Annotated in this window: 56 protein-coding genes, 2 tRNA genes and 2 pseudogenes (1 of these 60 only partly in view); 30 read left to right on the top strand and 30 right to left on the bottom strand. The window is 71.6% G+C overall.

What is annotated here, in order from left to right:
- Nucleotides 1–2,242 carry the 5' portion of an ExeM/NucH family extracellular endonuclease gene (locus tag ABD811_RS25745; protein WP_344952612.1) on the bottom strand. It extends 74 nt beyond the left edge of the window, so only the first 2,242 of its 2,316 coding nucleotides appear in the window; its start codon is at nt 2,240–2,242; its stop codon lies beyond the left edge, outside the window.
- Between the two features lie 248 nt (nt 2,243–2,490).
- Here ABD811_RS25745 and ABD811_RS25740 point away from each other — a divergent pair, with 248 nt between their 5' ends.
- Entirely contained in the window at nt 2,491–3,288 is a 798-nt protein-coding gene (locus tag ABD811_RS25740) for an IPT/TIG domain-containing protein (RefSeq protein ID WP_344952610.1), read from the top strand.
- Nucleotides 3,289–3,319: 31 nt separating this feature from the next.
- Here the strand turns inward: ABD811_RS25740 and ABD811_RS25735 are convergent, their stop codons facing one another.
- Nucleotides 3,320–4,807 (bottom strand): hypothetical protein, encoded by a 1,488-nt coding sequence (locus ABD811_RS25735; protein ID WP_344952608.1) that lies wholly within the window; start codon nt 4,805–4,807, stop codon nt 3,320–3,322.
- Between the two features lie 264 nt (nt 4,808–5,071).
- Between ABD811_RS25735 and ABD811_RS25730 the strand changes: the two genes are divergently transcribed.
- Nucleotides 5,072–5,803 (top strand): hypothetical protein, encoded by a 732-nt coding sequence (locus ABD811_RS25730; protein WP_344952606.1) that lies wholly within the window; start codon nt 5,072–5,074, stop codon nt 5,801–5,803.
- Between the two features lie 104 nt (nt 5,804–5,907).
- Here the strand turns inward: ABD811_RS25730 and ABD811_RS25725 are convergent, their stop codons facing one another.
- Entirely contained in the window at nt 5,908–6,624 is a 717-nt protein-coding gene (locus ABD811_RS25725) for a ferritin-like domain-containing protein (RefSeq protein ID WP_344952604.1), read from the bottom strand.
- A gap of 166 nt (nt 6,625–6,790) precedes the next feature.
- On the opposite strand from ABD811_RS25725, the gene ABD811_RS25720 reads away from it, so the two are divergent.
- Nucleotides 6,791–7,273: a VOC family protein gene (locus ABD811_RS25720; RefSeq protein WP_344952602.1), complete on the top strand. Its 483-nt coding sequence runs from the start codon at nt 6,791–6,793 to the stop codon at nt 7,271–7,273.
- Between the two features lie 2 nt (nt 7,274–7,275).
- Here ABD811_RS25720 and ABD811_RS25715 read toward each other — a convergent pair whose 3' ends face one another.
- From ABD811_RS25715 to ABD811_RS25705, 3 genes are all read right to left on the bottom strand, one after another.
- Nucleotides 7,276–8,292, bottom strand: coding sequence for a S66 peptidase family protein (locus ABD811_RS25715; protein ID WP_344952601.1), 1,017 nt, complete (start codon nt 8,290–8,292; stop codon nt 7,276–7,278).
- Between the two features lie 184 nt (nt 8,293–8,476).
- Nucleotides 8,477–9,181 carry an endo alpha-1,4 polygalactosaminidase gene (locus tag ABD811_RS25710; protein ID WP_344952770.1) on the bottom strand — a complete coding sequence of 235 codons (705 nt, stop codon included), beginning with the start codon at nt 9,179–9,181 and terminating at the stop codon, nt 8,477–8,479.
- Between the two features lie 463 nt (nt 9,182–9,644).
- Nucleotides 9,645–9,718 (bottom strand) — tRNA-Pro (locus ABD811_RS25705).
- A gap of 185 nt (nt 9,719–9,903) precedes the next feature.
- Here ABD811_RS25705 and ABD811_RS25700 point away from each other — a divergent pair.
- Nucleotides 9,904–9,977 (top strand) — tRNA-Gly (locus tag ABD811_RS25700).
- Between the two features lie 222 nt (nt 9,978–10,199).
- Here the strand turns inward: ABD811_RS25700 and ABD811_RS25695 are convergent.
- Nucleotides 10,200–10,412 carry a DNA-binding protein gene (locus tag ABD811_RS25695; protein WP_344952599.1) on the bottom strand — a complete coding sequence of 71 codons (213 nt, stop codon included), beginning with the start codon at nt 10,410–10,412 and terminating at the stop codon, nt 10,200–10,202.
- A gap of 281 nt (nt 10,413–10,693) precedes the next feature.
- Between ABD811_RS25695 and ABD811_RS25690 the strand changes: the two genes are divergently transcribed.
- The gene (locus tag ABD811_RS25690) at nt 10,694–10,966 is read left to right on the top strand and encodes a hypothetical protein (RefSeq protein WP_344952598.1); all 273 of its coding nucleotides are present in this window, start codon (nt 10,694–10,696) and stop codon (nt 10,964–10,966) included.
- A gap of 581 nt (nt 10,967–11,547) precedes the next feature.
- On the top strand, nt 11,548–12,036 hold the full coding sequence (locus tag ABD811_RS25685; protein ID WP_344952597.1) for a hypothetical protein: 489 nt from the start codon (nt 11,548–11,550) through the stop codon (nt 12,034–12,036).
- Nucleotides 12,037–12,070: 34 nt separating this feature from the next.
- Here ABD811_RS25685 and ABD811_RS25680 read toward each other — a convergent pair whose 3' ends face one another.
- Together ABD811_RS25680 and ABD811_RS25675 are read right to left on the bottom strand one after the other, a co-directional pair.
- The gene (locus tag ABD811_RS25680; RefSeq protein WP_344952595.1) at nt 12,071–12,487 is read right to left on the bottom strand and encodes a DUF6463 family protein; all 417 of its coding nucleotides are present in this window, start codon (nt 12,485–12,487) and stop codon (nt 12,071–12,073) included.
- Nucleotides 12,484–13,056, bottom strand: a complete 573-nt coding sequence (locus ABD811_RS25675) for a TetR/AcrR family transcriptional regulator (protein WP_344952593.1) — start codon at nt 13,054–13,056, stop codon at nt 12,484–12,486. The genes ABD811_RS25680 and ABD811_RS25675 overlap by 4 nt, the downstream gene beginning before the upstream one ends.
- Before the next feature lie 212 nt (nt 13,057–13,268).
- Here ABD811_RS25675 and ABD811_RS25670 point away from each other — a divergent pair, with 212 nt between their 5' ends.
- Entirely contained in the window at nt 13,269–13,823 is a 555-nt protein-coding gene (locus ABD811_RS25670) for a hypothetical protein (RefSeq protein WP_344952591.1), read from the top strand.
- A 194-nt stretch (nt 13,824–14,017) separates the two neighbouring features.
- On the opposite strand, the gene ABD811_RS25665 is transcribed toward ABD811_RS25670, so the two are convergent.
- The 6 genes from ABD811_RS25665 to rpmG all read right to left on the bottom strand — a co-directional run bounded on the left by ABD811_RS25665 (nt 14,018) and on the right by rpmG (nt 15,612).
- Complete coding sequence (locus tag ABD811_RS25665) at nt 14,018–14,311, bottom strand: replication initiator (RefSeq protein WP_344952589.1); 294 nt, start codon at nt 14,309–14,311, stop codon at nt 14,018–14,020.
- 31 nt (nt 14,312–14,342) lie between these two features.
- Nucleotides 14,343–14,606: a 30S ribosomal protein S18 gene (rpsR, locus tag ABD811_RS25660; RefSeq protein WP_344952587.1), complete on the bottom strand. Its 264-nt coding sequence runs from the start codon at nt 14,604–14,606 to the stop codon at nt 14,343–14,345.
- Between the two features lie 127 nt (nt 14,607–14,733).
- The gene (rpmF, locus tag ABD811_RS25655; RefSeq protein WP_344952585.1) at nt 14,734–14,898 is read right to left on the bottom strand and encodes a 50S ribosomal protein L32; all 165 of its coding nucleotides are present in this window, start codon (nt 14,896–14,898) and stop codon (nt 14,734–14,736) included.
- Nucleotides 14,899–14,906: 8 nt separating this feature from the next.
- Nucleotides 14,907–15,212, bottom strand: a complete 306-nt coding sequence (gene rpsN / locus ABD811_RS25650; protein ID WP_344952583.1) for a 30S ribosomal protein S14 — start codon at nt 15,210–15,212, stop codon at nt 14,907–14,909.
- Nucleotides 15,212–15,448 (bottom strand): 50S ribosomal protein L28, encoded by a 237-nt coding sequence (gene rpmB, locus ABD811_RS25645; protein ID WP_344952581.1) that lies wholly within the window; start codon nt 15,446–15,448, stop codon nt 15,212–15,214. The genes rpsN and rpmB overlap by 1 nt, the downstream gene beginning before the upstream one ends.
- Nucleotides 15,448–15,612: a 50S ribosomal protein L33 gene (gene rpmG / locus ABD811_RS25640; RefSeq protein WP_344952579.1), complete on the bottom strand. Its 165-nt coding sequence runs from the start codon at nt 15,610–15,612 to the stop codon at nt 15,448–15,450. Before rpmG ends, rpmB begins: the two co-directional genes overlap by 1 nt.
- Before the next feature lie 64 nt (nt 15,613–15,676).
- Between rpmG and ABD811_RS25635 the strand changes: the two genes are divergently transcribed.
- Together ABD811_RS25635 and ABD811_RS25630 are read left to right on the top strand one after the other, a co-directional pair.
- Entirely contained in the window at nt 15,677–16,828 is a 1,152-nt protein-coding gene (locus tag ABD811_RS25635) for a CobW family GTP-binding protein (protein ID WP_344952577.1), read from the top strand.
- An 83-nt stretch (nt 16,829–16,911) separates the two neighbouring features.
- A complete protein-coding gene (locus ABD811_RS25630) occupies nt 16,912–17,724 on the top strand; it encodes a class I SAM-dependent methyltransferase (RefSeq protein WP_344952575.1) in 813 nt (270 codons plus the stop codon).
- 608 nt (nt 17,725–18,332) lie between these two features.
- Here the strand turns inward: ABD811_RS25630 and ligA are convergent.
- Entirely contained in the window at nt 18,333–20,324 is a 1,992-nt protein-coding gene (gene ligA, locus ABD811_RS25625; protein ID WP_344952573.1) for an NAD-dependent DNA ligase LigA, read from the bottom strand.
- Nucleotides 20,325–20,341: 17 nt separating this feature from the next.
- On the opposite strand from ligA, the gene ABD811_RS25620 reads away from it, so the two are divergent.
- Nucleotides 20,342–20,560: a hypothetical protein gene (locus ABD811_RS25620; RefSeq protein ID WP_344952571.1), complete on the top strand. Its 219-nt coding sequence runs from the start codon at nt 20,342–20,344 to the stop codon at nt 20,558–20,560.
- A gap of 297 nt (nt 20,561–20,857) precedes the next feature.
- Nucleotides 20,858–21,076 carry a hypothetical protein gene (locus ABD811_RS25615; RefSeq protein ID WP_344952569.1) on the top strand — a complete coding sequence of 73 codons (219 nt, stop codon included), beginning with the start codon at nt 20,858–20,860 and terminating at the stop codon, nt 21,074–21,076.
- A gap of 565 nt (nt 21,077–21,641) precedes the next feature.
- On the opposite strand, the gene ABD811_RS25610 is transcribed toward ABD811_RS25615, so the two are convergent.
- Nucleotides 21,642–22,631: a YeiH family protein gene (locus ABD811_RS25610; protein ID WP_344952567.1), complete on the bottom strand. Its 990-nt coding sequence runs from the start codon at nt 22,629–22,631 to the stop codon at nt 21,642–21,644.
- Nucleotides 22,632–22,702: 71 nt separating this feature from the next.
- Here ABD811_RS25610 and ABD811_RS25605 point away from each other — a divergent pair, with 71 nt between their 5' ends.
- Together ABD811_RS25605 and ABD811_RS25600 are read left to right on the top strand one after the other, a co-directional pair.
- Nucleotides 22,703–23,677 (top strand): LysR substrate-binding domain-containing protein, encoded by a 975-nt coding sequence (locus tag ABD811_RS25605; protein ID WP_344952565.1) that lies wholly within the window; start codon nt 22,703–22,705, stop codon nt 23,675–23,677.
- A gap of 89 nt (nt 23,678–23,766) precedes the next feature.
- Nucleotides 23,767–24,024 carry a hypothetical protein gene (locus tag ABD811_RS25600; protein ID WP_344952563.1) on the top strand — a complete coding sequence of 86 codons (258 nt, stop codon included), beginning with the start codon at nt 23,767–23,769 and terminating at the stop codon, nt 24,022–24,024.
- A 32-nt stretch (nt 24,025–24,056) separates the two neighbouring features.
- Here the strand turns inward: ABD811_RS25600 and ABD811_RS25595 are convergent, their stop codons facing one another.
- Nucleotides 24,057–24,689: a TetR/AcrR family transcriptional regulator gene (locus tag ABD811_RS25595; RefSeq protein ID WP_344952561.1), complete on the bottom strand. Its 633-nt coding sequence runs from the start codon at nt 24,687–24,689 to the stop codon at nt 24,057–24,059.
- Between the two features lie 87 nt (nt 24,690–24,776).
- Between ABD811_RS25595 and ABD811_RS25590 the strand changes: the two genes are divergently transcribed.
- On the top strand, nt 24,777–25,421 hold the full coding sequence (locus ABD811_RS25590) for an isochorismatase family protein (protein ID WP_344952559.1): 645 nt from the start codon (nt 24,777–24,779) through the stop codon (nt 25,419–25,421).
- A gap of 184 nt (nt 25,422–25,605) precedes the next feature.
- Here ABD811_RS25590 and ABD811_RS25585 read toward each other — a convergent pair whose 3' ends face one another.
- Together ABD811_RS25585 and ABD811_RS25580 are read right to left on the bottom strand one after the other, a co-directional pair.
- Nucleotides 25,606–26,505 carry an MBL fold metallo-hydrolase gene (locus ABD811_RS25585; RefSeq protein WP_344952557.1) on the bottom strand — a complete coding sequence of 300 codons (900 nt, stop codon included), beginning with the start codon at nt 26,503–26,505 and terminating at the stop codon, nt 25,606–25,608.
- 35 nt (nt 26,506–26,540) lie between these two features.
- Nucleotides 26,541–27,752 carry an MFS transporter gene (locus ABD811_RS25580; protein WP_344952555.1) on the bottom strand — a complete coding sequence of 404 codons (1,212 nt, stop codon included), beginning with the start codon at nt 27,750–27,752 and terminating at the stop codon, nt 26,541–26,543.
- A gap of 135 nt (nt 27,753–27,887) precedes the next feature.
- On the opposite strand from ABD811_RS25580, the gene ABD811_RS25575 reads away from it, so the two are divergent.
- The 5 genes and pseudogenes from ABD811_RS25575 to ABD811_RS25555 all read left to right on the top strand — a co-directional run bounded on the left by ABD811_RS25575 (nt 27,888) and on the right by ABD811_RS25555 (nt 31,567).
- A complete protein-coding gene (locus tag ABD811_RS25575; protein ID WP_344952553.1) occupies nt 27,888–28,097 on the top strand; it encodes a hypothetical protein in 210 nt (69 codons plus the stop codon).
- The gene (locus ABD811_RS25570; protein WP_344952551.1) at nt 28,084–29,472 is read left to right on the top strand and encodes an amidase; all 1,389 of its coding nucleotides are present in this window, start codon (nt 28,084–28,086) and stop codon (nt 29,470–29,472) included. The genes ABD811_RS25575 and ABD811_RS25570 overlap by 14 nt, the downstream gene beginning before the upstream one ends.
- A gap of 82 nt (nt 29,473–29,554) precedes the next feature.
- Nucleotides 29,555–30,118 carry a TetR/AcrR family transcriptional regulator gene (locus tag ABD811_RS25565; RefSeq protein ID WP_344952549.1) on the top strand — a complete coding sequence of 188 codons (564 nt, stop codon included), beginning with the start codon at nt 29,555–29,557 and terminating at the stop codon, nt 30,116–30,118.
- A gap of 521 nt (nt 30,119–30,639) precedes the next feature.
- A pseudogene (locus ABD811_RS44040) lies at nt 30,640–31,004 on the top strand (DUF2867 domain-containing protein); the annotation flags it as partial.
- A gap of 74 nt (nt 31,005–31,078) precedes the next feature.
- Nucleotides 31,079–31,567: a hypothetical protein gene (locus ABD811_RS25555; RefSeq protein WP_344952545.1), complete on the top strand. Its 489-nt coding sequence runs from the start codon at nt 31,079–31,081 to the stop codon at nt 31,565–31,567.
- A 151-nt stretch (nt 31,568–31,718) separates the two neighbouring features.
- On the opposite strand, the gene ABD811_RS25550 is transcribed toward ABD811_RS25555, so the two are convergent.
- Both ABD811_RS25550 and ABD811_RS25545 read right to left on the bottom strand, forming a co-directional pair.
- Nucleotides 31,719–31,952 (bottom strand): hypothetical protein, encoded by a 234-nt coding sequence (locus tag ABD811_RS25550; RefSeq protein WP_344952774.1) that lies wholly within the window; start codon nt 31,950–31,952, stop codon nt 31,719–31,721.
- Between the two features lie 51 nt (nt 31,953–32,003).
- Nucleotides 32,004–32,715: pseudogene (locus ABD811_RS25545) on the bottom strand (IS5 family transposase); the annotation flags it as partial.
- Between the two features lie 358 nt (nt 32,716–33,073).
- Between ABD811_RS25545 and ABD811_RS25540 the strand changes: the two are divergent.
- Nucleotides 33,074–34,624, top strand: coding sequence for a protein kinase domain-containing protein (locus ABD811_RS25540; RefSeq protein WP_344952543.1), 1,551 nt, complete (start codon nt 33,074–33,076; stop codon nt 34,622–34,624).
- A gap of 594 nt (nt 34,625–35,218) precedes the next feature.
- Here ABD811_RS25540 and ABD811_RS25535 read toward each other — a convergent pair.
- On the bottom strand, nt 35,219–36,436 hold the full coding sequence (locus ABD811_RS25535) for a hypothetical protein (RefSeq protein ID WP_344952541.1): 1,218 nt from the start codon (nt 36,434–36,436) through the stop codon (nt 35,219–35,221).
- 670 nt (nt 36,437–37,106) lie between these two features.
- On the opposite strand from ABD811_RS25535, the gene ABD811_RS25530 reads away from it, so the two are divergent.
- From ABD811_RS25530 to ABD811_RS25515, 4 genes are all read left to right on the top strand, one after another.
- On the top strand, nt 37,107–37,505 hold the full coding sequence (locus tag ABD811_RS25530) for an ester cyclase (protein WP_344952539.1): 399 nt from the start codon (nt 37,107–37,109) through the stop codon (nt 37,503–37,505).
- A gap of 24 nt (nt 37,506–37,529) precedes the next feature.
- Nucleotides 37,530–37,805, top strand: coding sequence for a hypothetical protein (locus ABD811_RS25525; RefSeq protein WP_344952537.1), 276 nt, complete (start codon nt 37,530–37,532; stop codon nt 37,803–37,805).
- A 231-nt stretch (nt 37,806–38,036) separates the two neighbouring features.
- A complete protein-coding gene (locus ABD811_RS25520) occupies nt 38,037–38,807 on the top strand; it encodes an ABC transporter ATP-binding protein (protein WP_344952535.1) in 771 nt (256 codons plus the stop codon).
- Between the two features lie 3 nt (nt 38,808–38,810).
- Nucleotides 38,811–41,339: an FtsX-like permease family protein gene (locus ABD811_RS25515; protein WP_344952533.1), complete on the top strand. Its 2,529-nt coding sequence runs from the start codon at nt 38,811–38,813 to the stop codon at nt 41,337–41,339.
- A 971-nt stretch (nt 41,340–42,310) separates the two neighbouring features.
- On the opposite strand, the gene ABD811_RS25510 is transcribed toward ABD811_RS25515, so the two are convergent.
- A complete protein-coding gene (locus tag ABD811_RS25510; RefSeq protein ID WP_344952531.1) occupies nt 42,311–42,511 on the bottom strand; it encodes a hypothetical protein in 201 nt (66 codons plus the stop codon).
- A 188-nt stretch (nt 42,512–42,699) separates the two neighbouring features.
- On the opposite strand from ABD811_RS25510, the gene ABD811_RS25505 reads away from it, so the two are divergent.
- Nucleotides 42,700–43,176 carry a hypothetical protein gene (locus ABD811_RS25505; protein WP_344952529.1) on the top strand — a complete coding sequence of 159 codons (477 nt, stop codon included), beginning with the start codon at nt 42,700–42,702 and terminating at the stop codon, nt 43,174–43,176.
- A gap of 25 nt (nt 43,177–43,201) precedes the next feature.
- On the opposite strand, the gene ABD811_RS25500 is transcribed toward ABD811_RS25505, so the two are convergent.
- Complete coding sequence (locus ABD811_RS25500) at nt 43,202–43,603, bottom strand: winged helix-turn-helix transcriptional regulator (RefSeq protein WP_344952527.1); 402 nt, start codon at nt 43,601–43,603, stop codon at nt 43,202–43,204.
- A 140-nt stretch (nt 43,604–43,743) separates the two neighbouring features.
- Here ABD811_RS25500 and ABD811_RS25495 point away from each other — a divergent pair, with 140 nt between their 5' ends.
- Entirely contained in the window at nt 43,744–44,319 is a 576-nt protein-coding gene (locus tag ABD811_RS25495; protein ID WP_344952526.1) for a YceI family protein, read from the top strand.
- Here the strand turns inward: ABD811_RS25495 and ABD811_RS25490 are convergent.
- Nucleotides 44,306–45,031 (bottom strand): HAD family hydrolase, encoded by a 726-nt coding sequence (locus ABD811_RS25490; RefSeq protein ID WP_344952524.1) that lies wholly within the window; start codon nt 45,029–45,031, stop codon nt 44,306–44,308. The genes ABD811_RS25495 and ABD811_RS25490 overlap by 14 nt on opposite strands.
- A gap of 68 nt (nt 45,032–45,099) precedes the next feature.
- Between ABD811_RS25490 and ABD811_RS25485 the strand changes: the two genes are divergently transcribed.
- Both ABD811_RS25485 and ABD811_RS25480 read left to right on the top strand, forming a co-directional pair.
- Nucleotides 45,100–45,726: a hypothetical protein gene (locus tag ABD811_RS25485; protein WP_344952522.1), complete on the top strand. Its 627-nt coding sequence runs from the start codon at nt 45,100–45,102 to the stop codon at nt 45,724–45,726.
- Nucleotides 45,723–46,700, top strand: a complete 978-nt coding sequence (locus ABD811_RS25480; RefSeq protein WP_344952520.1) for a nucleotidyl transferase AbiEii/AbiGii toxin family protein — start codon at nt 45,723–45,725, stop codon at nt 46,698–46,700. The genes ABD811_RS25485 and ABD811_RS25480 overlap by 4 nt, the downstream gene beginning before the upstream one ends.
- A 139-nt stretch (nt 46,701–46,839) precedes the next feature.
- Here ABD811_RS25480 and ABD811_RS25475 read toward each other — a convergent pair whose 3' ends face one another.
- Nucleotides 46,840–48,678, bottom strand: coding sequence for a glycosyl hydrolase family 18 protein (locus ABD811_RS25475; RefSeq protein WP_344952518.1), 1,839 nt, complete (start codon nt 48,676–48,678; stop codon nt 46,840–46,842).
- A 388-nt stretch (nt 48,679–49,066) separates the two neighbouring features.
- Complete coding sequence (locus ABD811_RS25470; RefSeq protein ID WP_344952516.1) at nt 49,067–49,531, bottom strand: MarR family winged helix-turn-helix transcriptional regulator; 465 nt, start codon at nt 49,529–49,531, stop codon at nt 49,067–49,069.
- 60 nt (nt 49,532–49,591) lie between these two features.
- Between ABD811_RS25470 and ABD811_RS25465 the strand changes: the two genes are divergently transcribed.
- Nucleotides 49,592–49,999, top strand: coding sequence for a cupin domain-containing protein (locus tag ABD811_RS25465; RefSeq protein ID WP_344952514.1), 408 nt, complete (start codon nt 49,592–49,594; stop codon nt 49,997–49,999).
- A 16-nt stretch (nt 50,000–50,015) separates the two neighbouring features.
- Here the strand turns inward: ABD811_RS25465 and ABD811_RS25460 are convergent, their stop codons facing one another.
- Both ABD811_RS25460 and ABD811_RS25455 read right to left on the bottom strand, forming a co-directional pair.
- Nucleotides 50,016–50,660 carry a LuxR C-terminal-related transcriptional regulator gene (locus ABD811_RS25460; RefSeq protein ID WP_344952512.1) on the bottom strand — a complete coding sequence of 215 codons (645 nt, stop codon included), beginning with the start codon at nt 50,658–50,660 and terminating at the stop codon, nt 50,016–50,018.
- Complete coding sequence (locus ABD811_RS25455) at nt 50,624–51,907, bottom strand: sensor histidine kinase (RefSeq protein WP_344952510.1); 1,284 nt, start codon at nt 51,905–51,907, stop codon at nt 50,624–50,626. The genes ABD811_RS25460 and ABD811_RS25455 overlap by 37 nt, the downstream gene beginning before the upstream one ends.
- Before the next feature lie 305 nt (nt 51,908–52,212).
- On the opposite strand from ABD811_RS25455, the gene ABD811_RS25450 reads away from it, so the two are divergent.
- Nucleotides 52,213–54,516 (top strand): Tex family protein (locus ABD811_RS25450; RefSeq protein ID WP_344952768.1); only part of this gene is annotated, 2,304 nt, incomplete at its 3' end.

Raw genomic sequence — 54,516 nt, 5'->3', positions numbered from 1 at the left:
GCGGGTTGTACTCGGTGTTGTAGTCGAGAATGGTCGGCTCGTCGGAGTTGATGTGCCAGATCGTGGCGCCGGTGACCCGCTTGGCCAGGGACCTGGCCGCCAGCACGTGGTCGAGTTCGCCGGCCTGGCCGTCGAAGACGTAGCTGTAGCGGCCCGCCGCCGGGACGAAGCGCTCGGTCTGGCTCGCCAGCCCGGCGGCCCGCAGCGTCTTGATCGGGTCCTCTTCGCCGTAGGAGTTCAGGTCGCCGATCACCAGCGGGTGCGGGACGGATCCGGCCAGCGCGGCCACCGCCTGCGCCTGCCGGACGCGCCGGGCGTTCCAGCAGCCCTGCCCGTCGCCCTGGTCGGCGTCGGGCCCGGTGGCGTCACCGCAGCTCTTGGACTTGAAGTGGTTGACGATCACGGTGAACGGCTCGCCGCCCCCCACGCGCCGGAAGGTCTGCGCCAGCGGGGGCCGCTCGAACACCGCGTCCTCGGACGAGACGGCCTGGCCCACCGGGCGGACCTTGGCGGGACGGTAGATCAGCGCCACGTGGATGGCGTCGGTGCCCGGGTCGGGGTTGCGGACCCAGGCGTAGGTGCCCGCCCCGACGGCCGCGTTCAGCCGGTCCACCAAGGCCTTGACGGCGGTGTCGCCGTTGTTCTCGACCTCCATCAGCCCGACCACGTCGGCGTCCAGGCCCTTGAGCGCGGCGACCAGCTTGGTGAGCTGGCGCTCCTGTTCCTGCGCGGTGTCGGCGCCGCGCTGGTCGAGCGTGGTGAACCAGTTGAGGGTGTTGAACGAGGCCACCTTGACGTTGGCGGCGCCGACCGGGGCCGGGGCGGCCGGGCGCGGGTTGTCGCGGCGGAAGGCCACGGGCCGCGTCGGCTGGAGCCGGTACTTGCTGAAACCGTAGGTCAGCACGCCGGTCAGCCCGGTGACGGTGTCGCCGAGCCGCAGCGCCTCCGGCGAGGTGAACGGAACCGCCGGGGGGTTCTGGACGTTCGAGCCGTCGTCGATCAGCAGGCGCCGCCGGTCGTTGCCGGCCTGTGTCACGCCCGGCCGGTCGGTCGGCTGGTACAGGCGCCCGCCCGCCGAGACCGTCACCTCGCCGTAGCGGCCGAGCTGGTAGTGCTCGGTGGCGGTGAGCTTCTCGGGGAACGTGACGAGCATGTTCTCCAGGTGCTCCAGCTTCGTCCCGTCGCCCCGCGCCAGGTCGTAGGCGGTGGGCTCGACGGTCCCGGTGCCGCACACGTCCACGGAGGTGACGGGCGACAGCTCGGTCAGCCCGTTGAACTCGACGGCCCTGCCGGTGACGAACACGCGGTCGCCGACCTTCACGTCCGTCACGGACGTGCCCGCGTAGGCGAACAGGCCCTCGGAGGTCGCGGGGTCGCCGTCGGGCGCCGTGTCCTGGAGGTAGAAGCCGCCGAGCTGGTCGCCGCGCTGGAAGTCGCCGGTGACGACGCCCTCCACCCGCACGGTCCGACCGGCCAGCGGGGTGGTGTCGCCGGAGCCCTGCACCTGGGAGATCTTGTGGCTGGCGGGGGTCGTGCAGTCGGGCCGGGGCTCCGGGTCCGGGTCGGGCGTGGAGCCGCAGGGCGCCTTGGGGGTCGCGCTGTTGCGCGGGGTCGGAGCGGCGGCCGAGAAGTCGGCGGCGTTGTCGTCGGTGTCCGCGCAGCCGCCGGACCCGCGGACGGCCGCGGTGGTGTTCGAGGTCGCGGGGGCCGCGCCGCCGCCCTCGTAGAAGCCGGCGTTGCCGTACCCGACCAGGTCGGCGATCTGCGCCCGCTGGGTCGCGTCGCACGGCGCCGAACCGCCGTTGCAGGCCAGGCCCTGGGTGGAGCGCACCAGCGCCACCTTGCCGGCGGTGGCCGACAGCGCCAGCGAGCCGGTGACGTCGGGCGCGGGCAGCGGCGAGCCGGTGGTGCCGCCGGACATCCGGATCAGCAGGTACTGGCCCGGCGCCAGGGTCCCGGTGACGTCGACCTTGTTGGAGGCGAAGGTGCCGGTGCCGGTGGCGCTGGCGTACTGGACGGACCATCCGCCCAGCTCGACCGGCGCGGAACCGCGGTTGAACAGTTCCACATAGTCATGGGTGAAGGGCGCGCCGGAGTTGCCGCCGCCTCCGTAGACGGTGCTGATCACGACGTCGCCCGGGGCCGCCTGGGCGCTCGTCGCACCGAGTGCGACGAGGCCTCCGGCGAGGAGCGCGGCGGACACCGCCGCCGCGGCCACGCGGGCTGTGGGGGTTCGGAGCATGCGCGCGAGCGTAGGCACGCAGGTCACGACCCGGAAGAACCCTGTGTGAACCCTCTACCAATTTGTAATGGATCGCCAGGTTCGGTCCCCTTCATCGTGGTTTGGCGGAGCGTTCGGACGAAGCGCATGTTTCGGGCCGCGCCGCCATTCCGCGGGCCGGAGGGTTGATCGTCCCGTCGAAATGCCGTGCGCACACGGAAACGCCCGGCCACACTGTGTCGATATGTCCGCGGAAGGGGGCGCCGGGGGTGAGTGGCCAGTCGCCGGTCGGAACCGGGCACGCGCGTCTGCGGGACATCGCGGTCATGGCGGTGTTCCTCCTGCTGCTGATGGCGGCGCTGGGCGTGGTGCTCGTCCAGGCGTGGCCGCCCGCGCCCGAGGCGGCGCCCGACGGCGGCACCCGGGCGCCCGCCGAGACCGTGCGCGTCCACCTGCTCGGCTGGGACCCGCGGATCTCCCGCGAGACCAGCCTGTTCGTCATCGTGGCGGCCGCCGGGGCGATCGGCGCCACCGTGCACGCGCTGCGCTCGCTGTACTGGTACGTCGGCAACCGGTCGCTGCGCCGCAGCTGGCTGCTGATGTACCTGTTTCTGCCGTTCATCGGCGCCGCGTTCGGGCTGATGGTGTACCTGGTGCTGCGCGGCGGCCTGACCGCCCCGGCGGGCACCGCCGCCGACCTCAACCCCTACGGCATCACCGCCGTGGCCGCGCTGGTCGGCCTGTTCTCCCGCGAGACGGCCGAGAAGCTGCGCGCGGTGTTCGCCACGCTGCTGTCGCCCCCGCAACCGGGCCGCGACCAGGCGCTGCGCCCGCAGATCGACGCGGTCGAGCCGGCCTCGGGCGCGGTCGGCCGCCTGGTGACCGTCCGCGGCGTCGGGCTGGGAGCGGCCTCGTCGGTGCGGTTCGGCGCGGCGGACGCCCCCGCGACGGACGTGACCGACACCGGGCTGCGCGTCGTCGTCCCGCCCGGCGCGACGAGCGGGCGGCTCGTCGTCACCACGCCGGGCGGGTCGGCGGTCAGCCCCGCCGAGTTCACCGTCGAATGAGTCACCGTGGCGTGGGCGCGGTGCCCCCGGCTCAGCGTTTGCGGCGCGGCCAGTGGTCGTGCCACATGTTGTGGACGGCGCCCGGGAAGACCCTCGGCAGCACGCCCTCGCCCGGCTCGTCGCCGTCGTCGGGCGCCACCAGGCCCAGCTCGTCGCCCGTCTCGGCGCTGCCGAACTGGATCTCCATGCCGTAGGTGGCACGTGCCAGACCGCGCGGCCCCGCCACCAGGCAGGTGTAACGCGGCCGGAGGATCTCGGTCTCGGGGATCGCGGCGCCGACCGCCAGGCTGTTGGCCACCGTCACCCAGCTGCCGAGCAGGGTGATCTGGCGTTCGGCGCCCTGCTGCTCCCACCGGTACGGCAGGATCGGCTTGGAGAAGATCGGCACGAACAGGTGGGACACGCCGCAGGCGCGCAGCTCGCGGTCCCAGGTGATGGAGCGGCTGAGGTCCTCGCAGATCAGCACGGCGAGCCTGCCCAGCGAGCAGTCCAGCATCCGGACCGTGGAGCCGGGGGTGATGTACTCGTCGGCGACGCCCTCGGTGGGCGCGTGCGGCAGCCGCCACTCGCGCATCTGCCCCGCGTCCAGGGTGAAGCCCGACAGCTTGTCCTGGACGAGCAGTTCGCGCCCCGTCCAGCGGTCCAGCAGGACGGCGCGGTTGGGCGGCGGCTCGGTCGAGCCCAGGGGGCCGCTGCCGAGCAGCAGGTAACGCAGCGGATGCGCGTCGCGGTCGCGTCCGGCGGTGTCGAACGCGGCCTCCTTCCAGTGCTCCAGCAGCGCGTCGTTGAGGGACGCCTCCGGCAGCACCGCGATCTGCGCGCCCGCCTCGTCCAGCCGCCGCAGGATCGTCTTGATGCGGGTGCGCAGCCCCGGGGAGTCGGCCGGGCGCAGCCGGTAGACGGTCATGCCGAACCGCTTCTCGAACGACAGCTCGATGTCGTCGAACGTCTCCAGCAGCGGCGCGCACCCGACCGTCACCGGACGGTCCTTGGGGAAGTGGGCGTCGTGGACGGCCGGGAGCACCTCGTGCTCGACGCCGTCCCAGTACTCGGCCGGGACGCGGTGCACGCCGAAGAACTCGTCCTTGGCGCGGCGCCCCCGCGGCCTGCCCGGGTAGGCGCAGCGCGGCAGCAGCGCCCCGTCGGTCGCCTCGCTGTTGAACCGCCCCTCGGTCAGGTAGCGGACGAGCGTGCCGGTCATCGCGGGGCTGGCGTGGTAGGGGCCGTAGGGGTTGGCGTGCGCCAGGGCGATGTCGAGCCCGAGCAGCAGGGTGAACCGGCCGCGGTGGCCGTGCCGGGAGATGAACCGCTCGGTGGTCTCGGGCGGCAGCTCGCCCAGTTCCAGGACGGTCTCGGAGAGCTCGGTGGCCTGGCGGAGGACGTCGGGATCGCTGGACCATCCGGTCACCGTCCACCCCTCGAACAGCCCGTCGGGAAGCGCGTCGTACAGCGTGACGAAGAGGTCGGCAGGATCGGCGGGGTGGGCCGGCTGGGCAGGTGCCGCCGGCTGATCCGTCATACGCGCCCCCGGGGGTTGACAAGAAGGGTTACGGGTGTCCGCCCGATGCTAACTCCAGTGTGCACGGCCCTTCAGTGGCATCTGATACAGAAAGTGGTCGCCATGTTCGCCGCCGTGGTCGGCCCTTCCGGTTGAAACATGTCCGACCTGCGCGTTCGCCGTGACGCGGGGGCAGGAGGAGGCGTCAAAAGTGTCACTTGACATTCACTTGGCATGGGCGCACCCTGGAATGAGTCCGGTCCTGTCGACGACCTTGGGGGAGCAATGGCGGACTTTCCGGACGGCGGCCCCGCAGCGGGGCGTGACCGCCGCAGTCAGGCCAGGCACCTGCTCGACGCGATGGGGCAGGCCAAGATCATCAGCGAGGGCCAGTTCAGCGCGCTCGGCATGATCATCACCGACGCGTCGCTCAGCGCCGACGAGGCGACCCTCGTCGAGGTGCAGGACGGCCTGCAGTGGCTGCACCGCGGCTATCTGGACGTCCCCAACCTGGACGGCGACCAGCGGGAACGCCGCGGCCGCATCCTCGGCCTCATCGACTGTGTGCAGTGGGCGCTGCGCCGCCTGCCGTCCGGGCTGCAGCTGGGCCTGCACCCCGACGGGCACGCGGCGCGCTTCCTGGTCGCCGTCGCCCGCCGCCAGGGCATCTCCAACAAGCAGCTGGCCGCCGAGCTCGGCACCGACGAGACCGAGATCAGCCGGGTGGGCCGCCGCCTGCTGTCGGCGGGCGTGGTGTGGCGGCGCAAGGAGTGGCGCCACAACGCCTGGGACCTCACCCCGCGCGGCCGCCAGTACCTGGAGAGCGCCGGCCTGCTCCCCGACGCCGCCCTGGTCGAGGGGCCGCCGGAACGCGCCGCCGGCGACCGTCCCTCCCGCGCCGCCGCGGACTCGCCCGACCGTCCGCCCGCCCGTGTCCCCCACCGCCGTGGCCACGACGCCGAGCCGCGCGGCCGGCAGGACACCGACCCGTCCCGCCCCAGCCGCGGCCACCGCTGAAACGGCGGCGGACCGGCGCCGGGAACGTCCCCCGCGCCGGTCCGCCCCACTGTCCGCTCACCTCACGGCAGACGCCCGCCCCGCGCCGACGGCCGGGCAGGAGGTCAGCCACGGCGGAGCGTCGCGGCGGCCTCGCGGGCCTCGGCCAGCACGTCGCCGACGAAGCGGTGGCGGGTCAGGCCGAGGACGCGCAGCGCCCGCCCGTGGTCGGCGGCCACCACCGCCGCGGTCACCGCGGTGACCGCCTGCCAGCCGAGGATCAGCGCCGGCCGCCCCGTCACCGGCAGGGCCGAGCGCAGCCGGTCGCAGTGGAACGGGACGTGGCGGCGCTCGTCGTCCAGCAGCCGCCCGGCGACCTCGGTGGTGAGCGGATCCGTGGTCCCGTCCCGCAGCGCCCGGTAGTAGCCGAGCGCGACGACCTCGGCGACCATCAGCACCAGCAGTTCCAGCCGCAGGCCGAACGCGCGCCGCACCCGCACGAACACCGTGTCGCTCCAGTGCCCGGAGATCGTCGTGGCACCGGCCGCCCGCAGCAGCGCGGCCAGCAGCCGCGCGTGCTCGCGCTCCTCCGCCACGAACAGCCGCACCGCCGCGCCGTAGTCGCCGCCGCCCGCCTTGGCGATCAGGTTGGCGCCGTCACCGTCCTCGCCGACCTGGAACCGCTGGACGCTGCGCACCACCGCCGGATGCAGCCGGGCCCCGCGCTCCCAGGGCGGGTCGGGCCGCCGTCGCCGCCGATGCGCCTCCTGTTCGAACCCCTCGCGCCAGCGCGCGAACGGGCCCGCCGCGCCCTCAGCCTTCGTGCCGTCCATGGGGGTCATGCACGCTCCTCGTCTCGGACGATCTGATCCCACCCAAACCGTGTGATCGGGACGTTTCGTCGAGAAGTTGTGTGCGGTTCGCGGGAATCGGCGTGGGGAGCGATGAGTTCGCCGGCGGCGGCCGGTCGGTACCTGTGACACTCGACGACGGCAGGGAGGCACCGCGATGGCCACCGAGGGATTCACCACGTGCCTGTGGTTCGACGGGCAGGCCGAGGAGGCGGCCCACTTCTACACCTCGATCTTCAAGGACGGCCGGATCGGGCGGATCGGCCGCTTCACCGAGGCCGGGCCGGGACCGGCCGGATCCGTGATGACGGTCGAGTTCGAGATCAACGGGCAGCGCTTCGTCGGCCTGAACGGCGGCCCGGAGTTCACCTTCAACGAGTCCGTCTCGTTCCAGATCCACTGCGCCGACCAGGCGGAGGTGGACCACTACTGGAACCGCCTGCTCGAGGACGGCGGCCAGGAGTCGGAGTGCGGCTGGCTGAAGGACCGGTTCGGCGTGTCCTGGCAGGTCGTCCCCGACGGGCTCGTCGAGCTGCTCGCCGACCCGGACCCGGAGAAGGCGCAGCGGGCCGCCGCGGCGATGTACACCATGGCCAAGATCGACATCGACGCGGTTCGCAGGGCGCACGCCGGGGAGTGACGCTACCGGTCATCGATGACGCCGGGCTCCACGGTCAGCGTGCCCGCCGCGGCGTCGACGGCCGCCCGCGCGCCCAGGGGCACGGTCAGCTGCCCGCGGCCGTGCCCCAGCCGCAGCCCGCCCAGCACCGGCACGCCCAGGTCGCCGAGCCGGTCCCGCAGGACGCCCACGGCGTCCCACTCACCCGGGTCGGCGACGCTGTCGGTGATCTGCCCGATCACGACGCCCCGCACCCCCTTCAGCGCACCCGCCCGGCGCAGATGCGTCAGCATCCGGTCGATCCGGTACGGCGCCTCGCCGACCTCCTCGAAGAAGAACACCGCGCCGCGCAGCGCGGGCAGGTCGCCCGCGCCGATCGCCGCGTCGACCAGCGACAGGTTGCCGCCGAGCAGCGGCCCCCGCGCCCGCCCCGGCACCATGACCGCCGCGGCCGTCTCCGCCGGATCGCGGGTGAGCACCACCGGCCGCGTCGTCATCACGGCCGCCCGCAGCGACTCCGCCGACTCCGGCCCTAGGCGACGGTCGTTCCAGGCCACCATGGGCCCCTGGAAGGTGACCAGCCGGGCGGACCGCCACAGCCGCGCCTGCAGGCTGGTGATGTCGCTGAAACCCACCACCACCTTCGGACGACGCCGCACCGCCCGCAGATCGAGCCGGTCAACGATCCGCTGCGTCCCGTATCCGCCGCGCGCGGCGAACACCCCCCGCACCCCCGGATCGTCGAACGCCTCCTGCAGGTCGGCGAGCCGGTGTTCGTCACGCCCCGCCAGATAGCCGTACCGGTCGAACACATGGCCCCCCAGTTCGACCGTCAGCCCCCAGCCCCGCAGAATCTCCACGCCCCGCTCGACCTGCGCCGGATCGGGCGTGCTCCCCGGCGACACCACCCGCACCCGATCCCCGGGCCGCAGCATCGGCGGCCGCACGACCCGCCCGGCCGCCGCCCGCGCCGACGAGCCCGGCACCAGCAGCCCCCCGGACGTGACCGCCCCCGCCCCGAGCACATTCCGGCGAGACATCCCACCGCGGGATCCAGCCATGAACCCTCCTCGCCGAAAGCACTCAGCCGATCAGAGGATTATGCAGCCCGCACCCCCGGCTGAAAACCCATGAAGCCAATACCCGCATGTCGGACGCCGCGCCGCCAATGCGCATCCGTTTCACGCCCGGCTTTCACCTCACCTGATCAAGCGTCGGATGCCGCTAGGAGCAGGGAGCACGCCACCGGTCGAGATCGAGGCGCTTACGCATCGAACTGAGCCCGAGACGGCGGCTCTGCTCGCAGAACGCCGACGGCGGCAGCTCATATTCGACGTGCAGGACGGCCTTGCCCGCGCGGACGAACGGGGCCAGCCGATGGCATTCCTCGAACTGCGCGCACTGCTCGTTCACGGCGAAGTCGAAGTCGCCGAGCAGTTCGGGGATCTGCGGCAGGTCGTTCTTCAGCCCGACCGACAGGTTGCGCTCGTGCGCCAGGTTCGCGATGAACCGGTTGTAACGCAGCTGGTCGGCACCGGTGAGCGGGAACCCCGTGTCGGACGCGTAGCCGTCCACCAGGTCGGGCTCCACGGCGTCGAACCCCTTGGCGCGGCACATGTCGAAGCGCCGGGCCATGATGGGGCCGAGGACGTCGATACGCCGGATGTCCAGCCAGCGTTCCCCTTCCCAGCCGTTCCCCTTGCCCAGCACCTCCCGCGGAAAGCGCCCGTAGTCGGGACGAAACGATTCGGCGGCCCCCACGTTGATGTAGCAGATGACCCGGCGCCCTTTGTCGTGCAGCCCCCGCACAACGTCCGCGCTGTTCTCAAACCCGTCGATGTCGTAAACGGGCACGTCCACGCTCGTATCGACGGGACTCTTCAGCTGCCACTCCCAGGCCGTCCGCGGTGACGGCGCCCACCGCGCCACTCGCTCCCGCTCCGGCCCCTCCGACGCCGAACACCCGGCAAGGACCGCCAGCAGCAGCAGAACGATCCCCCCACCCCTCACCGCCCCACCACAGCAAGGAAGCAGCCGAAACCCGACACGCCCAGCCCAGGAAAACACCCTGCAGTTATAGCGGCACCCACAGGACCCAAGAGCCTCTGGCCCGACTTGGAGCCGCCGATGTGCCCGGAGCGCAGGTCGTGCAGTCGTGCCGCAGTGGTGTGCGGCGCGCTGGAGACCCCGGTCAGATTGATCTCACAAGCCATATCGCAACGCGAAATGACCAGAATCACTCTGCAGGCGTGACCGGATCGCCACGTCACAACTCCCACCGAGCAGTCGACGCCCGGCCCCTCGCATCACTCTGCCCGAATGCCCCTGCACAAGCGCTCAGGCCGCAGGGGCCTGCGGGGCGAGCGAAGGCTCGCCCCTGACGCGCTACTTGTCGGGCTGGCGGGATTTGAACCCACGGCCCCCGGCACCCAAAGCCGGTGCGCTACCAAACTGCGCCACAGCCCGTCCACCACCCAGGAGGACTCTGCTCCAGGCGGCGACGCGTGCAGTCTAGTGCCGATCAGCCTCGCGCGCTCGTCCCAAAGCCATGGGACCCCCGCCGCCGGCCGCCCGCAGCCGGTCACGACCGCCCCGGAAAGCCTGTACGCTACGGGATGGCGGTCACGAGGCCCTGCCTCACCGGTCCGCTCGCGGGCGTAGCTCAATGGTAGAGCCCCAGTCTTCCAAACTGGCTACGCGGGTTCGATTCCCGTCGCCCGCTCCAAAGTTTCCGCAGGTCAGACCCCTGCGAAGCACACCTGAAGATCGTCTCGCTGATCATCTATCACCCACCTATCACCGGGATTCGGCGCGATCAGGCGGCACTGAGGTTCATCGGCCGCATCCAGCGCGATCTCTCCGACAACCTCCGATGAACCCTGATCGGACGCGTGAAGATCGCAGAGAGGTGGGCGCCGGCACGCTTGGCGCCCACCCCCTCCTGTCGTCAGGAGGACGGCCGCTCCGCTCCTGTGACTCCGAGAAGCCTGTGCAGGTCGGCGGTGACCACCCGATAGCTGACGCCGATGCGGATCACCTTGCAGGGGAACCGATCACGACGGGCGAGTTCGTAGGCCCGGGTACGCCCCAACCCCAGTGCGCGGGCAGCATTCTCCACGCTCGTCGTGGCAGGCAGAGCCAGCAGCTCGTCGCGGCTCATGTGTTCCATGCTCAGCTCTCCCTCCTCGCGCGACGGCTGGTTCGCTCTGGGGCGCGTGCAGGCGCAGACGCTTGCACATCGAGCACTCGGGAGACAGGCAGAGGGGAGTCGTCCGCGGCTCCCTCGACGGCCGGTGACTGACTCCCAGAGGAATCCCATGCCCTGGCGTGCACCGATGAGATCTCTGTGACCGACGAGGAGAGGCGGTGCGCGTGGCGCCGCGCAGGGTTGAGGGCCTGGCCGCAGTACTGGAGGGCTGAGGCATCGAACCGCCCTTGTCCGTGACCGAGCCGTCTGTCGTCCTCTCGCTGGAGGAAGGCGTTGAGTGGGTGAAATATCCGATTCACGCCATGATTCGCCGCGCTGCCGAGCAGCAAGTAGATGGTGCCGGGGCGGTTCAGGTCGGACAGGTTCGCAGTTGCGTGGCTGGGCTGCCGCGCCTGATCGAGCAGGTCGCGGGCCGGCTGCTCGGTACGGCTGTCGTCATGAACCGGACCGGGATTTTCGTGCACGTGTCTTCTCCTCACTGGGCGAAGCCAGGCGGGCATGGATGAACGAACTCATGACGGCGTCCTCTCTCTTGGGCGGATGAGCGCGTGTGCGTGGTAGGCACGCGCTTTGCAGCTAGATGAAGATGTCTACGCTCTATGAGTATCTACTGTTGGTGATCAGACACGCACGTACCGCGTCAGCGTTTCTTAGCTTTTGCCGGGAGGAGGAGACGCGGCGCGACGATGGCGAGTTCAAGGTGAAAGATCGAGCAGTGAAGCGCCCGAGGGCACATACTGTGCAAATGATGTGGTCTTCACTGGCCTGGCTTCGGAACCTCTGGTGGCCATGGGAACCCGGGGAGGTTTCGAAGTAGGTATAAGGCGCTTTGGGGTAATCATTCGAAATCTTCTCCGCAGTATGACGGTTGCAGTCGGTAGTCATTGCACGTCAACTGCTGTGGCGCCCGCCTTCACCGGCGGGCGAGGATCGCAACCTGAAGGCGTCGGCCGATGACCGGCTCGGCCTGCTTTAGTGGCGCCCGCCTTCACTGGCGGGCGAGGATCGCAACCGCGTGCGGGAATCCCACGGTGCGCAGATAGCGGCTTCTCTGCACCTTGTCAAGCGTGCGAGGGAACATGCTGAGGTGCTGGACGACACCGGCGAGGTCGAGCTCGGCGAGCCGGAGCCGGTGAAGCTGACGATCACGCCGATTCCGACGGAGCTGCCCGGCCTCGACGACGACGGCGAGGAGGCGGTGTCGCCGCTGCCGGGGATGGTGGAGGAGGCCGTTGCGACCGCGAAGGCGCTGTACGGCCTCGAACCGGAGTTGGAGACCAAAGCCGGGCGGGTGCTGTCGGGGTTGAACGCGCGGCGGCTCCGCGCCGCGGTGGAGCAGCTGATCGCGGTGCTGTACGCGGCCGGTGTCCCGATCACTCGGCCCGTCGACGACGACGGCAAGGCCACCGAGACCGACGACGAGGACGAGGGCGACGCCGGCGGGTCGGACATCGCGACGGCGGTCGCGGGCGAGCAGGATTCCACGGCGCCGTCGGCGCGGACGCAACGCAAGCAGCTCCTCGACCCGGCCGCCTACGCGGCGAGCCTGCGGACGTTCCTGGACGTCCACTCCTGACCCATCGACCCGGCTACGAGGTCAGTGGCAACGGTCAGTGCGGACGGCCATCGCCTTCCTGACCTGCCCTCGGGGTGGGGTGGCGGGCGCCCCAGAGGGCGAGCAGGCCGATCGCGAGGACGGGCCAGCCGCCGGTGACCGGGAAGTAGATGACGCACAGCGGCACGCCGACGGCCACCAGGTACCAGCCGGTCTGGGCGGGCAGGCGGCCGGTTGCGCGGACGATGGACCGCGTCAAGGTGCCCATGGCCAGGAGCGCGATTCCCGAGACCATCCACCAGATGCTGAACTCCCGGAGGGCGTAGTCGTCGGCGCCGGTGTCGACGACGCTGCGGAAGACGCCGTCCCGGGCGATGGCGTCCCATGCGTGCGGCTGGGTGAAGGCCCAGACGAAATGCAGCAGCGCGGTGACGATGATCAGGCGGGGGACCCATCGGGCGGACGCGGTCACGGGGTGTCCTTCTCCTGCTGTTCGCTCGGGTCGTGGGGGGACAGCCGCAGGACCAGTTCGTAGATCTCGCGCAGGTCGTTCGCCGGGACGGGCGGGATGATCTGCTGAGCGCCGATGAGGATCAGATACAGCAGCCGGGCCATGGGCTCTATCTCGGCTTCCGGTGCGCCGAGGTCGCGCCAGAGACCGCGCAGGTACCCGATGCGCGTCCCGTCCACATGCTCCTGGAAGGCGCGGACTTCGGGATCTTGCAACGCCCACGAACGGAGTGCGGTCTCCAGCCCGTCGCTGTCGTTCTTGTCTTCGAGGACCAGATCGAGCAGCCGCTGGAGCCTGCCGCGGGCGGAGGCGCCGGCGATCTCGGCGTCGGAGATGAAGCGGCCGGTGTGCTCGTCCTCGAAGTGCGTGAGCAGGGCTTCCTTGAAGCCGGGGATGCCCTTGAAATGGTGGTAGAAGGACCCCTTCGTCACGCCGAGTTCGGCGCATAGCCGCTCGATGGTCAGGGCCTGCGCGCCGTCCCGCTCCAACACCGACCGCCCGGTCTCAAGCCACTCTCGTCGACTCGCCATGCGACGAACATACCATACCGTATGGTATGCCCTTTGGGATGTGCTCGGCTCGGCCCGTTCCCGAGTGCGCAGGGGTGATCGTCGACGCCTTCCGGGCGACCGGCTTCGCCCGTCAGAGCTAACCGCTTCCCTCTGCCGGTTGATGCGGGGCATGCCGCGGGGTCGGGAGGCTGCTCAGCGAAGCGATCAGTAAACCAGCGAAGGAGCCGCCCGTGACGACCTCGACCACCGACCGACCTCTGGTCCCGCCGCCGGCCCGCTGGGCCGTGTGGGCCGCCTGGGCTGCACCGCTGGGGGTTCTGCCGTCCGCCGTCTGGCGCGTCGGGGCGGGGCTCGGTGACGGTCACAGCCGGATGGAAGCCGCGTACATGCTGATGCTGAGCTGCCTGTCCGTGGGGCTGGCGTTCCTCACCGTCGGCCTCGTGCGGGACTGGGGGGAGACGTTCCCGCGCTGGGTGCCCTTTGCCGCCGGTCGTCCCGTGCCTGCCCGCGCCGTCACACAGATCGCGCGGGTCGGCGGCGTGCTTCTCGTCGTCATCACCCTGTACGGAGGGCTCAACGGCATCTTCGGGTTCGTCGACGAGGGGCCCAGGCTCATCGAGCAGGAGAGGGAGTACGAAAAGCCTGAGGCCTGGGTGACCTACCTGTATCTGCCCGCCGCGGCCTGGGGCTTCCTGGTCCTGGCGGTCGCCAGGGACTACGCCCGCCGGATGGCGGCGAGGCCGGGTGGCGCCCTCGTCCGCCCGGTCGCCGGCGGACCGGCCTGACCAGCACCGAGTCGGTTCTCCGTGGTGGTTTCCGTGGTGGGCACGGAGGTGGCGCGACCGTGGAAGGCGAAGCGCTCGCCGAGCGGGACCGATTTCGCCGCAGCGAAGAGCGCCCTGACCGATCTCGGCCGCCTGGTCGTAGGTCAGGAGCCGGTCATCCGGGTCGAGGGGTGTCACGTTGGTGCGCTTGGTGCTCACGCTGCCTCCGCAGTTGCCGAAAGTTCGGTGAGTGCCTCGTTGAGCTGTCGCCGCCGGGTGACGCGTTCATCGATCAGCAGCAACAGCCGGTGGTGAGCGGGTTTGACGTCCGGATCACCAGGCCCGGCGCGTTCCCACAGGAACCGGCGATCACCGGCCGCCGGCCCCGTTGCCGAAATCCCGGCCTCAGCCAGACGGGCGAGCACCCAAGCCACCCGGTCGGCCTTGTGGTCGGCCAGGGTCGTGCCGGACCACTTGCGTGAGACCAGGACACGGCGGCCGCCGATCAAGGGGCGAGCGTCTGCCTCGTCTGCCGAGCGTTCACTGATCCGCTCCGCGTGCGGATCGAGTGGAGGGACGGGAGCCATAGGGCAGCAGGGCCATCTCGCGGGCGTTCTTGATGGCCCGGGCGAGTTGCTTCTGCTGCTGGACGGTCACGCCGGTGACGCGCCGGCTGCGGATCTTGCCGCGGTCGGAGATGAACCGCCGCAGCAGCTCGACGTCCTTGTAGTCGATGTAGGTCACGCCGTGCAGCGGGTTCGGCTTGCGGCGCCGGTCTGGACGGCGGGCGCGGGACGCGGTCATGCGGACTCTCCTCCCAAAGCAACTATCAACACGCATCAGGCCGCCTCATGCCTCGAAGCGGGGGCGATCTGAGCAGGCGGGCGGAGACGGACAGGGCCTCCGCCCGCTTCCCGGTCACATCCGATGGTCAAGGACTGAGAAGTCCGTCGCGGTAGGCGCGGACGAGGTTGCGCGGCACGAGGACCCGACGCCCCTCGACGGTGATCGGCACCAGCTCGGGAGTGGAAGCCTTCCAACGCGAGCGTCGCTTGCGGGTGTTGCTGCGGGACTTCCTGCGTTTGGGGACGGCCATCGATTTCCTTACCAGCTCGACTTGGTGATGCCGGGGAGCTCGCCGCGATGGGCCATCTCGCGGAAGCGGACGCGCGAGAGCCCGAACTTGCGCAGATGCCCGCGCGGCCGTCCGTCAACGGAATCGCGATTGCGGACGCGGGTCGCGCTGGCGTCACGCGGCTGTCGCCGCAGCTCGCGCAGCGCGGCGTCGCGGATCTCCTCGGCGGTGCGGGGGCTGTTGATGAGGCGCTTGAGCTCGGCGCGCCGGGCCGCGTAGCGCTCGACGGTGGCCTTGCGGCGCTCGTTCGCGGCGATCTTGCTCTTCTTGGCCATCAGACCTTCTCTCCCCGGGCGCGGATGCGGGCCACGGCCGCCTCGATGCCGATTTTGTCGATGGTCCTGATGGCGCGGGCGGACAGCCGCAGCCGCACGTACCGGCGCTCGCTGGGCAGCCAGTACCGCTTGGTCTGGATATTGGGGTCGAACCGGCGCGGGGTGCGCCGGTGCGAGTGCGACACCTTCTTGCCGAAACCGGGCTTGGCGCCGGTCAGCGGGCAACGGGCGGGCATCAGCGTTCCTCCCGGTAGAGCACGTGCCTGCGGACGATCGGGTCGTACTTGCGCAGGGTGAGGCGGTCGGGGTCGTTCCTGCGGTTCTTGGTGGTCACGTAGGTGTGGCCGGTGCCTGCGGTGGAGCGCAGCTTGATCACCGGCCGCAGTTCGTTACGGGCCATCGGATCTCCTCTCGACCCATGGCATGATAGCGATAACCGTTTTCATTTGTGGAAGGGGTTCGCCATGTCCGTTCCCGTCGTGCTGGTGGCCGGGCTGCACGCCACGGCCCGCGCCGCCGTCGTCGACCGGCTGCTACGCGAGCACCCCGGCGGCCTCGCGATCCACCACGATCTGCGTGAGATCGCCGGCGGGCTGGTGACGCGCACCGTCCGCACCGCCGACACGGTGCTGGAGCAGGCCGCGGTCCGGCTGGAGCATGGCTGCGTGACCTGCACGGTCCGCGAGGACCTCGTCCCTCAGTTGCTGCGGTACGCGCGCCAGGCGGAACTGGTGGTCGTGGACCTGTGGGACTGCGTCGAGCCCCGGTCGGTCGCCGAAGCCCTGGCCCACCCCGAATGGAACGGCGACATCCGGCTCACCGGCGTGCTGACCGCGGTGGACGCCGAGCTCATGCCCACCGACATCTGCCGGGGCGAGCGGCTCACCGAGGTCGGCAAGCCCGGCGCCGTCGCCGACGAGCGCTACCTGGCCGAGGTGCTGGCCCACCAGATCGAATACGCCACCGCGCTCGTCGTCCCGGACACGCTGCCCGCCCCGCTGCCCCCGGCCGGTGACGACGATCTGCGGCTGTGCCGGGAGATCCTCGGGCACCTGGCGCCGATGACTCCGGTCACCATGCCCGGCGAGCCGCTGCCGCCCCTCACCGGCCCCGCGCTGTGCCCCCACGAACTGGCGGCCCGCGTCGACCCGGCCACCGCCCAGTTGCCCTGCCAGGCGCACACCCCCGCAGTGGACACCGTGGTCTGGAGGCGCACCGCACCCCTGCACCCGGCACGGTTCTTCGACGCCATGGACGTCCTGGCCACCGAGTCGGTGCGCAGCCGCGGCCGCTTCTGGCTGGCCAACCGTCCCGACCGCATGCTGGCCTGGGACGCCGTGGCCGGCATCGTCACCGTGGAGGACGTCGGCCCCTGGCTGGCCGCCCTCCCCGACCCCGCCTGGGAGACGGTTCCGCCCGCCCGCAGGCTGGCCGCCTCACTGGACTGGTCGTCCGACCACGGCGACCGCGTCCAGCACCTCGTCCTCACCGGCCCCGGCCTCGACCCCCACCAGATCTACGCACTGCTCGACTCCTGCCTGCTCGGACCGGGCGAACCCGCGACGGGCATGGACGACCCCTTCGCCGACATCCTGGACCTCAACACGACCGGATGAGCCGTTACCCATCCGGCGCCGCCGCCCCGACCGTCCGCGGCGCGTGGTGACGCGACCGGATCAACAGCCGATGGGAGAGGCAGATGCAGGAGTCTCAGCCCCCGCAGATCGGTGAGGTCTTCGATGCCACAGCGCGTGATCACAACGCGGCGGCCGGGCGGCTGTGGGATCCGCTCGGCGAGGCGTATGTGGAGTGGATCGGCCCGGCCCTGGGTGCTCAGGTGCTGGACGCCTGCTGCGGGGCGGGAGCCTCCGCGATCCCGGCCGCCCGAGCGGCGGGCGCAGCCGGACGAGTCGATGCGGTGGACGTGGCCGCCGGCCTCGTGGAACTGGGACGACGGCGCGCCGCGGCGGACCAGCTCGACCAGGCGCGCTTCCACGTGGCCGACGTGACGGCATGGTCTTCTCCACAGCCCTACGACCTGATCCTGTGCGGCTACGGAGTGTTCTTCCTGCCGGACATGGACGCCTCGGCCCGCCGACTGGCGGGACTCCTGCGTCCGGGCGGCCGATTCTCGGTCGCCACCTGGGCTGAGGGAGCGCTGGAGGACTTCGGAGCGCTGGTGCTCCGCAGCGTGTCCACCGAGCGCCCCATGGAGCAGACCGACCCGCCCGCCCGGCGAGCCGGCCGGCGCATCAACACCGAGGCCGCACTCGGCGACTGGGCGGCGAGCCTCGGACTCGGCGACGTGCGCGTACACCGGATCGTCCACACAGTGGCGCTCACCCCCGACAACGCCTGGGACTTCGTCGTCGGCACCGGCTTCCGCGCGATGCTGCACGATCTCGATGACCAGGCCGTCGCCCGGATCCGTGACCGACTGCTGAAGACGCTGGCCACCGAAGGGCCCGACCAGCTCGACACCACGTCCCTCGTCGCGGTCGGCACAGCCTGACGCGCGTTCACCCCTGTCCCAGGCGCCGGCGGCCACCGAATCCGGGTCAGGTCGCCGGCGTCCAGGACGGGCGGACAGCCCGCGATGGCCAGCCGTCGCAGCACATCGGGGGCGATGGTGCTCTACCGGACGCCATCAGCCGGGAGATCCACTCAGGCCGGGGCGCAGGCTGCACGTCGCGTGGCGGAAGCGGGTCCTGCCCGGTGCCGCTGACGGCTCTGACCTGTAGGGGGTCGGTGGAAAAGAACGGCAACAGGGCCGCCAGCGCGGGATGGGCCGGCCGTTTCGTCGTCTGCTCCCATTGGGCGGTGCTGGTCGGTTGGCAGCCGAGGGCCAGCAGGCCGCTGAGGTAGTCGGCGGCCAGGCGGTCGTCAAGCAGGCCGAGCGCGTAGGAGGCTTGGCGCATCCGTTTCGCGGGAGGCGCCGGAGCGGCGGATTGAGGAGTTCGGGGCCCGGCTGATCGAGATGGAGTCGTCTTCGCCGGATGTGGTGCCGGCCGGGGAGGCACTGTTCTCGGTTCGCGTATCGAGGCTGGAGGACTAGCAGCGCGGCATCCCGGTCTTGGCGGAGGCCGGACTCCGACCGATCGGCTGCGCGTGCCCGATGTGTTAGATGACGCCGGCTTCGGCCAGCCAGCGCCACAATTCGTCCTGGTTGACGACCGTGACCCCGAGTTTTTCGGCTTTGCCGATCTTCGCTGCACCGACGTTGTCGCCGGCGAGCAGGTAGTCGGTGTTGGCCGAGACCGACGAGGCGGTCGTCGCCGCCGCCTGCTCGACCAGGCGCGTGACGTCCGGCCGGCTGATCTTCGCGCCCGAGCGCGGGTCGGTGAACGCGCCGGTGATCACGACGGACTTGCCCTTGAGCGGCGAGTCGCCGGCGGCCGCCGCGTCGACCGGCCGGTCCTCAGCCAGCACATCGAGATTCACGCCGCGCTCACGTAGCGCCGCGATCTCCTCCTGCACCTCCGCGCGGGCGAAGAAGGCCACGATGCTCTCGGCGACCTTCGGTCCGATATCGCGGATCGCCACCAGGTCCTCGACCGTTGCCGCCGCGATGTCCTCGATGCGCTCGTAGCCGGCCAGGCACAGGCGCTTGGCCGTGCCCTCGGAGGCCATCGGGATCGCCAGCCCGATCAGTGCGCGCCGCAGCCCCATGCCCTTGGAGGACGCGATCGAGTCGATCATGTTTTTGGCGCTGACCTCGCCCATCCGCTCGTAGCCGAGCAGTTGCTCGACTGTCAGGTCATAGAAGTCGCTGCGGCGTTTGAGCACGCCGTCCTCGGCGAGCTTCTCGATCCAGGTGTCGCCGACCCCTTCCATGTCGGCCGCCTGGCGCGAGGCCCAGTGCATCAGTCGCCGCGTCGCCTGCGCCGGGCACTGCAGGTTCACACACCAGCGCTCTTCGCCGGTGCCGCGAACCTCCAGTTCGGAGCCGCACGACGGGCAGTGCGTCGGCGGGACGATCTCGACCTCGCTCCCATCGCGCCGCTCCGGCAGCGAGCGACCCGCGAACGGAATCACATCGCCGCGACGCACGACCGCCACCGTGTCGCCGATCCGCAGGTCGCGCTCGCGGATCAGCCGCGGGTTGTGCAGGGTGATGTTCTCCACCGTCACGCCGCCGACGAACACCGGCGCGACCTTCGCGCGCGGTGGGACACGGCCGATCTTGCCGACCGGCCACTCGACCGACAGCAGCGTCGTCAGCTTCTCCTCCGGCGGGTACTTGAACGCGATCGCTCCGCGCGGCTCGGCGCTGTTGAAGCCCGCCGCGTCGAACGCCGCCGGCTCGTGCAGCCGCACGACCGCGCCGTCGATGTCATAGTCCAGCCCGTCGCGGCGGCCGCCGATCTCGTGGATCGCGTCCAGCACCTCTTCGGCACTCGCGCACACGTACTGGGCGACCGGCTCGAACCCCGCCGGGATCTCCACCGCGGCGCCGTGGCGATCAGCGCCGAACGCGAAGAACCTCAGCAGCCGCTTGGCCTTCGCAGCCGCTTCGGGGTCCTTGAGCACCAGCGTTCCGGCGGCGCCCGACCGCGGGTTGGTCAGCGTCCGGTCCGGGTGCGCCTCGTTGTAGGCGGCCCACACCGACCGCAGCATCACGGCCTCCCCACGAACCTCGACGCGCCCAGGCGCCGAAATCTCGGTCGGGAGCCCCGGAATCACGTGGCGTACCTTCTCGGTCACCAGCTCGCCGACCGTGCCGGTGCCGCGCGTGGCAACGTAGTCGAGCTTTCCGTCGACGTAGACGACGCTGAGCGAGAGCCCGTCGAGCTTCTCCGACACGCGGAAGACCTGGCCTGCGAATCGTCCGCAGAACGTGCGGATCTGCTCCTCGCTCGTCGCCTTCGCCAGCGAGAGCATCGGGCGCGCGTGGCGAATGGTCGGGCCGGTCAGCTCCGCGGGCGCGTTGACCTTGCCGAGTGGGCTGTCGGCCGGCTCCAGTTCCGGGTGCTCGGCGACGAGCGCCGCCAGCTCGTCCTTCAGCGCGTCGTAGTCAGCGTCCGGCAGCGGGCTGTCGCCGGTGCCGTAGTACAGGTCGTTCAGCCGCTTGACCTCGGCCGTCAGCTCAGCGATGCGCTTCTCAACGTCCACCCCCACGATTAAACGCGATGGCTCCGACATTGTTCGCGCCCCTTGCCCTGGTGCCCGAGGCATTGTCGGCGCCCGCCCGCATGCTCCTGGCGGCCTGGCTGGACGAACGCAGCCGCCAAGACGGCCCGCTGCGGACCGGGCAGCGCGGCCCACCGACCACCTCCGGCCTCGCCCAAGTCCAGGCGGCGGGCCGGCGGCGACGGCCGCGCTGCTGTGGGGTGGCGACGCCGCGGTGAAGAACGTCTGGTCGCCGAAGCCTCGTCGCGAAATGACGTCTCCTTGGCCGCTGAGGCGGAGTCTGGCCGGCCCATGCGGCAGAGCGTCGCGAAACTCCGCCGACGCCGGGCAAGAAATGGAAATCGTTCACTTATGGCTGCCGGACCGGGCGCGGTCCGGCCAGCGAGAGGATCGAGCGCGATCCAGGAGGTGGGCCGAGTAGCGGCACAGCAGGACGAGCACATGGTGAGTCACGGACGGCGCCGGAACCGGCGGGCGCATAGGACACCGCGCTGCGCGCGTCCGTGAGGATTTCGTTGTCCGACGACGAGCATCAGGTCGTGGCGACGGCAGCTGCCAAAGAAGGGCTCGCGATCGGGGCGTTGGCGGCTCAGACGGTGTTGGCGGTGGCCAGGGGGTGTGCGCGTCCGGAGCACGCGTCGCTGCGGGAGAGGCTGGCGTCGATGATGCAAGCCGCCAGGCAGGCACGGCGGGTTGCGGTGACTCTCAATCAGGCCGCCTCGGCGTTGAACTAAGGAGAGCCGCCAGCGCAGTTGCGGTGGGACGCTCCGAGGCCACGGTGCAAGCAGCGCGCAAGCTCGACAAATTGGCCGACGAAGTGCGTCAGCATTTTCCCTGCCCCGAGGGGCGATGGTTGATCGGGAAGGTTTTGTGGGGCCGGTCGGCGGCAGGGGGTGATCCGGTATTTGTACGCTCCCGGGCGTCATGGCGAGCACCGAGGAGCAGGTCTTCGAGCGCCTCCGTTACGGTCTTGGTACGACTGCGCTTCAGCCGGCAGGAGCCCGGACCGGCTCACCGGATACGTCGCCATGTGCCCATCTGACGCCTGTCCGCCGTGCCACTATGACGAGCGCAGCCCCGAGGGCGTCCGCGAAGATCTTGTCTCGATCCTGACCGGCGTGCTGGTAGATCAGCGCCGCCCGCGTCAAGGGCGGCGGCGCTCGCGCCGCCGCACCGGCCCGCGCCCACGCAGCCCGGAGCGTGCGGGGTGGGCGGCGGCAATCTGGGGCGCTTCACCGTCCATCACACTGCCGCAGCGCGCCTGGCACGGTGATGACAGTGCGAGGTGAACTCGGCGCCTTACGGTCCGAAGAGCGTCAGCGCGGTGAGCGAGACCGCGCCGACCAGCACCGTCGACAGGGCGCCGAGCAGGAGTCCCCGCCGCCCGGTCTTCACCAGAGCCCGGACGCGCACCGCCGACCCGAGCCCGAACATCGCGGCGGCCAGCAACACCGTCGAGGCTTCTTTCGCGACCGCCAAGGCCGAGCCCGGCACCGCGCCGGTGCTGCGCACCGCGAGCATGACCAGGAACCCGACGACGAACAGCGGCACGACCGGCGGCCGGCCCTCCGTGCCGCGCCGCTCGACAATCCCCATCCCGGCCACCATCGGCGCGAGCAGCACCACACGGGTCAGCTTCACGATCACGGCCGTCCCCACGGCGGCCGCGCCTGCCGGCGAGGCGGCCGCGACGACCTGCGCCACCTCGTGGACGCTCAGCCCCGCCCACATGCCGAGCGACTGATCATCCAGGCCGAGCACCCTGGTGCCGAGGAACGGCACGAGTGCGATGGCGGCGCTGCCGTAGATCGTCACCAACGTGACGGCGGTGGCGACGTCCTTCTTGTCACTGCGGGTCACGCCGTCCATCGCGACGATCGCCGAGGCGCCGCAGATCGAGAACCCGGTCGCCACCATCAGCGCCAGCCCGCGGGACACACCGACCAGCCGTCCGAGCACGATCGTCCCGGCGAACCCGGCCCCGACAGTGATCACCACGACGGCCAGCATGCCGGGCCCGAGCCGCAGCACCTCGCTGACGCTCAGCTGCAGGCCCAGCAGCACAACGCCGACCCGCAGGAACTTCCGGGTCGCCCACTGCAGACCGTCCGACGTCGCCGTCGGCAGCACCCCGCCCAGCACCACCCCCAGCAGCACCGCCACGGTCAGCGCGCTCAACGCCGGCACCGACCAGTTGACCACCATCGCCGCCGCCGCGCCCGCCACGGCCACCGCGACACCGGGCGCCGTTCGTCCCAGTGCCGGGCGCGCCATCTCCAACGTGTTCATGTACGCGAGCCTTCTTCGGCCCGGCCGCCGCCGGTACCGGGTGATTCGACCTCACGTCATAACCTGAGGGCATGTCTCACCCGGACGTGGAGTCGCTGCAGCTGCTCGTACACGTCGCCGACCAGGGCAGTCTCTCCGCCGCGGCGGCCGAGCTCGGGATCAGCCAGCCGGCGGCGAGCAAACGGATGTCCCGGTTGGAACGCCGCCTCGGCCTGCGCCTGCTCGACCGCACCCGCCGCGGCTCCGCCCTCACCCCGGACGGCGCGCTGGTCACCGCCTGGGCCCGCCGCGTTCTGGACGACCTCGCCGCCCTCACCGACGGTGCCGCCGCTCTCCGCCGCGCGCGCACCGCGCAACTCTCCGTCGCGGCCAGCCTCACCGTCGCCGAATACCTGCTACCCGCCTGGATCGGTGAACTGCGCCGCGGCCACCCGGAACTGCACGTCGGACTGCAGGTCACCAACTCCGCGCGGGTCTGCGAGCTGGCCCGGCACGGCGAGATCGACATCGGCTTCATCGAGTCGCCCGGCCGCCCGGCCGGGCTCCGTTCCCGTGCCGTCGCGGGAGACCGCCTCGTCCTGGTCGCGCCGCCCGGCCACCGCTGGACGCGCCGCCGCCGCCCCGTCGACCCGGCCGAAGTCGCGGCCACCCCGCTGATCAGCCGCGAAGCCGGCTCCGGCACCCGCGAGGCCGCCGCTCAGGCGCTGGCCGCGCACGGCCTGCGTCCCGTCCCGCCCCTGCTGGAGTTGGGCTCGAGCACCGCCGTCCGCAACGCGGTCGTCGCCGGCGCCGGCCCGGCGTTGATCAGCGAGCTCGTCGTGACCGCCGACCTCGCCGCGGGCACACTCGCGGAGATCCCCATCGCCGGCCTGACACTGGAACGTTCCCTCTGCGCCGTCTGGCGCACCGGCACAACCCCCACTGGCCCCGCCGCCGCCCTCCTGACCCAGGCCCGCCGCCGCCTCACCAAAACCCCCCGATCACCCTCGCCCGCCCACACCAGCCAGCCCGCCCCAGCACCTACGCGCGATGCGACAAGGGCGTAGGCATCCCGGTTGATCGCCGAGGTGCCGAGGCTGACGATGAATCACGATGAGCCGGGCGGCGATGTCCATTTGGTGGATGGGGCCTGCTGGTGACCGACGGCTGCCGATTCCTTTCCGACGTTCTCGAACACCGGGTCGACCCCGCCGTCGAGAACGCGTTGGCCGCCATACTGCGCAAGCGTCCCGTGACCTGGGAGACCATCCTCACGCTCCGCGAAAACCACCAGATCGGCAACCTGGACATCGCGGCGCTGGTCCTCCGGCACGGATGGCACTGGCGCAAGCACAAGCCTTACCGGATCACGCTTCCGGACGGACGACCGGACGCCGCCCGTCGCCCTGATTGACCTCGGCGTCCACCTGGCGCCGCGGGCCTCGCTCAGCCGGTGGCCGGGGGCCGGCCGGGGGTGCCTTGGAGGATTCCGGCCAGGGTCATGGTGAGGTAGCGGGTGAGTTCTTCGGGGGACATGGCGGCGAGGGGGCCGTCGGCCAGGACGTAGCGGCTGAACGTGACCCCGATGAGGTGGGCGCCCACCAGATCGACCCGCTGGGGGACGTCCGGCCGGTCGAGGACGGTGCCGTAGGCGTTGACGCTCTCCTCGCGCATGGCGCGCAGCAGCGCCTTGGCGGCGTCCTGGTCGGCGGCGGCGCTGCGGATGAGCGCGATGAAGGGATCGGCGCCGTCCGCCGACTCCATGCGCGCGACGTAGGCGCGGGCCACGCGCTCGGCCAGGCCGGCGGCGTCGCCCTGAACGCTGTCGGCGAGGTCGCGGGTGCCGGGCACGGCCGCGAGGAAGAGCTGTTCCTTCGTCGAGAAGTGCAGCACCACCAGCCCGTGGGTCACCCCGGCGCGCTGTGCGATCTCCCGGATGGTGGCCTTGGCGTAGCCGCGCTCGGCGAAGACCGAGCGGGCCGCGGCCAGGATGGCGGCCCGGCGCGCCTCGGGATCGCGCACCCGCTTCTTCTTCGGCGCCGGATGCCCCGCGCTGTGCTGTGACGTGTCGGACACCATGCCCCTTACTGTACGCGTGGACATTAGCAGTGGGCGGGAGGTACGTTACTAACCAATTGGTCATTAGTGCCGCCTGAAGGGACGACCATGGACCTCGAACCGCTGTCCCCCGACAACGCCGCCGTCGTGCTGGTCGACTACGCCGTCGGGTTCGCCAACCTGTTGCGCTCGCACGACCTGCGCGAGCACATCGCCAACGCGGTGGGGCTCGCCAAGACCGCCAAGCTCTATGGCAGCGGCCTGGTGGTGACCAACGGCGAGGCGTCCAAGCCCTCCGGCCCGCTGTACCCGGAGCTGCTGGTGGCCATCGGCGACCACCCGGTCATCGAACGCTCGACCGCGTTCAACTCGTTTCTCGACCCCGACTTCGCCGAGGCCGTCCGGGCCACCGGCCGGCGCAAGCTGATCATCGGCGGGATCGCCACCGACGGATGCGTCCTGCAGACCGTCCTGGGCGCGCTGCGCGAGGGCTACGAGCCGTACGTGGTCGTCGACGCCTCGGCCTCGCTCAGCAGGGAGGCCCACGACGCGGCGGTGCAGCGGATGGTGATGGCCGGTGTCGCCCCGGTCACCTGGTGGTCGGTGGCCGCCGAGTTCCAGCTCCAGCCGCGCTTCGCCGACGCGCCGTACCGGGCGCAGCTGATGGCCGAGTTCCAGCCGGCCATGACGATGGCGGGCCGCACGTTCTTCGCCGGAGCCGCCCACGGCCGCCCGGCCGCCGCCACGGCCTGAAACCATCTGGATCAATGTGCCCGGGCGGGCCGCCGCCCGGGCGCGGACATGCGAGCCCGACGCCGATGTGGCGAGGTCATGTGCCTTGATGCGGCCACATCCACCGAAACGGAAGCGCCGCCGCCGTGCCGCTACAGACGCCGTCACGAATCGATGGCCGGGCGAGGCACGTGTGCACGGCGGGTCAATGGTGGGCCGGAGGGACGGGGGTGAGGCGGTAGCCGGTGCCCCGGGTGGTGACTCGGCCGGCGGTGGGCGGGGGGAAGTGGGTGCCCAGCAGGAGAGTGTCGGTGTCGGCGAGCGAGTCGAGCAGTGAGCGGCGCGTGGCCTCGGCTTGGGCGGGATCGATGTCGACGCAGCTGCCGATGGAAGGGTGGGCGAGCTGCACGGGGTGGTGCACGCAGTCGCCCGTGATCAGCGCGGTCTCGCCGTGACTGCTCACCTGCACGGCGACGTGGCCGGGGGTGTGGCCGGGGGTGGGCAGGAGACGCAGGCCGGGGGAGATGTCGATGCCCTCCGCCGGAACGTCGATGAGGTCGAGCAGGCCCCCGTCCTCGATGGGATGCACCGAGTCGCGGAACATCTGCCGCCGCGGCTCGTCCATGTCGTATCCGGCCCAGAACTCCCGCTCGGCCCGGGAGGTGACGTAGCGGGCGTTGGGGAAGGTCGGTACCCATTCGCCATGCGATTCCCGCGTGTTCCAGCCGACGTGGTCGGTGTGCAGGTGCGTCAGGATCACCAGGTCGACGAGTTCGGGGGAGAAGCCCGCGGCCGTGAGGCGGGCGAGGTACTCGGTTCGGAGGTCGTGCCAGGCGGGGTTGGCCCGCGTCTTGCCGTTGCCGATCCCGGTGTCGACGAGGACGCGCAGCCCGTCGACGGACAGGGCGAAGCTGTGGCTGTCGATGCGGAGGACGCCCTCGTGGTCGGCGAAGTCGGGACGGAGCCATTCCTGTTCCGCGACGACGCCGGCGGTGGCGGCGGGCAGCAGCCACGGTCCGGTCGCGGGCGGCAAAGGGATCTCGTCGATGCGGTGGACGGTGACATCGCCCACGGTCCAGGAGGGGACGAGGACGTCGGTGGTCATGTGCATGTTCGTTCGCGCCTTTCTTCGATCGTGTGTCAGGAGCGCCGGCGTGGTGCGGTGAGTGCCGCGAGCGCCACCAGGGCGAGCAGAGCGGCGGTCGCGGCGTAGGCGTGCGACGTGAGGTCCAGGCCGTACCGTTCGGTGGCGGCGCCCGCGGCGATGGCGGGCAGGCTCATCGACAGGTAGCTGAGGACGTAGTAGGCGGCCAGGGTCGCGGCGCGGTCGTGTTCGGAGAGCGCGGCGAGCGTCATGCGCAGCGCGCCTTGTGACACGGCGCCGAAGGAGACGCCGGCCAGGGCCGCTCCGCCGAACAGGGCGGGCAGGCCCCCGCCGTGCAGGCCGCCCAGGGTCAGCGCCGCGGCCGGCACGACGGCGCAGCTTCCGGCCGTCGCGCCGGTGACCGCGGACGTCCGCCGGAGCGTCCACACGGTGAGCGCGGCGGCGGCGGTGACGGTGAAGAAGAGCATGCCGCCGGCTGCCTCGGAGGTGCGGGGCGCGACGAGGCGGACGAGGGCCGGTCCCAGGGAGGAGTAGAAACCGCCCAGGGCCCAGACGGCGACGACGCCCGTTCCCGCGAGCAGCAGGGCGCGGCGGGCCGGGCCCGGGACGGCGAGGCGGGGACGCAGGGAGTGCCACGCCCCTGCACGTCGGCGGGCCGTCTCCGGGGTGAACGCGATCGCGATCGCCTGCGCGGTGAACAGCGTCGCCAGCAGCAGGTACACGGTGACCGTGGGCGCGGGCGCGTACCGGACGAGCAGCGTGGAGGCCAGCACGCCGGCGGCCATGCCGCCCACGGGGGCGATGCCGTTGGTCAGGGCGGACCGGCCCGGGTGAGCCGGGCTCTCGAGGTCGAGGAGGGCGGCGCCCGCGGCGCTCGTGGCCGCACCGGTGGCGGCCCCCTGCAGGATCCGGGCGGCGATCAGTGCGCCGGAGCCGTCCGCCGCGGCGAGCAGCAGCATGGCGGCCGCCTCCAGTACGAGCGCGCCCGCGAGGACGGGGCGTCGCCCGAGGTGGTCGGAGAGCCCTCCGGTGGTGAGCAAGGACAGCAGGAGCGTCAGGGAGTAGGCGCTGAACACGAGCGTGACGGTCAGCGCCGACAGGTCCCATTGGTCCTGGTAGCGGGTGTAGAGCGGGGTGGGAGCGCTGGACGCCGCCAGGAGGGCGCCCAGGACCGAGGAGTGGAGGACGAAGGACCCGCGGGGCGTCGCACAGCGGCCCGCGAGTGCGCCCGGCGAGGCGCTGGACATGAAGACTCCTACCTAAAAGCAAATCGTTTGCTTTAAGTGCAGCGTAGGGCCTATCGTGCACTAAAGCAAACTTTTAGCTTTTGCGTGCGGGGCGGTCCCGTCCCGCCGCTCCCGACCGATCAGGAGACACCGCCCATGTCCGACGCCGGACTCACACCCGCGGAGGCGGCCCGCTGGGCCGTCCTTTCAGGGATCCCGCTGGCCGCCGACCGAAGCACCGCGGTCGCCGCCACCGCCGACCACATCCGCTCCGTCGTCTCGGTCCTGCGGGAACTGGACTTCGGGGACACCCCGCCCGCCGCCGCGTACCGCGCGGGAGAGGAGGAGTGCGATGCGGCCGTATGAGCTGTCCCTGACCGCCGCCGCCGACGCGATACGGGCCCGGCGCCTGTCGCCCGTCGAACTGGTCGACTCGGTGCTCGACCGCATCGCGCAGGTGGACCCCGGCCTCGGGGCCTATGTCACCGTCACGGCGGAACGGGCACGTCAGGCGGCGCGCGAGGCCGAACGCGAGGCCGCGGCCGGCCGCTTCCGAGGCCCGCTGCACGGCATCCCCATGGGCCTGAAGGACCTGATCGACGTCGCCGGCGTGGCGACCACGGCGAGCTCCCGGGTCCGGGCCGATCACCGTGCGGACGCCGACAGCACGGTCGCCGCGCGGCTGGCCGCGGCGGGCGCGGTGCTGGTCGGCAAGACCCACACCCACGAGTTCGCCTACGGGCTGACGACCCCGCAGACGCACAACGCCTGGGACCGCGGCCGGGTCGCGGGCGGCTCCAGCGGCGGGTCGGCCGTCGCCGTGGCCGCGGGCGCCGCGACCTTCGCCCTGGGCACCGACACCGGCGGATCGATCCGGGTGCCCGCCGCGCTGAACGGGGTCGTCGGCCTGAAACCGACGTACGGCCTGGTCCCCCGGCACGGCGTCACGTCGCTGGCCTGGTCGCTGGACCACGTCGGCCCCGTCACCCGCACCGTCGAGGACGCGGCGCTCGTCCTGTCCGCCCTGGCCGGGCACGATCCCCGCGACCCGGCCTCCCTGTCCGTCCCGGCCGCCGACTACCGGCCGAGCCCGGGCACGAGCCTGGCGGGCCTGCGCGTCGGGGTGCCGCGCAACCACTACTTCGACCGTGTCGACCCGCAGGTGGAGGCCGCGGTCCGGCGGGCCGTCGAGCGGCTGGAGTCCCTCGGCGCGCGGCTCGTCGAGGTCGAGATCCCGATGACGCGCTACATCCAGGCGACGCAGTGGGGCCTGATGGTCCCCGAGGCCACCGCGTACCACGAGAGGACGCTGCGGGCGGTGCCCGACCTGTACGCGGCGGACGTCCGCGTCCTGCTGGAGGCCGGTGCGCTGATGCCCGCCGCGGACTACCTGCGCGCACAGCGGTCCCGGACGCTGATGCGGCGGGCGTGGGCGCGCCTGCTGGACGAGGTCGACGCCATCGCCGCACCGACGGTCCCGGTGGCCGCGGTGCCGGCCGGCCAGGAGTCGATCACCTGGCCGGACGGCACGGCCGAGAGCGTCTCCGACGCCTACGTGCGGCTGTCCGCCCCCGCCAACATCACCGGGATCCCGTCGCTGTCCGTCCCGGTCGGCCGGGACGCGGCGGGCATGCCGGTCGGCATGCAGCTGATCGGGCGGCCGCTCGGGGAGGCCGTGCTGCTGCGGATCGGACACGCCTACGAGCAGACCGAACCGGCCCGCGAACTCGCCGCCGCGTAGGGGCCGGCCCGGTCCTGGACGGCCGGGCCGGCCCGCACCACCGCCGAGCCTTGACGCAACGGATTCGCTTTAAGCTGGTCGTATGAGCCGCAGGCCGATGGTGCGCCCGGGTGGGCGCAGTGCCAGAGTGCAGACGTCGGTGCACACCGCCGTCCGCGAGCTGGAGGCGGAGCTGGGACGTGACGCGCTGACGGTGCCGCTGGTGGCCGCTCGCGCGGGGGTCACCCCGTCCACGATCTACCGCCGCTGGGGCGACCTGCAGGAGCTGCTGTCGGACGTGGCGGTCGAGCGGCTGCGGCCCGAGACACCACCGGAGGACCGGGGAGACCTGGCGTCCGATCTCGACGCCTGGGCCGAGCAGTTCCTGGAGGAGATGGCCTCTCCTCCCGGCCGCGCCTACATCCGCGACGCGCTGCTCGGCGACCCGGACGGCGACAACGCGGGCCAGTGCTCGGCCTACGCGGCCGAGCAGATCAAGGTCATCCTGGCTCGGGCGGCCGGACGCGGGGAGCCCACGCCCGACGTCGAGACGGTCATCGACCGTGTCGTCGCGCCGATCATGTACCGGATCCTCTTCCGCCCGGCGGGACTCGACGCCCCGTACGCACGCCGCCTCGTCGCAGGGCTCCTCGCCGCGACCAGCTGACCCGGTCGATATGGGGTCCGCGCTTGCCGGTGACCGCAGAGGCTAGGAACGGGGCGCCGCTCGGCCGGGTGCGGGGGAGCGGATGGGCGACCGGTCGTGCCTGGCGACGGGGGCCAGCGGTTACATCGGGGGACGGCTGGTGCCTGAGCTGCCAGCAAGGCGCCCTCCGCCGGGCGCGCCCGAGACTGACGCGGGCGCGACTCCCGCGCCACCAGATGCGGTGCATTGCCCGTTCGGCGCGGCGGCTGCGCGACCATCCGTGGGCGGGACGTTCGTCTGACCGCAGATGGAGTGAGGCGGTCAGGTTGCGGCTGGCGGCCGTCCTGGCGGCCGCGTGGAGATCGCCGAGGCCGACGCGACAGACCTCGAGTCGACCGGGCGCGCCAAGGACGGCGTAGACGTCGCCCACTACCTGATCCACGCGATCGCCAGGGGGCACGGCATCGCCGAGGTCAACCGGCGGGCGGCGCGGTGTTCGGCGCGGGGGCGTGGGACGGCTGGTCTACCTGGGCGGCATGACCCCCGCCGACCGGCTGCCGCCGCACCCGGCGTCCCGGGCCGAGGTCGAGCATGGACGATCGGTCCTGTGCCACGAGCGCGTCCGCCGAACGGCTGTGGCAGGTCGTCGAAGGCATCGGCGGGGAGCACGGCTGGTACTCCTTCCCGCTCGCCTGGTGGGTCCGGGGCGTCATCGACCGGCTGGTCGGCGGCGTTGGGCCTGCGGCGGGGCCGCCGCGACTCCAGGCGGCTGCGCGTCGACTTCTGGCGCGTTGAGGAGATCGAAGCGGGACGGCTGCTGCGGCTGCGCGCGCAGATGCGCCTGCCTGGCCTGGCGTGGCTGGAACTGGGCGTGCGCGAGCAGGGCGGCCGCGCCAGTCCACACCCAGCGGGCGCAGAACGCTCTAACCTTGACCGCGTTGTGGTTCGTTGTGGAACCGGTCATGACCGAGGGGACCCACCATGCTGGCGCTCGTCCTGCTGTTCGGTTTTCTGGCCGGAATGATCACCGCCTTGGTCGTGGTCGTCTGTGGCGTTGTGATGGCCGTCCGGCATTGGCGGCGCTCCCCGGCCGGGCGGCTGAGAGCGGCCGCGTTCCTTGCTGTCGGAGTGGCCATCGGCGTGTACGCCTGGGGGATGGCGTACACGGGAATGGCGGTGCTGGAGGCAGAGGACGGCGGTACGGACTCCTCCCCGCTCAGGCCATGCCGAGGGGAGGCCGACCCCGCGACGGTGGCACGGGTCATCGACTACCGGGTCGGTTTGGTACCGCTCCGCTTCGAATGCCACCTGGCCGGCGGTGGAAGCTACACCACCTCGTCGGTGCCCGGATACGTCAACCCTGTCGCATGGATGCTGGGAGCGGCGGGGCTCATCGGTTTCATGGTTTCAGCGGCGTCCTCGAAGCGGCCGTCCCGCACGTCGAACGACGAGGCCGGCGTGGTGCTGTGACCGCTCCGGAAGTCGGGGAACGTCGGAACGCAAGGTCACGCTTAGCACCCCGCTGACCCCCGCCTTGCGGAAAAGCACCGCCAACAGCGAAACCCGAACGTCGGGGGACAAGAAGAACACCAAGTCTGGTCCTCGAACCGGATCACCCGGGTCATTTACGGTAGACACCGTTTGATCTGGTGAGTTGCGGTAGCAGATCGGCGGCGATGCCGACGAAGGGGCCGCTCGGCTGTAGGCGTCCATGCCCGCCTTGGGCATCGGCTTCTCCCTGTGCGGCATTCTCGGCCAGCACGGACAGGTCGGCGAAGTCCGGACCAGGCGGGAGCCCGCAGGACAGTTCGACCATGTCGCCGCCCATCCGTGGTGCCCGCGTCTCCGTCGTCACCGCGGCATCTCGAAACCGGAGACGATCACGGCGTTGGTGTCGGCCGCCGCCTGCCGCAGCGGCTTCAGCCAGGGAGTGTCGGGGTTCGCGTTCGTAGCGACGGTGCAGGCGGCGGCAGGCGTTCAGCCAGGACGCGGTCCGTTCCACGACACAGCGAGGCGGCCCACCCTGGTGGAGGACTGGATGCCGCGGCGGGCGATGCACGGGGTGATGCCTCGCGCACGCAGCCAGGCGTGGTCATCTTCCTTGTCGGCGTGCAGCCTGCACGGTCGCGGGCGGCGCGGGCCACGGCGCGAGCGGATCGGCGGGATGCCCTCGGCCAGCCGCCGCGACGCCGACTTGCCGTGGGTGTTGGCGGCCAAGAACCCGACACACAGCGGCACTCCGACACACGACCAGCAGATGGATCTTCGCCCCAGGTTTGCCGGGGTCGACAGGACTGGGGCCTGCCAGCTCCCCCTGACCGCGCGGACGCTGGCCGAGTCGTATCGCGCACCGCGACCAGTTCAGCTCACGGGCCGCGCCCAGCCTGCCCAGCATGATCCGGTGCAGCTTGGCCCACACTCGGACGGGCCTGGGGCCACGTGTGCGAAGCGGCGATACACCGTCTGCCAGGACGCGCCGAACACCCTCGGCAACTGCCGCCACGTGCAGCCCGTGGTGGCCACGAACATGATCGCCGCGGCACCCTTCCGATCGCCGTACCGGCACCGCCCGCCACCTGCGGCCGCGTCGGCGACGGTGGCACGACCCGCTTGAACAACCCCCAACTCGTCCTGCGGAGGTCTGGGCTCGCAGGTGCACGTAGCCGGTCAGGGCCGCCGTTACAGCCCGGCGCACCAGCCGGGGTTTCGGCGCCCAGCGCCCAGCGGCACCTGCCCGGCGGTGCCGTTGGTGACCAGTCCCAGGAGCCGGTGCTCACAGCCGACGTAGTTGTGTCCCAACGCGTCGGTGTCCTTGGCCGCCTCCGAAAGGTCGACGGGTAGGCAGCTGTGCCGCCATCTTCCACCTGTTCAGGACACGGACGGCCGGATTTGAGACGATCTCGACGGGTTGATCAGACATGGATGTTCCTATGAGATAAGTGCACTGGAGCCGCTGAGACAGGGAGGATTCGCCAGGTGGCCGATGCGGACGGGCAGGTGCTAGCGGGCCGATACCGGCTGGTTCACCGGCTGGGGGCGGGCGGCTTCGGCGAGGTCTGGCGCGGGGTGGACGAGCGCCTTGAGCGCGAAGTGGCGGTGAAGGTCCTGCTGGGCGGCGCAGACCCGCAGGCCGCCCGACTCTTCGAACGCGAGGCCAAACTCGGCGCGAAGCTGGCGCATCCCGGGATCACCGTGGTGCACGACGTCGGGGTCGACTCCTCCCGCTGGTTCGTGGTGATGGAACTGCTCGGCGGCCGGGACCTGGCCGCGGTGCTGGCGACCAGCCCGCAGGGCCTGGAGATCACCGAGGTCGCCGAGTGGGGCGCGCAGGTCGCGGAGGCGCTGGCGGTGGCGCACGCCGCGGGCATCGTGCACCGCGACATCAAGCCCGCCAACCTGATGTTGCTGGACGGCGGACGCATCAAGGTCTGCGACTTCGGCATCGCGCGAGCCGCCGGGGCCACCGCCAGCGTGACCGCTCAGGGGTACGCCTCCCTGGCGTACGCGGCTCCCGAGCAGCTTTCGAACGAGACGGTCGACGCGCGTGCCGACCTGTATTCGCTGGGCTGCACCCTGTACCACCTGATGACCGGGCGCCCGCCGTTCTCCGGAGACACTCCGATGGCGATTCTGGCGGGGCACCTGTCCAGGACGCCCGACCTGCCGAGTTCACTGCGCGCCGAAATCCCCTCCGCCCTCGACGAGATCCTCTTGGAACTCCTGGCCAAGAGTCCCGCCCAGCGTCCGGACGACGCCACCGTGCTCGCCGCCCGGCTGCGCGCCGCCGCCGCGGGGCAGCACCCTCCTGGCGCGCGGACCCGGCGCATGGGGTCGGCGAACACGCCGGATCCCCAGGTGGAGGGAGCGGTTTTCCTCGGCACCATGGACTGGAACGCCACAGCGCAGGAATTCCGCGGCCGCGACTACCAGACCTTCACCGCCGTGTTCCTGCCCGGAAAAGACACGCGCGGCGCCTCCGTATGGGGTGACGGTATCTACACTGATGATTCTTCGATCGGTTTGGCGGCGGTTCATGCCGGCATCATCTCCTTGAGGCAGGGGGGAACGGTCACGTTCCAGACTCGTCCTGGCCGGGAGTCGTATGCCGGAGCGAAACGCAATGGTGTCTGGACCTCCGCCTGGGGCTCCTGGTCGGGCAGCTTCGTCTTTCCCCTGCCGCAGCCGGCGGCGCACGCGAGCCGGCCGGTCACGGAACCGGTTTTCCTCGGTGTCATGGATTGGGGTGCCACGGCGGCGAGCTTCCGCGGCCGTAATGACGAGATATTCACCGTCATTCTCCCACCCGGAGGAAACGTGCGCGACGGCAATGTGTGGGGTGACGGTATCTACACTGATGATTCTTCGATCGGTTTGGCGGCGGTTCATGCCGGCATCATTTCCCTGAGGCAGGGGGGAACGGTCACGTTCCAGATCCGTCCTGGCCGGGAGTCGTATGCCGGAGCGAAACGCAATGGTGTCAAGACCTCCACCTGGGGCTCTTGGTCGGGCAGCTTCGCGTTTCACTGACCTCCGCCGTCAGCGACCGGCGCACCCGCGCGCAGACCTGAGTGCGGCGATCTCCGCCGGCAGAACGATGCACCGTGAGGCGGGCCGCCGCCCGATCAAGACCTGGCGGGTCCCGCCCGGATCACCGGTCGTCGGCGCCGGTGCTCGCCAGGACGGGGCTGTTGACGTGATTGTTGGGGGATGGGCCCTCGAATCGCCTCGGAGAGGGGACGCACGCGATGACGCCGCGGATCGGTTCCCGGTAGTACTGGCCCATCAGGAGGGGGGCTTCGCTTCATGGAATGGCCGCGCATGACCAGGCGTGCGGGGTCGGCGCCCGGACTGGGCGGCCAGGAAGCGGGCCGCGCGCGAAGTGCTCCACCGGGATGTCCTGCGAGGCCGCCGACAGGCCCGGCGCCAGGGCCAACGCCTCAATCGGGCGGTTGAGCAGCGGGCTCTGTGAGGGGGCGTCCCGCGCTCGCCGTCCGCTCGGCTTCGCGTCAGCGATTCCGGTCCGCACCGCCTCCCAAAGCACCCAGAAGACGGTTCTGAAAACTGGCCGACCGCCCCAGCCCACAAGGCCGGGCCGGGGCGGTCGGCCGAGAGGCCAGGGTGTCAGGGCGTCAGCGTGACCCTCTCGGACTGGAATTCGGTGCGGCCCAAGAATGCGGTGACGAAGACGTCCGAGGGCTCGTCGACAGGGACGGACGTCGCCTTGAAGGTGGCGGATGTGGAACCCGCGGGGATGGTCACCGGGGTCTGGACGTCCAGAATTCCCCAGCTCGGCTGCAGGAAGACCTCGGTGTCGATATCGGAGGGGCCTGCGAGGGTGATGGTCCCTTCGAAGGACGTGCCGCTCTTGGCCGATTCGGGCAGGGTGACCGCCGTGATCCGGGGATGGATCGTGATCTCGAGGAAGGCGGTGGCCTGGAAAGCGGTCGCCTTGAGCAGCACGCGGGTCGTCTTGGTGACATCGCTGGTGCTGAGGGAGAAGCCCCCGCTGGTGCTGCCCTCGCCGATGTAGACGGAGCTTGTCTCCAGCCGCACGGCGGGGTTGTCGTCGACGACGCTCACCTGCACCGGCACGCCGCTCTCCGGGGCCGGGTTGGCGAGCTCGACGTGGAACTGTTCCCAGTGCTGCAGTCCGTAGAGATCACCCGAGTATCCGGGGCGGATGCTCACCTTCTGGCTGCCGTCGAACGGGGGAACGAGGACCTTCGACGCGGTGAGAGTGCGGGTCCCCAGCGTGAAGGAGATGGTGACCTTGGTGTCCTGGGTGACCGGGCGCACCTGGATTCCCGACCCCGTGATCACGCCGTAGCCCCCCGCGCTGATGAGGACCGTTTCGGGCACCGTCACCGCGGGATTGTCGGAGGCCAGCCGCACGATCGTCCCGCCGGCGGGGGCGGGACCGGTGAGGCCTATGTTCACGCTCACGGAGTTGGGTGCCGACGACGGCGGAATCTCCACCATCTTCAGCCCCGGGTAGACGTTGAGGTCATGGTTGAGGGACTGTCCTTTGTAGCCGGCGGTGACATGCGCGACGTACTGAGGGCCCTCGACCAGCGCGGCGGTCATGGGAACGGCGGCGCTTGTCTGCCCAGGCCGCACCGTGATGCTGGCCGGGACGGTGAGCGACGACCGGTCCGAGCGCAGCGAGATCTTCACGGGGGAGCGGGGCGCGCAGCTCAGGCTGACCGCGCCGGATACCTTGTCACCCGCATAGGCCACCGCGGGCGCGGTGAACCCGGTCAGCGTCGGACTGCACGCGGCGGCCGATGCCTGCTGACCGGGCACCGCCAACAGGGCCGCCGGCAGCAGCGCAGCGACCACTAGGCTTTTTCTCATCAATCCCCCATCTGATCTGATCGACGGATCGAGACCGTGCCGGGGGGACGGGGCCCGCGTCCCACGAAGCAGGTCATCGACAGTGAGGACGCCTAAGATCGTCTAAAGCCTGACGCCGTGGCCACAAGCGGACTAAAACGCTCAAGACTGGCAAAACGCCTACCTCACCGCAGGCCACCGCCCCCATCCTGCTGTCGCCCCGGCTCGCCGGACTTCTCCGGCGTCTTGACCAGCGAGGTTGTCGACAAAAGAGCGCCGGCGCCTCCGGGCCGGGGCTGTCTCCAGCCGATACGCCGCCACATTCGCGGGTCCAGCCACCGTCCGGCCACACGCGGACGCCACCCCGGCGACGAGCGTTTCCAGCCAGCGGCGTGTCCAGCCGCATAGGGTCCGCAGGCGGCAACGAGACGCCTGCCCAGAATTCGACTGAAATGCCCTGCGTCTTCGATGCCGCCGCCCATGTTGCGGACAACGTGACGGGGCCGGCTCGCCGAACTCGTCCGTCCGAGGCGTACGAGTGGTGCGGGAAACGGATGCGTCTTGCGCAGCCACCGGAAGTGGCTTGCGGGGTAAGGGGGGTGACACCCGCAGGGGAGTCGGAGAGGGGCGGTCTGAGGCGACGGTACGGGTGAGGATGCCGAACGAGGGGGTCTGCATGATCGCGACGTTGTACGAGCGGTGGCTGCTGGAGATGTGGGCCGGGGACTTCCGGCTCGCCCACGAATTGGTCACGCCCGGCTTTGTCGGGCACTGGCCGGAACGGGAGGTGCGGGGGCCCGAGCAGTTGATCGAGGCGCTGGCCCAGGCGCACGCCCCATTCGACGACGTCACGGTGACGCTGGATGTGGGGCCGATCGTCGACGGTGAGCGGGTCGCCGCGCGGTGGACGTTCGGCGGGCGTTACAAGGGCGGCATGCCCGGCGCGACCGCACCCCCGGGCACGGCTGTCTCGTTGAGCGGCCACGACATCCTGAGGGTCGAGGGCGGCCGGTTCGCGGAGTACTGGGTGATCTCCGACGTCCAGACCTTCTCCCGGCAACTCGGCATGAGCTGAGAACCGGACGCTTCGTGGAGGGAGGTGGACGTTCAGGCGATCGTGGTGACGAAACCGCTGATCAGGGGGTGGGTACTGCAGGCGTTCGAGACGGGGGTTGATCAGGTCGGCAGCCTGATCGAGGGTACGGTGGCTGGCCGCGCACTCCTGCTCGTCAGCTCAGTGGTCCTAGTCGATGTCCAGCCCTGGGCACCAGCCCAGCTGTGCACGGCCGCACCGGACGCGCTGGCCCGGTCGGGCGGCCTGACACGGTGCGGCGGCGCGCCGTACCTGCACACCCTGCCCTTGCCGAACTCATGAGCTTCGGCCGTCTCGCGGTCCGGCGGATGCCGAAGCCATACCGGTCCTCTTCTGCGGGGCGCACCGGCACCCGAATGTGTAGCTGTGCGTAATGGTGATCACGACCGGTGCGGGATGGAGCGCTCGGTAGTGCCTGCACTACTTCGCATGGGCAACTGGCTGCATTGATGGGGCGGCACGCGCTTTCTAGCGTCGAAAGCCGTCGATTCAGGCTCCTGGAAGGTACCCGCCATGTCAGTGCCCCTGCCCGCCGACGTCGTCCGCCTCGAACGCGTCAGCAAGACGTACGGAGGTGATCAACCTGTCACGGCGCTGGCCGAGGTCGACGTCCGGTTCGCCCGTGGAACGATGACGGCGGTGATGGGGCCGTCCGGCTCCGGTAAGAGCACCCTGCTGCACTGCGCGGCCGGACTGGACCGGCCCACCTCCGGACGCGTCATGATCGGCTCAACCGATCTTTCGTCGATGTCCGAGAAGCGGCTGACCGAACTGCGTCGCGACCGGATCGGTTTCATCTTTCAGGCGTTCAACCTGGTGGGCGCGCTGACCGTGGAGCAGAACATCCTGCTGCCGGCACGGCTGTCCGGCAGGCGCCCGGACCCGGCGTGGGTCGCCGAGGTGATCGAACGGGTCGGGCTGGGCCCCCGCCTCGGGCACCGGCCGACGCAGCTGTCCGGCGGGCAGCAGCAGCGTGTGGCGATTGCCCGGGCGCTGGTCACCCGGCCTGAGGTGATCTTCTGCGACGAGCCCACCGGCGCGCTCGACACGCAGACCGCGGCCGAGGTGCTGGGCCTGCTGCGGTCGGTGGTCGACCAGGCCGGGCAGACGGTGATCATGGTGACCCACGACCCGGTCGCCGCGTCGTATGCCAACCGCGTCATGGTGCTGGCCGACGGGCGGATCGTGCGGGACATGCCCCAGCCCGGCGTCCAGCGGATCGCCGAACAGCTGGCGATGCTCGACCGCCGGCAGCGGCAGCCCATCACGAGCAGGGAGGGCTGAGCGATGCTCGGACTCGCCGCACAGATGCTGCGATACCGCAAGGGCACTTTCGTCGCGACCTTCCTCGCGCTCGCCGCCGGGGTCGTGGTCCTGACGGTGTGCGGGGTGCTCGTGGAGTCGGGGCTGCGGTACAAGGGAGAGCCGCAGGGGTACGGCGCGGCTTTCGCCGTCGTCGCACGGCACCAGCTCACGGTGCAGGGGCCGGAGCGGTTCGGCGAGCGCGAGACCAGCACGGTGACGCTGCCCGAGCGCGGCACCGTCCCGGAGTCGCTGGTCGGCAAGGTCGCCGCGGTGCCCGGCGTGGCGAGCGCTGTGGCGGACCGCACGATCACGGTTGCGGCGGCGGCCGCGCCGAAGGTGCCCGTCACAGGCCACGGCTGGGGAAGCGCGGCGCTCACTCCGTACAAGGTGGTGTCCGGCACCGCGCCGCGGATCCAGGGTGAGGTCGTCGTCGACGAGCGGCTCGCCGCGGCGGGGAAGCTGCGTCCCGGCAGCACCACGGCGATCCTCACCGGCGGGACCGTTCAGCAGGTCCGGCTGAGCGGCGTCGTCAAGGCGTCCGGCGTGCGCGGGCCGCAGGCGGCGCTGTTCTTCACCGACGCGCAGGCGGCCCGGCTCTATCCGCGTCCCGGCCGCGTCGACGCGATCGGCGTGATCCCCAAGAAGGGCGCCGACCGGGCGGCCGTGACCGCCGCGGTGGAGCGCATCGCGGACGACGCGGGGGCGAAGGCCTACACGGGTGACGAGCTGGGGCTGGCCGAACAGCCCGAGGCGGTCGCCGCCAAGAGCTTCGCCTTGGAGGCGGGCGGCGCGTTCGGCGGCTACGCCGCGCTGATCATCGGTTTCGTGGTCGCCGCGACGGTCGGCCTGTCGGTGCGGTACCGCCGCCGCGACTTCGCCCTGCTGCGGGCGATCGCCGCGACGCCGGGCCAGGTACGGCTGCTGATCCTCGGCGAGGTGGGCATGCTGAGCCTGCTCGCCGCAGTGGTGGGCGTCCCGATCGGCCTGCTCGCCGGCCTCTGGATCGGAGACGAGCTGGTGACCCGCGGCTTCGTCCCGGAGAACTTCACCATGAGCGGCGGGCTCCTGGCCGCGCCGGCGGTGACCGCGGCGGTGGCCGCCGTCGCGCTGCTGTCCGCCTGGATCGCCGCCCGGCGCACCACCCGCATCCGGCCCACCGAGGCGCTCGGCGAGGCGGCCGTGGAGACGGCCCTCGGCGGCAGGGGCCGGGTCGTGTCCGGCCTGGCGCTCCTCGGCGGCGCGGTCGCGCTGATCGGCCTCACCGGCAGCACCGGTGGCCAGACGGCCATGGGCGCCGCGGTGGGCATGTTGTACACGTTCGTGCTGGCGATCGCGCTGCTCGCCCCGTGGATCAACCGGGCCGCCGCGGTGGCGCTCGCCCCGGTCCTGCGGACCGTCTTCGGCGACAGCGGTTACCTGGCCGCCGCGAACCTGCGGGCGAACGCGCGCGGCATGGTCGCCGTGCTGACGGCGCTGGTGCTCTCCGTCGCGTTCGGCGGCACCGTCTGGTTCCTGCAGGACAACCTGGAGCGCCAGACGGTGATCCAGAGCAGGGAGGGGACGCTCGCCCAGCACGCGCTGGTCGGCGGCGCCGGCCTGCCTGCGGCGGCGGCCGCCCAGGCCCGTCAGATCCCCGGCGTGCTGGCCGCGACCGGAGTCCGCCGTACCTCGGTGCTCGTGCCGTTCATGGATGAGGCGATGACGGTGGTCGCCCAGGGCATCGATCCGCAGGGCGCGAACCAGACCATGGACTTGAAGGTGAAAGCGGGGAGCCTCGCCGAGTTGGAGGCCGGCACCGTGGCGGTGTCCTCGTCCCAAGCGGACACGGCGGGCTGGAAGATCGGCGGCAAGGCCAGGCTGTGGCTCGGAGACGGCACGCCGGTCCACCTCAAGGTCGTCGCCATCTACGACCGGAATTTCGGGTTCGGTGACATCACGCTGAGCAACGCGACGCTCGCCGGACACACCGCGAGCGATCTCCACGACCACGTGCTGATCCGCAGCGCGCCGGACGCCGACGTGGGCTCGGCCCTGACGAAGCTGGCGGGCGCCTACCCGGCGAGCGCCGTGACCAGCACCGACCAGTTCACCGGCGAGCTGGCCGAGGACCTGGCGATCAGCTCGTGGCTGAACAAGCTGCTGGTCGCCGTGCTGGTCGGGTACGCGGTGCTCGCGGCCGCCAACACACTGATCATGGCCGCGCTGGCCCGGGCCCGGGAGCTGTCCCTGCTGCGCCTGGTCGGGGTGACCCGCCGCCAGGTGAAGCGGATGGCGAACGCCGAACAGGCCGCCTTGCTGGGCGTGGCGCTCACGATAGGCATCGCGATCGCGGCGGTCACACTGTCCTCGATCGTCAACGCCGTCGCCGGGCAGCCCGTCCCGTACGTTCCGGCGCTGGGCTGGGTGGTCATCGTCGGCGGCACGGTGGCGCTGGCGCTGGTGTCCACGATCATCCCGATCGGACGGCTCCTCCGTACCCCGCCGGTCGAGGGCATGGGCATCCGCGAGTAGCACCGCGCCCGCTCCACACCAGCCGGGTGCGCCGCCCGCCGAGCGGCGCACCCGGCTCGTCGCCGCCGAAACAGACGGCGATACGGTCACGCGCCGAGCCCCCAGCGCCACCCCCGCCGGAGCCGTCCTGCCAGCCGAGCCTGTAGGCCCGTACTGGCGCCCTGCCCACCACCCGCAGGCAAACGCCCCACCCACCCGAGAATGCCGATCAGACCGTGCCAGCCACCCCCGCCCCGAATCCCCGCGCTGCGTGCCTGCGCCGCGTCCCCGCGCCGCGTCCCCGCGCTGCGTGCCTGCGCCGCGTCCCCGCGCCCAGCCGCGCTGCCAGCGCCGCGGCGACATGCCGTTGCGGACCCAGCGGAGGCGCCAACCCATGCTGCCGGGCCGCCGCGTTCATCCACACAGCCTGAGGTCGCACTGATTTGGAACTCAAGGGGACAGCCGGGCGCTGCTGTTTGGGCGTCCGCTTGTTTTGGGCCGGTGTGGTGTGTGGGCTGTTTCGTCGATTTTTGCTGCGGTGGTTGTTCGGCTGTGGCGTTGGCGTTGGCGTTGGCGTTGGCGTGGTGCTGCTGGTCGCGCTGGACAGCGGCGCTGCGGTGGCTCGGCTGTTGGGGCCGGTTGTGTGGGATGGCTGGAATGGCTGCGGCAGCTTGGCCGCGGTGCTGCTGGTGGTGTTCCGCATGGGAGGCGTGTTTCGGCATGGTCGGGGCGTGACGCCTGGCGGGTTGTGGAGGCGTTCGCGGGGGGCCATGTTGAGTGTCATGTGCCCCGATGGTCTCCGACGTGTGGCCGTGCGACATTCCCCGGCGCCCTGGTGGAGGTGCCTTCGTCAACCTGTGCGGTGTCAGTCGCGAAAGCGCCCCTCTTATGGGGGACTGCCCTCGGGGTGTAAGGGCCACCCGAATATGCCGCATTGTCACAGGGCAATGGGGCGGGTGGTTGCCGGTGATGGTGTCGTCGGGGGCGGGGCGTCAGGAATTGCGGCGGGGGACGGTGGAGTAGTCCTGGCCGTCCAGTTTGGCGATGTCGTCGGCGGTGACATGGGCGGTGCGGCCCTTCCAGGACTCGCCCTCCATCTCGATCCAGGCGATGCGGGCGCCCCAGACGCCGTCGGGCAGCCGCTCCCAGACCAGCAGGTACGCCGGGCCTGACGCGGTGGCGGAGTGGATCATCGGTGGAACGTGAGACATGTGATCGTTTTAGCCGGTTCCTCTGACAATCGCGCGCGTCTTCCGACTTTACGCCTCGGGAAAATGACGGCGCCGTCTGACTCGGCGTCCGCCTGAGGACGGCCTCGTGCGTTCGACGGTGACCGTTCGTGGTCCGCGGCCTCGTCCGGATTTTCCGTAGGGTCGCCGGTATGCCGTACGAGTACGTCGGGCCGGCCGAGATCCTTCGGCGGGTCGACGGGGTGGCGGGACGGCCCGTCCGTTCCCCGGCCGACCTGGACGAATGGCTCGCCGAGCGCCGCGACGAACGCGACGAGCCGTTCACCTTCGTCGTGGACGGGGACGGCACGCTGCTGATCGCGCCGCGCCGCAGCGAGCACGTGGCGTGCGCCGGCGGCCGCCCCGTGCTGGCCGCCGGAGAGATCGCCTTCGACGGCCGCGAAGGACGCTGGGCCGTCACCGGGGTCACCAACCAGTCCACCGGCTACTGCCCGGACGCAGGATGCTGGCCCGCCGTGGCCGCCGCGCTCGACCGGGCGCGAGTGCCGCACCCCGGCGGTTTCACGGACGTGTTCGTCTTCCGCCACTGCCCGTGCTGCGGGGAGCTCAACCTGGTGAAGGACGCCCACTACGTGTGCGTCTTCTGCGACGCCGACCTCCCCTCCTGAGGGGCGGCCCGCGGAGTTCCGGCCGTCAGCGGGCGGTGAGGGCGGCTTCCTCCCGGGCGCGGGCGTCGTAGCGGGAGCGGGCCTCGACGACCTCCTCCAGATGGGTCTCCACCCAGGTCACGAGGGTGCCGACGGCGTCCAGCAGGGTGCGGCCGAGCGGGGTGAGGGCGTAGTCGACGCGGGGCGGCATCACCGGGTAGACGGTGCGGGAGACCAGGCCATCGCGTTCGAGACCGCGCAGGGTGACGGTGAGCATCCGCTGGCTGATGCCCTCGATGTCCTTCTTCAGCTCGGTGAACCGCTTGGTCTCCGTGCCCAGGTGCGCGATCACGTACAGCGACCACTTGTCGCCCACCCGGCCGAGGATCTCCCGCGAGTGGATCGCGACCGGACCGTCGCACGCCCCGGCATCGGGTCTGACCTCCATGGTTCCCTCCCTGTGACCACGGCAGAAATAAGTGCCTTCTTGTGCGTCCGCTTTGCCTTTCCGCAGGATGGCACCAGTTCCCATCCGTAAGTCAGGCATGGAGGGGAACCCGCTTACCATCCGGAACTCAAGGAGACACGATGACGACCGACCTTGTCGAGATCCCCGGCTACGTCGCCGGAACCTGGGTCGTGGACCCGGTCCACTCCAGCGTGGCGTTCTCGATCCGGCACCTGATGGTCGCCAGGGTCCGCGGACGCTTCGGCGACTTCACCGCCGAGATCGTCACCGCGGACGACCCGCTGGAGTCCGCGGTGACCGCCACCATCCAGGTGGCCTCGGTGGACACCGGCAACGCCGACCGCGACGCCCACCTGCGCAACGCCGACTTCTTCGAGGCCGACCGGTATCCGACGATCACCTACCGTTCCACCGGCCTGCGGCCCGACGGGGAGGCGTTCGCGCTGGACGGCGAGCTGACCATCAAGGACGTGACCAGGCCCGTGCCGCTGCGCCTGGAACTCGGCGGCTTCGGCCCCGACTACTTCCTGGAGGACCCGTCCAAGGGCGCCCGCGCCGGGTTCACCGCCACCGGCCGGATCAACCGGCTCGACTTCGGGGTCGGTGGCGAGGGCACCGTCCCCGGCGGCGCCGTGGTGCTGGCCCACTCGATCGACATCACCCTCGACATCGAAGCCGTGCTCAAAACCGACTGAAGAGGTCGGAGAGGTCGGCAAGAGTGGTGATCCGGTGGACCTGGGGGGCCTTCGGCCCGGCGTCCCCGTCCGCCTCCACGCGGGTTCCCCCGGGGCGGTCGAGCCAGACTCCGTGCAGGCCCGCCGACGCCGCGGCGAGGGCGTCGGTGTGCAGCCGGTCGCCGACGTAGGCGACCGCGTGCGGGGCCAGCCCCAGGCCCGCGCAGGCGCGGCGGAAGATGGCCGGGTCGGGCTTGGCGGCCCCCGCCTCGCTCGACGCCACCACGTACGGCAGGTGGGAACCGAGACCGATCCGCTGCACCTTCGCGCGCTGCTGGGCGGCGTCTCCGTTGGTGATGACGCCCAGCAGCAGCGCGCGCCGCCCCAGCTCATCCAGGGCGGGCCGCACGTCGGGGTAGGCGCGCCACGCGTCCCGGTAATGCCGCTGGTACTCGGTCATCCAGGCGTCGGCGCGGTCGGCATCCCAGGCGCCGAGGCCCAGTTCGCCGGCGAGTGTCGTGATCCGTAGCCGCCGCTGTTCGGTGAAGCCGAGTTCGCCCGCCAGGTAGCGGTTCATGGTGATCTCGGTCAGCTCCTGCCAGCGGCGGGTCAGGTGCTCGGGGTCGAAGCCGGGCAGTGACCGTACGACCGCCTGCGACGCCGCCGCCTCGTGGTCCATCAGCGTGCCGTCGAGGTCGAACAGCACCGCCTCGACGGAGTTGGGCCCTTCCACATCAGCGAATCTACCCGTGCCGGAAATCGGGGTGCCGTGCGGAGAACCGGTCTGGATAATCCCGGTTCATGCGCTTAACTGGCGAATTTGAAACGCATCTGACGGTGCGGTGCCACGGCGACGAGGAGATCGAGGCCCTCGCCCGCTGGGCGGCCGACCACGGCCTGAAGTTCGCGCACATCGTCCTGGACCGTGGCCGCGTCTGCTCCCAGCCGATGCTGACGCAGCGCACGAGCGGGACCCTCGCCCAGGCCCGGACCGCCGCCGAGCGCGCCGCCGACGACCTGCGCGCGGGCGGCTTCACGGTGCGCCGGACGAAGATCGAGGCCGCGCCCTGGAACGACGGCGTCCCCGCGTCCGACGCCGACGCCGGCGGCCCGTACTACTTCGAACACCACATCAAGCTGCTGCTGGAGGCCGGTGACGACACCGCCGCCCTGGCCGCGTCCGTCGCCCCGCATGCCGCGCACCTGTCGCGCAACGCGCGCCGCGTCCGCGCGGACGGCAGGCGCGAACGGTTCGTCACCCAGCGCTGCCACGGTGTCGGCGCGCGGACGGCCGGACGGCGCCTGGACGCCCTGACCGCCGTGCTCAGCGCCCGGGGGCACGGCATCGCGTCCGTGGAACGCGAGTTCGTGGTGTTCGACGACGACGTCTCGCTCGACGACGGCTGGATCACGGAGGCCGCGCCATGACGACCCGGTGGGACGACTTCGACCACGGCCCCTGGCCGGCCGACGACGAGGTTCCGCACGACACCCCCGACGCCGGGACGCGCCGCCGCCTCGGCCTGCCCGCGACGCTGCGTCCGGTGCCAGGGGCCGTCCAGCGGCCCGTGTTCGACCCCGCGCTCGTCCAGCACTTCATGGCGATGCGGGCGGGCGAGCCGCGGTTCGCGTCCGCCGAGCAGGAGGCCCGCTGGTACGCGGCGCGCCGCCGCGCCGTCGACCACGTGCTCGCCGCGGTCGGCGACTCGCCGTGGGCCGAGAACCTGGTGCTGCGCGGCAGCGTCCTGCTGCGCGCCTGGTACGGGGAGGCCGCCCGCGAGCCCGGCGACCTTGACTTCGTGGTGCTGCCCACGTCGTGGCGCATGCCCGAGGGGCGCACCCGCCGGATGATGGACGGCATCGCCGCGATCGCCGACCACGTCTCCGCGGACGACGACGTACGCGTGCGCGCCGACGGCGCCGTCACCGAGGACATCTGGACCTATGACCGCGTGCCCGGCTGCAGGCTCCTGCTGCACTGGAGGACCGACGGCCTGCCGCACGGCACCGTCCAGCTCGACTTCGTCTTCGGGGAGGAGCTGCCCGGCCCGCCCGAGCCCACGCTCGTCCCGCGCGGCGACGGCGGCGAGCCCGCCCTGCTCAACGCCGCCACGCCGGAGGTGTCGCTGGCGTGGAAGGTGCTGTGGCTGGTGACCGACCCGTACCCGCAGGGCAAGGACCTGTACGACGCGTGGCTGCTGTCCCGCCACGTCACGCCGTCGGCGCGGCTGCTGCGCGACACGTTCGCCGCCGCCGGCGCGGGGGAGCCCGGCCTGCGCCGCGTCCTGCGCGGCGGCGTGGACTGGGACGAGTTCCGCAAGGAGTACCCGGACGTGCCGGGCGACGCCGACGACTACCTGCGGGCTCTCGCCGACGCCCTCGCGCCCGTCCTGGACGACTGACACAGGCGACCGGCGCAGCGGGCCGATACGTGGAAGGGCCCCTGACGGCCGATCGTGGAGCCGTCAGGGGCCCGGCCCGTCGGATGATCGTTGAGGCGCCTGCGCGGCGGCGGTCACCCGGCGGACGGTCCGGCGGGAATCAGCCGAGGCCGTTGCGCATGGCGGTGATGAGCTCGCCGTTGGTGGTGTCGCCGCTCAGTTCCCAGAAGAACGAGCCCGCCAGCCCCTGGTTCTTGGCGTAGGTCATCTTGCCGCCGATCGTGGCGGGCGTGTCGTAGCTCCACCACTGGTTGCCGCAGTGGGCGTACGCGGTGCCGCCCACGGTGCCGGTGGCCGGGCAGCGGCCCTTGAGCACCTTGTAGTCCTCGATGCCCTGCTCGTAGGTGCCGGGCGCGGGGCCGGTGGCCGAGCCGCCCGGGGCGCTCTGCGTGACGCCCGTCCAGCCGCGGCCGTAGAACCCGATGCCCAGCAGCAGCTTGCTCGCCGGGACGCCCTTGGACTTCAGCTTCTGGATGGTCGCGTCGGAGTTGAAGCCCTCCCGGGGGATGCCCGGGTAGGAGGTGAGCGGCGAGTGCGGGGCGGTCGGGCCCGCGGCGTCCCAGGCGCCGAAGAAGTCGTACGTCATCGGCAGGTACCAGTCGACGTACTGGGCGGCGCCCGCGTAGTCGGCCGCGTCGATCTTGCCGCCCGCCGTGGCGTCAGCGGTGATCGCGGCGGTGACGAGGTTGCCGGAGCCGAACCGCTGCCGCAGCGCCGACATCAGGTTGCGGAACGCGGCCGGGCCGCTGCTGTCGCAGGTCAGCCCGCAGGCGTTCGGGTACTCCCAGTCGATGTCGATGCCGTCGAACACGTCCGCCCAGCGCGGGTCCTCGACCAGCTTGTAGCAGGAGTCGGCGAACGCGGCCGGGTTGGCGGCGGCCTGCCCGAAGCCGCCGGACCAGGTCCAGCCGCCGAACGACCACAGCACCTTCAGGTGCGGGTACTTCTTCTTCAGCTTGCGCAGCTGGTTGAAGCTGCCGCGCAGCGCGCCGGCGTCCCAGGAGTCGGCCTGGCCGTCGACGCTCTCGGCGGCGCTGTAGAACCGGTCGTAGTCGGCGTAGCTGTCGCCGATCGTGCACTGGCCGTTCTGCACGTTGCCGAAGGCGTAGTTGATGTGCGTGAGCTTGGCGGCCGACCCGCTGGTGTCGATGTTCTTGACGTGGTAGCCGCGCTGGTAGACGCCCCACTGGGCGAAGTAGCCGATCACCTTGCCGCCGGACGGGCCCGGGTCGCCGCCGCCGGCGTCGGTGGTGACCGACACGGCGTTGGACGCGGGAGAGGTGTTGCCCGCCGCGTCCCGGGCCTTGACCGTGAACGTGTAGGCGGTGCTGGGGGACAGGCCCGACACCGTGGCCGTGGTGCCGGTGACGGTGTCGGCCTTGGTGTCGCCCCGGTACACGTCGTAGGCGGTGACGCCCACGTTGTCGTTCGCCGCGTTCCACGCCAGCGTGACGCTGGTGGAGGTCTTGCCGGTGGAGCGCAGGTTGCCCGGCGCGGACGGGGCCTGGGTGTCGCCGCCGGGCTGCCCGCTGCCGTCGCACGCGCCGCCGTTGACCGTGCAGCCGGAGATCCAGCCGGAGCCGGTGCCGCCGAAGCCGAACGAGGCGGTGCCGCCCGGGTTGACGGTGGCGTTCCAGCCGACGTTGGTGAACGTGTAGTGGTTGCCCGAGACGGTCTTGGCGGCGTCCCAGGTGGACCCGATGGACGTGCCGGACGGCAGGTCGAACTCCAGCTTCCAGCCGGAGAGGGCCGTGGCCGTCCCGTTGGTGATGGTGCACTTGCCCTCGAAGCCGGTGCCCCAGTCGGAGGTCTTGGTACAGGTCGCGGTGACCGCGGCCGCCGCGGTAGCGGCCGCGGGTGCGACGACCGCAGTTCCGGCCGCCGCGAGCGTCAGTGCGCCGGCGAGGGCGATCGCCCGCCGTCCGCCCGATCTGGACATGCTTCTCCGTTCGCTCGTCCCCCGAAACCAGTCGGAAACCCCGATCGGCCGAGGAGCGCGGGCCCGTGCCGCCATGCCCGAGGTGCGCGCGTCGCGCGGCGCGGTGTACGGGTGTGCGAGGCGGATGGTCGGCGGGTCACGGCGGGGGGCCACGGCGTCCGTTCGGCGCCACTCTTAGGAAAGTTTCCTAAGAATTAGCTGGATCGTAGCCGCGGCCGCCCGCCCCATCAAGAGGCCCCTGACCGCCGATTCCGCGGCGCCGCGGTGGTCTGTGCGGCTGCCTGCGGACGTACGGTCGCCGCTCCGCCCGCCCTGCCGGGGCCGCGCGGGGCCGCGGGCCTCGCCGCGCGCGGGACGCGCCTTGGTACGCGCGGCCGCCGCGCCCGGTTCACAGATTTCCGAACCAGCCGGGGACGTCGAGCGGGAAATGGTCGGCCGGCGTCATCGTCCGCAGGCCCTCCTCGACGGCCGCCAGCCGGTCGGCCCCGAGCGTCCGCTCCCAGCGCTCGCGGATGCGGTCGAAGCCGCGCGCCGAGCGCGCCAGCGCGTCGAGGCCGCGGTCGGTCAGCCGGACGACCTTGCGCCGCGCGTCGGCGGGATCGCCGCCCCGCGTGACGTACCCGAGCCGTTCCAGGTGCTCGACCGTCTTGCCCGCGGCCTGCTTGGACACGCCCAGGCGGCGGCCCAGTTCGGCGGCCGTCGTGCCGTCCGGCCCGATCGCCTGGAACACGAAGCCGTGCATGGGGCGAAGGTCCGGATGTCCCTGGGAGGCCAGCTCCGCGTGCAGCTCATCGATGATCGCGCGGAAGCCCATCAGCAGCCGCAGCGGCAGCTCGTACCCCGGAGTTGACATAAAAGACAACCTCGTTGACTATATGGACAACCTTGTTGTCTATCCTAGGGGTGAACGGACATGACCCTCGTACGCGACGCCGACGCGCGCCGGACCCGGACGCCCAACGCCCTGATGACGACCCTCGCCACGCCCACGCAGGGCGGCACCGGCGCGGTCGCCGTGTGGCGCGTCGACATGCCCGCCGGACGCCGCGGCCCGCTGCACGCCATCGACGCCGAGCAGGTGTGGAGCTTCCTGGACGGCGACGCCACGATCGAATTGGGCGGCCGCGTCCTGGAGGCGGCCGCCGGGGACACCGTGGTGATGGCCGCCGACGTTCCCCGCCGGGTGACCACCGAGGGCGGCTTCGTCGCCGTGGTGGCCGCGGCGGCGGGCGGCCGCGTCTACAACCCCGACGGCGTCGGCGACGGATGCGAGATGGCCCCCAAGGGCACCGACCGCATCGTCCCGCCGTGGGCCGCCTAGCGTCGGCGGCCGCCGGTCAGGCGCCGAGGTAGGCCAGGACGGCCAGCACGCGGCGGTTGTCGTCCTCCGACGGCGGCAGGCCGAGCTTGCCGAAGATGCTGTTGGTGTGCTTGCTGATCGCCTTCTCCGTCACGAACAGGCGGGCGGCGATCGCCGCGTTCGACCGTCCCTCGGCCATCAGGCCCAGCACCTCGCGCTCGCGCGGCGTCAGCGCCTGCAGCGGCTCCTCCCGGGCCCGCTTGGTCAGCAGCTGGGCCACCACGTCCGGGTCCAGCGCCGTGCCGCCCCCCGCCACCCGACGCACCGCGTCGACGAACTGGCCGACGTCCGAGACCCGGTCCTTGAGCAGGTAGCCGACGCCGCCGGTGCTGTCGGACAGCAGCTCGCGCGCGTACAGCTGCTCCACGTGCTGCGACAGCACCAGGACCGGCAGGCCCGGGATCTGTTTGCGCGCCTCCAGCGCCGCCTTCAACCCCTCGTCGGTGAACGTCGGCGGCAGCCGCACGTCCACCACCGCCACCTCGGGACGGTGGGTGGTCAGGGCCCGCACCAGGGACGGCCCGTTGTCGACCGCCTCCACCACCTCGAACCCGAACGCCTCCAGCAGCCTGATCAGGCCGTCCCTCAGGAGGGCGAGGTCCTCGGCGATGACAACGCGCACGGCAGCTCCATGGTCACGACGGTGGGTCCGCCCGGGGGACTGGTCACGGCCATCGTGCCATCGAAGGCGGCCAGCCGCCGCTCGATCCCCCGCATGCCGCTGCCTCGCCCCGGGTCGGCGCCGCCGGTCCCGTCGTCCCCGACGAGCATCAGCAGCCGGTCGCCGTCGTGCTCGATCTGTACCCAGGCGCGCTGGGCGCCGCTGTGCTTGACCACGTTGGCCAGCATCTCGGCCACGGCGAAGTACGCCGCCGACTCCACCGGCGCCTCGGCCCGTCCCGGCACGTCGATCCGCACGTCGACGGGCAGCGGCAGGGACAGCGCCAGCGCCTGGACGGCGCCGTCCAGGCCGCGCTCGGCCAGCACCGGCGGGTGGATGCCGCGTACCAGGTCGCGCAGCTCGGTGAGGGCCTGCCCGCTGGCGGCCCGCGCCTCGGCCAGCAGCTCCTGCGCGGCTTCGGGGTTCTGCTTCATCAGCTCCTCGGCCAGCCCGATGTTCATGCTGAGCGCCACCAGCCGGGCCTGCGCCCCGTCGTGCAGGTCGCGTTCGATGCGGCGCAGCTCGGCTGCCGAGGCGTCCACGGTGTCCGCGCGCGTCTCGGTGAGCCGCCGCACCCGCTCCTGCAGGGCGCCGCGGGTGGGCGCGAGCAGCGACTGGACGAACAGCGCGTACCCCTTGAGGATGTGCGGCCCCCACCGCAGCCCGGCCTGCGTGAGCAGGGCGCCTAGCACGAGGCATCCGGCGACGCCGACGACGCCCCAGTCGCCCAGCGGCCAGAACGGGCCCCACCCGTATCCGGCGACCTGCCCCAGCCACGAGGCCACGACGACGCCCTCCAGCCCGTACACCACCATGGCCAGGGGCAGGAGGTTCAGCAGCAGCCCGACGGGCGCGTTCAGCAGCGTCCACAACAGGTCACGCCACGTCGCGGGGTCGGCCAGCATGCCCCGCAGCCGCCGCAGCGGCCCCCGTGCGGGCAGCGGACGGTACGGGCTGGGAACCGGCACGCCGGACCACTCAGCCGCCCACACCCGCTGCAGATCGGCGAACAGGCGCACGCCGGTCAGTGCGAGCGGGGCCAGGACCAGCCCCACCCCCACGGGGATCAAGGCGATGGAGACCACGCTCAGGACGAACAACGGGATCCCCGCCGCCAGCGACAGAATCGCCCGTATCAGGCCGCGCAGGCAGGACAGCAGCCCCCGTTGCGCCGTCTTCCAGAAGCGGCCGCCGACTTTCTGGTTCACCGCTTCCCCTCTCGTATCGTGACGCGACTCGCCCATTGTGTTCGTCCACGGGCAGGGTCGGCAGGGGCCTAGCCCCACCTGCGGGCACTCGGGGGGTGGGTGAAACCCCACCATCCGCGGCGCCCGCGACCGACGCGGGGCCTCGCCGATCCGCGCGGGCGACGCGACAAGCGGGCCGATTCCCTGGACAATGCACTGGCGAACCCAGCGGAGAAAGCGAATCCAAGAACGTGACAGCGTCCAACACGCAGACAGCGAACCCCGCCCAGGCGGCCGACGGCCGCGCCGTCCCCGGCGCCGCGCCGATCGCCCAGCGCATCGCCGAGGAACTCGGCGTGCGCGAAGGGCAGGTCCGCGTCGCCGTCGAGCTGCTCGACGGCGGCGCCACCGTGCCGTTCATCGCCCGCTACCGCAAGGAGGCCACCGGCGCCCTCGACGACGGGCAGCTGCGCGCCCTGGAGGAGCGCCTGCGCTACCTGCGGGAGCTGGACGAGCGGCGCGCCGCGATCCTGGAGTCCATCGAGTCGCAGGGCAAGCTCACCGACGAGCTGCGCGCGCAGATCATCGCCGCCGACTCCAAGGCGCGGCTGGAGGACATCTACCTGCCCTACAAGCCCAAGCGCCGCACCAAGGCGCAGATCGCCCGCGAGGCGGGCCTGGAGCCGCTGGCCGACCTGCTCTTCGGCGACCCGGCCAACGACCCGCAGGAGGCGGCCGCCGCCTACGTCGACCAGGACAGGGGCGTCGCCGACACCGCCGCGGCGCTGGAGGGGGCCCGCGCGATCCTCGTCGAGCGGTTCGCCGAGGACGCCGACCTGATCGGCGCGCTGCGCGAGCGGATGTGGTCCCGCGGCCGCCTGGTGTCCAAGGTGCGCGAGGGCAAGGAGGAGAGCGGCGCCAAGTTCGCCGACTACTTCGACTTCGCCGAACCGCTGGACAAGCTGCCCTCGCACCGCGTCCTGGCGCTGTTCCGCGGCGAGAAGGAGGAGGTCCTCGACCTCGACCTGGAGCCGGAGGAGACCGGCGACGAGCCGGTCGCGCGCAGCTCCTACGAGGTGGAGATCGCCCGGCGCTTCGGCATCGTCGACCAGGGCCGGCCCGCCGACCGCTGGCTCAACGACGTGGTGCGCTGGGCCTGGCGCACCCGCATCCAGGTCCACCTGGGCATCGACCTGCGCACCCGGCTGCGCCAGGAGGCCGAGGACGAGGCGGTGCGGGTGTTCGCCGCCAACCTGCGCGACCTGCTGCTGGCCGCGCCCGCCGGCACCCGCGCCACCATGGGCCTGGACCCGGGTCTGCGCACCGGCGTGAAGGTCGCCGTCGTGGACGCCACCGGCAAGGTCGTCGCCACCGACACCATCTACCCGCACGAGCCGCGCCGCCGGTGGGACGAGTCGATCGAGACCCTGGCCCGGCTCGCCCGCGCCCACGACGTCGAGCTGGTCGCGATCGGCAACGGCACCGCGTCCCGCGAGACCGACAAGCTCGCCGCCGACCTCATCGCCCGCCACCCCGACCTCGGACTCACCAAGATCATGGTGTCGGAGGCGGGCGCGTCGGTGTACTCGGCGTCCGCCTACGCCGCCCGCGAACTGCCCGACCTGGACGTGTCGCTGCGCGGCGCGGTGTCGATCGCCCGCCGGCTGCAGGACCCGCTGGCCGAGCTCGTCAAGATCGACCCCAAGTCGATCGGGGTCGGGCAGTACCAGCACGACGTGTCCGAGGTGAAGCTGTCGCGCTCGCTGGACGCCGTCGTCGAGGACTGCGTGAACGCCGTCGGCGTCGACGTCAACACCGCCTCGGTGCCGCTGCTGACCCGCGTGTCGGGCATCGGCGAGACGCTGGCGGAGAACATCGTCTCCCACCGCGACGCCAATGGCCCCTTCCGCACCCGCGCCGGGCTCAAGGAGGTGCCGCGGCTCGGCCCGAAGGCGTTCGAGCAGTGCGCGGGCTTCCTGCGCATCCCCGGCGGCGACGACCCGCTCGACGCGTCCAGCGTGCACCCGGAGGCGTACCCGGTGGTGCGCCGCATCCTCGACGCCGCCCGCACCGACATCAAGGGCCTGATCGGCAACACCGCCGCGCTGCGCTCGCTCAAGCCCGCCGACTTCGTCGACGACACCTTCGGCCTGCCGACCGTCACCGACATCCTGGCCGAGCTGGAGAAGCCCGGCCGCGACCCGCGTCCGGCGTTCCGGACGGCCGAGTTCAAGGAGGGCGTCGACACCCTCGGCGACCTCAAGCCGGGCATGATCCTGGAGGGCGTGGTCACCAACGTCGCGGCGTTCGGGGCGTTCGTCGACGTCGGCGTGCACCAGGACGGCCTCGTGCACATCTCCGCGATGTCCGACAAGTTCGTGGAGGACCCGCGCGACGTCGTCAAGCCCGGCGACATCGTCCGCGTCAAGGTGCTGGACGTCGACCTGCAGCGCAAGCGGATCTCGCTGACCCTGCGCCTGGACGACGAGCTTCCGGCCTCCGGCGGCGCCGGAGGCGGCGCGGGTGGTCCGGGCGGCAAGCGCGGCGGCGGCCAGCGCGACCGCCAGCGCCGCCAGCGCGGCCGCGGCAACGGCCAGGGGCGCGGCGGCAACGGCCAGGGCCGTGGCGGC

It is taken from the genome of Actinomadura miaoliensis (genome assembly GCF_039536785.1).
Lineage (GTDB): Bacteria > Actinomycetota > Actinomycetes > Streptosporangiales > Streptosporangiaceae > Spirillospora > Spirillospora miaoliensis.
Note: the sequence above shows the minus strand (reverse complement) of the source record. Positions and strands in the feature narration are given on the sequence as shown.

Excerpts from the sequence above, each read along its gene's own strand:
- ABD811_RS25605 (WP_344952565.1), top strand. The coding sequence starts at position 22,703 with ATGTCTCACCCGGACGTGGAGTCGCTGCAGCTGCTCGTACACGTCGCC.
- ABD811_RS25715 (WP_344952601.1), bottom strand. The coding sequence starts at position 8,292 with ATGTCTCGCCGGAATGTGCTCGGGGCGGGGGCGGTCACGTCCGGGGGG.
- ABD811_RS25520 (WP_344952535.1), top strand. The coding sequence starts at position 38,037 with ATGTCAGTGCCCCTGCCCGCCGACGTCGTCCGCCTCGAACGCGTCAGC.
- ABD811_RS25570 (WP_344952551.1), top strand. The coding sequence starts at position 28,084 with ATGCGGCCGTATGAGCTGTCCCTGACCGCCGCCGCCGACGCGATACGG.
- ABD811_RS25695 (WP_344952599.1), bottom strand. The coding sequence starts at position 10,412 with ATGAGCCGCGACGAGCTGCTGGCTCTGCCTGCCACGACGAGCGTGGAG.
- ABD811_RS25480 (WP_344952520.1), top strand. The coding sequence starts at position 45,723 with ATGACGACCCGGTGGGACGACTTCGACCACGGCCCCTGGCCGGCCGAC.
- ABD811_RS25485 (WP_344952522.1), top strand. The coding sequence starts at position 45,100 with ATGCGCTTAACTGGCGAATTTGAAACGCATCTGACGGTGCGGTGCCAC.
- rpmF (WP_344952585.1), bottom strand. The coding sequence starts at position 14,898 with ATGGCCGTCCCCAAACGCAGGAAGTCCCGCAGCAACACCCGCAAGCGA.
- rpmG (WP_344952579.1), bottom strand. The coding sequence starts at position 15,612 with ATGGCCCGTAACGAACTGCGGCCGGTGATCAAGCTGCGCTCCACCGCA.
- ABD811_RS25465 (WP_344952514.1), top strand. The coding sequence starts at position 49,592 with ATGACCCTCGTACGCGACGCCGACGCGCGCCGGACCCGGACGCCCAAC.
- ABD811_RS25470 (WP_344952516.1), bottom strand. The coding sequence starts at position 49,531 with ATGTCAACTCCGGGGTACGAGCTGCCGCTGCGGCTGCTGATGGGCTTC.
- rpsR (WP_344952587.1), bottom strand. The coding sequence starts at position 14,606 with ATGACCGCGTCCCGCGCCCGCCGTCCAGACCGGCGCCGCAAGCCGAAC.
- ABD811_RS25630 (WP_344952575.1), top strand. The coding sequence starts at position 16,912 with ATGCAGGAGTCTCAGCCCCCGCAGATCGGTGAGGTCTTCGATGCCACA.
- ABD811_RS25495 (WP_344952526.1), top strand. The coding sequence starts at position 43,744 with ATGACGACCGACCTTGTCGAGATCCCCGGCTACGTCGCCGGAACCTGG.
- ABD811_RS25515 (WP_344952533.1), top strand. The coding sequence starts at position 38,811 with ATGCTCGGACTCGCCGCACAGATGCTGCGATACCGCAAGGGCACTTTC.
- ABD811_RS25725 (WP_344952604.1), bottom strand. The coding sequence starts at position 6,624 with ATGACCCCCATGGACGGCACGAAGGCTGAGGGCGCGGCGGGCCCGTTC.
- ABD811_RS25635 (WP_344952577.1), top strand. The coding sequence starts at position 15,677 with ATGTCCGTTCCCGTCGTGCTGGTGGCCGGGCTGCACGCCACGGCCCGC.
- ABD811_RS25720 (WP_344952602.1), top strand. The coding sequence starts at position 6,791 with ATGGCCACCGAGGGATTCACCACGTGCCTGTGGTTCGACGGGCAGGCC.
- ABD811_RS25565 (WP_344952549.1), top strand. The coding sequence starts at position 29,555 with ATGAGCCGCAGGCCGATGGTGCGCCCGGGTGGGCGCAGTGCCAGAGTG.
- ABD811_RS25735 (WP_344952608.1), bottom strand. The coding sequence starts at position 4,807 with ATGACGGATCAGCCGGCGGCACCTGCCCAGCCGGCCCACCCCGCCGAT.
- ABD811_RS25580 (WP_344952555.1), bottom strand. The coding sequence starts at position 27,752 with ATGTCCAGCGCCTCGCCGGGCGCACTCGCGGGCCGCTGTGCGACGCCC.
- rpsN (WP_344952583.1), bottom strand. The coding sequence starts at position 15,212 with ATGGCCAAGAAGAGCAAGATCGCCGCGAACGAGCGCCGCAAGGCCACC.
- ABD811_RS25555 (WP_344952545.1), top strand. The coding sequence starts at position 31,079 with ATGCTGGCGCTCGTCCTGCTGTTCGGTTTTCTGGCCGGAATGATCACC.
- ABD811_RS25590 (WP_344952559.1), top strand. The coding sequence starts at position 24,777 with ATGGACCTCGAACCGCTGTCCCCCGACAACGCCGCCGTCGTGCTGGTC.
- ABD811_RS25610 (WP_344952567.1), bottom strand. The coding sequence starts at position 22,631 with ATGAACACGTTGGAGATGGCGCGCCCGGCACTGGGACGAACGGCGCCC.
- ABD811_RS25475 (WP_344952518.1), bottom strand. The coding sequence starts at position 48,678 with ATGTCCAGATCGGGCGGACGGCGGGCGATCGCCCTCGCCGGCGCACTG.
- ABD811_RS25575 (WP_344952553.1), top strand. The coding sequence starts at position 27,888 with ATGTCCGACGCCGGACTCACACCCGCGGAGGCGGCCCGCTGGGCCGTC.
- ABD811_RS25530 (WP_344952539.1), top strand. The coding sequence starts at position 37,107 with ATGATCGCGACGTTGTACGAGCGGTGGCTGCTGGAGATGTGGGCCGGG.
- ABD811_RS25595 (WP_344952561.1), bottom strand. The coding sequence starts at position 24,689 with ATGGTGTCCGACACGTCACAGCACAGCGCGGGGCATCCGGCGCCGAAG.
- ABD811_RS25675 (WP_344952593.1), bottom strand. The coding sequence starts at position 13,056 with ATGGCGAGTCGACGAGAGTGGCTTGAGACCGGGCGGTCGGTGTTGGAG.
- ABD811_RS25620 (WP_344952571.1), top strand. The coding sequence starts at position 20,342 with ATGGCTCCGACATTGTTCGCGCCCCTTGCCCTGGTGCCCGAGGCATTG.
- ABD811_RS25730 (WP_344952606.1), top strand. The coding sequence starts at position 5,072 with ATGGCGGACTTTCCGGACGGCGGCCCCGCAGCGGGGCGTGACCGCCGC.
- ABD811_RS25585 (WP_344952557.1), bottom strand. The coding sequence starts at position 26,505 with ATGACCACCGACGTCCTCGTCCCCTCCTGGACCGTGGGCGATGTCACC.
- ABD811_RS25510 (WP_344952531.1), bottom strand. The coding sequence starts at position 42,511 with ATGATCCACTCCGCCACCGCGTCAGGCCCGGCGTACCTGCTGGTCTGG.
- ABD811_RS25500 (WP_344952527.1), bottom strand. The coding sequence starts at position 43,603 with ATGGAGGTCAGACCCGATGCCGGGGCGTGCGACGGTCCGGTCGCGATC.
- rpmB (WP_344952581.1), bottom strand. The coding sequence starts at position 15,448 with ATGCCCGCCCGTTGCCCGCTGACCGGCGCCAAGCCCGGTTTCGGCAAG.
- ABD811_RS25505 (WP_344952529.1), top strand. The coding sequence starts at position 42,700 with ATGCCGTACGAGTACGTCGGGCCGGCCGAGATCCTTCGGCGGGTCGAC.